The 44506-nt window shown below is 35.0% G+C and carries 43 protein-coding genes and 1 pseudogene; 8 read left to right on the top strand and 36 right to left on the bottom strand.

Going from position 1 to position 44506, the window contains the following annotated elements:
• Positions 1 to 115: 115 nt before the first annotated feature.
• The 16 genes and pseudogenes from B2R82_RS01275 to B2R82_RS01200 form a co-directional block, all read right to left on the bottom strand.
• Positions 116 to 1207 (bottom strand): FecCD family ABC transporter permease, encoded by a 1092-nt coding sequence (locus tag B2R82_RS01275; RefSeq protein WP_286923147.1) that lies wholly within the window; start codon positions 1205 to 1207, stop codon positions 116 to 118.
• Positions 1208 to 1209: 2 nt separating this feature from the next.
• Positions 1210 to 2244, bottom strand: a complete 1035-nt coding sequence (locus B2R82_RS01270; RefSeq protein ID WP_286923146.1) for an ABC transporter substrate-binding protein — start codon at positions 2242 to 2244, stop codon at positions 1210 to 1212.
• Positions 2245 to 2277: 33 nt separating this feature from the next.
• Positions 2278 to 3714: an MFS transporter gene (locus tag B2R82_RS01265; RefSeq protein WP_286923145.1), complete on the bottom strand. Its 1437-nt coding sequence runs from the start codon at positions 3712 to 3714 to the stop codon at positions 2278 to 2280.
• Positions 3715 to 4123: 409 nt separating this feature from the next.
• Complete coding sequence (locus tag B2R82_RS01260; protein ID WP_286923144.1) at positions 4124 to 4669, bottom strand: type II toxin-antitoxin system HicB family antitoxin; 546 nt, start codon at positions 4667 to 4669, stop codon at positions 4124 to 4126.
• A gap of 424 nt (positions 4670 to 5093) precedes the next feature.
• Positions 5094 to 5477 carry a VOC family protein gene (locus tag B2R82_RS01255; protein ID WP_286923149.1) on the bottom strand — a complete coding sequence of 128 codons (384 nt, stop codon included), beginning with the start codon at positions 5475 to 5477 and terminating at the stop codon, positions 5094 to 5096.
• 95 nt (positions 5478 to 5572) lie between these two features.
• Entirely contained in the window at positions 5573 to 5824 is a 252-nt protein-coding gene (locus B2R82_RS01250; RefSeq protein ID WP_286923143.1) for an ArsR/SmtB family transcription factor, read from the bottom strand.
• Positions 5825 to 5854: 30 nt separating this feature from the next.
• Entirely contained in the window at positions 5855 to 6757 is a 903-nt protein-coding gene (locus tag B2R82_RS01245) for a DMT family transporter (protein ID WP_286923142.1), read from the bottom strand.
• A gap of 17 nt (positions 6758 to 6774) precedes the next feature.
• The gene (locus tag B2R82_RS01240; RefSeq protein ID WP_286923141.1) at positions 6775 to 7599 is read right to left on the bottom strand and encodes an AraC family transcriptional regulator; all 825 of its coding nucleotides are present in this window, start codon (positions 7597 to 7599) and stop codon (positions 6775 to 6777) included.
• A 490-nt stretch (positions 7600 to 8089) separates the two neighbouring features.
• The gene (locus tag B2R82_RS01235) at positions 8090 to 8581 is read right to left on the bottom strand and encodes a YfbM family protein (RefSeq protein ID WP_286923140.1); all 492 of its coding nucleotides are present in this window, start codon (positions 8579 to 8581) and stop codon (positions 8090 to 8092) included.
• A gap of 338 nt (positions 8582 to 8919) precedes the next feature.
• Complete coding sequence (locus tag B2R82_RS01230) at positions 8920 to 9339, bottom strand: pyrimidine dimer DNA glycosylase/endonuclease V (protein WP_286923139.1); 420 nt, start codon at positions 9337 to 9339, stop codon at positions 8920 to 8922.
• 1182 nt (positions 9340 to 10521) lie between these two features.
• On the bottom strand, positions 10522 to 12051 hold the full coding sequence (locus B2R82_RS01225; protein WP_286923138.1) for a multicopper oxidase family protein: 1530 nt from the start codon (positions 12049 to 12051) through the stop codon (positions 10522 to 10524).
• Positions 12052 to 12162: 111 nt separating this feature from the next.
• Positions 12163 to 12726 (bottom strand): TVP38/TMEM64 family protein, encoded by a 564-nt coding sequence (locus tag B2R82_RS01220; protein ID WP_286923137.1) that lies wholly within the window; start codon positions 12724 to 12726, stop codon positions 12163 to 12165.
• Between the two features lie 133 nt (positions 12727 to 12859).
• On the bottom strand, positions 12860 to 15931 hold the full coding sequence (locus B2R82_RS01215; RefSeq protein WP_286923136.1) for a hybrid sensor histidine kinase/response regulator: 3072 nt from the start codon (positions 15929 to 15931) through the stop codon (positions 12860 to 12862).
• 433 nt (positions 15932 to 16364) lie between these two features.
• Positions 16365 to 17149: pseudogene (gene ant(9) / locus B2R82_RS01210) on the bottom strand (aminoglycoside nucleotidyltransferase ANT(9)).
• A gap of 90 nt (positions 17150 to 17239) precedes the next feature.
• Positions 17240 to 18397, bottom strand: a complete 1158-nt coding sequence (locus tag B2R82_RS01205; RefSeq protein ID WP_286923135.1) for a serine hydrolase domain-containing protein — start codon at positions 18395 to 18397, stop codon at positions 17240 to 17242.
• 437 nt (positions 18398 to 18834) lie between these two features.
• Positions 18835 to 19551 carry a YqeB family protein gene (locus tag B2R82_RS01200; protein ID WP_286923134.1) on the bottom strand — a complete coding sequence of 239 codons (717 nt, stop codon included), beginning with the start codon at positions 19549 to 19551 and terminating at the stop codon, positions 18835 to 18837.
• A gap of 313 nt (positions 19552 to 19864) precedes the next feature.
• Here B2R82_RS01200 and B2R82_RS01195 point away from each other — a divergent pair, with 313 nt between their 5' ends.
• The 3 genes from B2R82_RS01195 to B2R82_RS01185 all read left to right on the top strand — a co-directional run bounded on the left by B2R82_RS01195 (position 19865) and on the right by B2R82_RS01185 (position 21947).
• Positions 19865 to 20815 (top strand): helix-turn-helix transcriptional regulator, encoded by a 951-nt coding sequence (locus tag B2R82_RS01195; protein ID WP_286923133.1) that lies wholly within the window; start codon positions 19865 to 19867, stop codon positions 20813 to 20815.
• Positions 20816 to 20879: 64 nt separating this feature from the next.
• Complete coding sequence (locus B2R82_RS01190) at positions 20880 to 21443, top strand: GyrI-like domain-containing protein (RefSeq protein WP_286923132.1); 564 nt, start codon at positions 20880 to 20882, stop codon at positions 21441 to 21443.
• Between the two features lie 84 nt (positions 21444 to 21527).
• Positions 21528 to 21947 (top strand): DUF1801 domain-containing protein, encoded by a 420-nt coding sequence (locus B2R82_RS01185; RefSeq protein WP_286923131.1) that lies wholly within the window; start codon positions 21528 to 21530, stop codon positions 21945 to 21947.
• Positions 21948 to 22097: 150 nt separating this feature from the next.
• On the opposite strand, the gene B2R82_RS01180 is transcribed toward B2R82_RS01185, so the two are convergent.
• The 8 genes from B2R82_RS01180 to B2R82_RS01145 all read right to left on the bottom strand — a co-directional run bounded on the left by B2R82_RS01180 (position 22098) and on the right by B2R82_RS01145 (position 29893).
• Positions 22098 to 22496: a cytidine deaminase family protein gene (locus tag B2R82_RS01180; RefSeq protein WP_286923130.1), complete on the bottom strand. Its 399-nt coding sequence runs from the start codon at positions 22494 to 22496 to the stop codon at positions 22098 to 22100.
• Between the two features lie 147 nt (positions 22497 to 22643).
• The gene (locus B2R82_RS01175) at positions 22644 to 23195 is read right to left on the bottom strand and encodes a GNAT family N-acetyltransferase (protein ID WP_286923129.1); all 552 of its coding nucleotides are present in this window, start codon (positions 23193 to 23195) and stop codon (positions 22644 to 22646) included.
• Between the two features lie 5 nt (positions 23196 to 23200).
• Complete coding sequence (locus B2R82_RS01170; RefSeq protein WP_286923128.1) at positions 23201 to 23833, bottom strand: TetR family transcriptional regulator; 633 nt, start codon at positions 23831 to 23833, stop codon at positions 23201 to 23203.
• A 294-nt stretch (positions 23834 to 24127) separates the two neighbouring features.
• A complete protein-coding gene (locus B2R82_RS01165) occupies positions 24128 to 24661 on the bottom strand; it encodes a dihydrofolate reductase family protein (protein WP_286923127.1) in 534 nt (177 codons plus the stop codon).
• 207 nt (positions 24662 to 24868) lie between these two features.
• The gene (locus tag B2R82_RS01160; protein WP_286923126.1) at positions 24869 to 27349 is read right to left on the bottom strand and encodes an ABC transporter permease; all 2481 of its coding nucleotides are present in this window, start codon (positions 27347 to 27349) and stop codon (positions 24869 to 24871) included.
• Entirely contained in the window at positions 27346 to 28020 is a 675-nt protein-coding gene (locus B2R82_RS01155; RefSeq protein ID WP_286923125.1) for an ABC transporter ATP-binding protein, read from the bottom strand. The genes B2R82_RS01160 and B2R82_RS01155 overlap by 4 nt, the downstream gene beginning before the upstream one ends.
• Positions 28021 to 28082: 62 nt before the next feature.
• A complete protein-coding gene (locus B2R82_RS01150) occupies positions 28083 to 29243 on the bottom strand; it encodes a HAMP domain-containing sensor histidine kinase (RefSeq protein WP_286923124.1) in 1161 nt (386 codons plus the stop codon).
• A complete protein-coding gene (locus B2R82_RS01145; protein ID WP_349680271.1) occupies positions 29231 to 29893 on the bottom strand; it encodes a response regulator transcription factor in 663 nt (220 codons plus the stop codon). Before B2R82_RS01145 ends, B2R82_RS01150 begins: the two co-directional genes overlap by 13 nt.
• Positions 29894 to 30259: 366 nt before the next feature.
• Here B2R82_RS01145 and B2R82_RS01140 point away from each other — a divergent pair, with 366 nt between their 5' ends.
• The 3 genes from B2R82_RS01140 to B2R82_RS01130 are packed head-to-tail and all read left to right on the top strand — an operon-like array spanning position 30260 to position 32448.
• Complete coding sequence (locus tag B2R82_RS01140) at positions 30260 to 30976, top strand: ABC transporter ATP-binding protein (protein ID WP_286923123.1); 717 nt, start codon at positions 30260 to 30262, stop codon at positions 30974 to 30976.
• Complete coding sequence (locus B2R82_RS01135; protein WP_286923122.1) at positions 30973 to 31707, top strand: ABC transporter permease; 735 nt, start codon at positions 30973 to 30975, stop codon at positions 31705 to 31707. Before B2R82_RS01140 ends, B2R82_RS01135 begins: the two co-directional genes overlap by 4 nt.
• Positions 31708 to 31716: 9 nt before the next feature.
• Entirely contained in the window at positions 31717 to 32448 is a 732-nt protein-coding gene (locus tag B2R82_RS01130) for a MerR family transcriptional regulator (RefSeq protein WP_286923121.1), read from the top strand.
• Positions 32449 to 32671: 223 nt separating this feature from the next.
• Here B2R82_RS01130 and B2R82_RS01125 read toward each other — a convergent pair whose 3' ends face one another.
• The 9 genes from B2R82_RS01125 to B2R82_RS01085 form a co-directional block, all read right to left on the bottom strand.
• A complete protein-coding gene (locus B2R82_RS01125; RefSeq protein ID WP_286923120.1) occupies positions 32672 to 33295 on the bottom strand; it encodes a response regulator in 624 nt (207 codons plus the stop codon).
• On the bottom strand, positions 33261 to 35522 hold the full coding sequence (locus B2R82_RS01120) for a sensor histidine kinase (RefSeq protein WP_286923119.1): 2262 nt from the start codon (positions 35520 to 35522) through the stop codon (positions 33261 to 33263). Before B2R82_RS01120 ends, B2R82_RS01125 begins: the two co-directional genes overlap by 35 nt.
• A gap of 83 nt (positions 35523 to 35605) precedes the next feature.
• On the bottom strand, positions 35606 to 36415 hold the full coding sequence (locus B2R82_RS01115; protein ID WP_286923118.1) for a CPBP family intramembrane glutamic endopeptidase: 810 nt from the start codon (positions 36413 to 36415) through the stop codon (positions 35606 to 35608).
• Positions 36416 to 36874: 459 nt separating this feature from the next.
• Complete coding sequence (locus tag B2R82_RS01110) at positions 36875 to 37324, bottom strand: GNAT family N-acetyltransferase (RefSeq protein WP_286923117.1); 450 nt, start codon at positions 37322 to 37324, stop codon at positions 36875 to 36877.
• 482 nt (positions 37325 to 37806) lie between these two features.
• Positions 37807 to 38364, bottom strand: coding sequence for a hypothetical protein (locus tag B2R82_RS01105; RefSeq protein WP_286923116.1), 558 nt, complete (start codon positions 38362 to 38364; stop codon positions 37807 to 37809).
• Between the two features lie 75 nt (positions 38365 to 38439).
• Positions 38440 to 39075 (bottom strand): 50S ribosomal protein L3, encoded by a 636-nt coding sequence (gene rplC / locus B2R82_RS01100; protein ID WP_286923115.1) that lies wholly within the window; start codon positions 39073 to 39075, stop codon positions 38440 to 38442.
• Between the two features lie 77 nt (positions 39076 to 39152).
• Complete coding sequence (locus B2R82_RS01095; RefSeq protein WP_286923114.1) at positions 39153 to 40211, bottom strand: Cfr family 23S rRNA (adenine(2503)-C(8))-methyltransferase; 1059 nt, start codon at positions 40209 to 40211, stop codon at positions 39153 to 39155.
• 135 nt (positions 40212 to 40346) lie between these two features.
• The gene (locus B2R82_RS01090; protein ID WP_286923113.1) at positions 40347 to 40526 is read right to left on the bottom strand and encodes a hypothetical protein; all 180 of its coding nucleotides are present in this window, start codon (positions 40524 to 40526) and stop codon (positions 40347 to 40349) included.
• 239 nt (positions 40527 to 40765) lie between these two features.
• On the bottom strand, positions 40766 to 41200 hold the full coding sequence (locus B2R82_RS01085) for an Lrp/AsnC family transcriptional regulator (RefSeq protein ID WP_286923112.1): 435 nt from the start codon (positions 41198 to 41200) through the stop codon (positions 40766 to 40768).
• A 120-nt stretch (positions 41201 to 41320) separates the two neighbouring features.
• Here B2R82_RS01085 and B2R82_RS01080 point away from each other — a divergent pair, with 120 nt between their 5' ends.
• On the top strand, positions 41321 to 41749 hold the full coding sequence (locus tag B2R82_RS01080) for a carboxymuconolactone decarboxylase family protein (RefSeq protein WP_286923111.1): 429 nt from the start codon (positions 41321 to 41323) through the stop codon (positions 41747 to 41749).
• Positions 41750 to 41988: 239 nt separating this feature from the next.
• Here the strand turns inward: B2R82_RS01080 and B2R82_RS01075 are convergent, their stop codons facing one another.
• The 3 genes from B2R82_RS01075 to B2R82_RS01065 form a co-directional block, all read right to left on the bottom strand.
• Positions 41989 to 42351, bottom strand: coding sequence for a DUF1304 domain-containing protein (locus B2R82_RS01075; protein ID WP_286923110.1), 363 nt, complete (start codon positions 42349 to 42351; stop codon positions 41989 to 41991).
• Between the two features lie 69 nt (positions 42352 to 42420).
• A complete protein-coding gene (locus B2R82_RS01070; protein WP_286923109.1) occupies positions 42421 to 43047 on the bottom strand; it encodes a nitroreductase family protein in 627 nt (208 codons plus the stop codon).
• Positions 43048 to 43074: 27 nt separating this feature from the next.
• Positions 43075 to 43479: an Ohr family peroxiredoxin gene (locus B2R82_RS01065; protein ID WP_286923108.1), complete on the bottom strand. Its 405-nt coding sequence runs from the start codon at positions 43477 to 43479 to the stop codon at positions 43075 to 43077.
• A gap of 145 nt (positions 43480 to 43624) precedes the next feature.
• Between B2R82_RS01065 and B2R82_RS01060 the strand changes: the two genes are divergently transcribed.
• A complete protein-coding gene (locus B2R82_RS01060; protein ID WP_286923107.1) occupies positions 43625 to 44062 on the top strand; it encodes a MarR family winged helix-turn-helix transcriptional regulator in 438 nt (145 codons plus the stop codon).
• Positions 44063 to 44506 lie beyond the last annotated feature (444 nt).

Below are 44506 nucleotides of genomic sequence, written 5' to 3'. Positions count from 1 at the left end.
GTTATTTGAATACGGGCTTACAACAAACTGGCCATTTCCCACATGAAGACTGATATCTTTTACAATGTCTACTCCCGATAACGTTACTGATATATGTTCTGCCGATAGATTCAATTTAGTTTCCCCCGAATCCATAACTTTTTTTGATTAACATGTACATAAAGACTGGTGCACCCAAAAGCGACGTAACAATTCCAAGTGGTAATTCTCCATTAAGAATTATTGTTCGTGCAAATACATCCGCCCATATCATGAATAATGAACCAAACAGAAGAGCAACAGGAACAAGTCGCTTATGATTGGACCCGACAACACTACGCACTATATGGGGAACAATAAGACCCACAAACCCGATAATTCCACAAGTTGAGACAAGCATGCCGGTGATAATTGATGAAATTATCATATACAATCGTCTATAATAATTTAGATTAATTCCTAACGTAACTGCTGTTTCCTCCCCCATCAGCATGGTATTAAGAACTCGAAATTGGAACAGAAAAAATAACCCTGCCGCAAGAACCACCGCTGTTACAAATGGAAGTGTTCCCCATTCTGCAGAGGCCAAGCTTCCCATTGTCCAGAAAGAAATGGAGCGAATACCCTCTGCGTTTTTAGCAAAGTAAATAATAAAGTTTGAAAATGCACTACATAACGCATTAATGACAGTTCCAGCTAGAATTAGTTTCACTGAGGAGGTTTTACCGCCGATGCTAGCCAAACCCAAAACAAGAACTGCTGCGCATAAAGCTCCGATAAATGCCCATGTCGCAACGCTAAGCTCTCCTAAGATGCCTCCTACTCCAAACCCAAGCATAATGGAGAACGTTGCACCCAAAGAAGCGCCAGAAGATATTCCTAGTATAAATGGGTCAGCCAATGGATTTTGAACTGATGCCTGCATGATAGTTCCACATAGCGCTAAACCTGCGCCCGTTACCATAGCCAGTAACACTCGTGGAAAGCGAATTTGCCATATCACATCTAGAAATATGCCATCTGCATCTTCGATAACGTGACTAATATGTAATCCTGTGATATGCTCCACTAAAATCCAAAAAGATTGATTATAGGGAATGGATACTTGTCCAATAGAAACCGAAACAACGACGGATATAGCAAGTACAATGAGTAGTATCACTATTAATGTTGAGGACAGGTAACGTTTATCTATCCATCTTTCCATACTTCTTTGTGAGGTTATCATGTCTATTCTCCTTTAAACAGTTCAGGATGAATATATTGGGCAACATCCTTATACAAATCTGTAAGCCCAAGACTTCCACGAACAGCTGTCGTATATTCGACAACCTTTACATTTCCATTTTTAATTGCCGTCGCATTTTTCAGCTTTGGATTGTTCAAGTATTGCTTAATCAACGCTTCACTATCTGATTTTTGAAATCCAGTAATGATAATTTTATCGGGATTTACAGATAGAATTGATTCCTCAGACATCTCTACATATGTTTCCTTAGACACTTGAATATACTCTCCTCCTGCACCTTCAATCATTTCATCAATGAGACAAAGTGTTGGACCATAATAATAAATCGTTTCTCCACTAGTTCCTAGCAACAGAACTTTAGGCTTGTCCTTTGCAAGCACAGCTTTCGTCTGAATATCGTTGATCTGTTCTTTTTGCTTGTCTACAAAAGCCTCTGTCTTATCTTGGATGTTCAGTACATTTCCTAGATTCGTAATATCTTCAAAAAAGCTGTCGATGGTGCGACCAGTAGTATAGTTGATTCCAGTAAGTACTGGTATGCCCCTCTTGTTCCAAAAAGAAATATCCCCAATCCGTTCTTTTTGGAAGGCAGAGGACATCGAGATAATCAAATCCGGCTGCAACTCCAAAATAGCCTCTTTTGAAGGCCACATATCCGTAATAATAGGAAGTTTTTTAATTTGTTCTTCATATTCTGAAAAGGATTTGTCCAAATAAGCTAGTCCAACGATACGTTTTTCTTCTCCAAAAGCAAGCATCCACTCTGCAAAACCTTGCCCAATGACCACAATGCGTTTCGGTTCTTTTTCAATCGTTTGTTGTACTTCCTTCCCTGTATCGTCATAAACCGTTAAAGTCAACGGGTAATGGCTTTTTCCAATCGAATTACTTTGAGTTGCTTCGGTAAGACTCTGACTCGGCTTTTTATTTTCAACTGTCCTTTGCGAGCAAGCAGATAACAATAACAAGCAAAGCATGACAATCATAAACATCGAGACGTATTTTTTCATAAACATATATTCTCCTCCTAATTTTAGACAATTTGATTTCTATTTGTTTTGTCGGTTAAATAAGAAAACAAGACAAACATAAGCAGACAAAGAGAGTCCTCCACATAGCATTAAAGAGGCGGAAAATGCGCTTACATAGTTGGATATGGTCGCATTTGTCAAGGAATGTCCTAAAGCAACAGTGAATACAATACTACTCAATGCTACTCCTAATGAATTCGCCAAATACATTACTGTATTAAATAAGCCTGAACCTGTCCCTGCTTCTTCCGCTGGAATGGTATTTAACACAACTCTAGTAAGTGGTGTTGTAACTAGACCGAGTCCCAGCCCGTACACTAGTAGAGTCAAACTATATGGCAGATGCAACAGATGTGTAGCATCAATATGCAATAATAAAATAAGTAAACAACAACAACCTGCCGTAATTAACGCGCCAATTTTCATCACAACCATTCCCCATCTGTCCACCACTCGGGATGAAATTAGTGAAGTTAGGAAAAAACCGACACCTAGTGGTAGAAAAACAAAACTGGTCGCTTGGGCATCAAAATGTAAGCCAAACTGCAAATAATATGTCAAGATGAAAAAGAGGGAGAACATGCTAAGATAAATAAAAACAACTGAAAGCAATCCCACTCCAAATAAACGTTGTTTAAAAATCATCAAATTGATAAGTGGTCCATCATCTTGTTTTTGCTTATGAACCTCCACTACAATAAATGCAAGCAGGAGCACTAACGATAAAATCAAACATCCCCATATCCAAAGTGACCATCCCTGTTTCTGTCCCTCTGATAACGGATAAACTAGCAGAAACAATCCGCTAATAAGGAAGGCTGTACCAGTCCAATCAATTCTCTGTGCGCGGTTGCCATGAGATTCCTGGATCAGAGGTAAACATAGCAGGACAAGAATACCGAAGGGAACATTGAAAAAAAATACAGTTCTCCACCCTAAGGAAAATACATTCCAATTAACCAGAATGCCTCCCAATGTAAGTCCAAATGCAAATCCGAACCCTAGTAAAGCACCGTAAATACTGAAGACAAGACCTTTTTCACGCGATAGAAAATTTATCTGCATCATGGAAAGCACTTGGGGTTGTATTAATGCTGCTGCAATTCCTTGCACAATCCGAATGACAATTAGGATTGTCGAACTGGATGTAAAACCTCCCAACATAGACATGAGCGTGAATCCGCTCACCCCAATAAGCAGATGCCGCTTCCTGCCATAAATGTCACCAAGTTTTCCACTTATAACTAATGTGACGGCTAAACTGAACGAAAAACAGGTCATAATTAGTTGAGCATCTGTAAAACTTGCGTTTAAACTACTTTGTATTAATGGCAACGCGACCTGAATCATATAGGTATTCAAAGAATTTAGCAGTATCGGAAGAAGAATGACCGCCAGCGCATACCATCGTCGCGGATCAATCTGTTGCTCCAACTTTTCGCCTGTTGTCGCCATAGTACCTCCTCCTCCTCCATTACATAATTTACAATAAGTTACAATACTATTTATAAAAATCTATCTATATGATATAAAGCTTCTAACCTCCGTTTGTTAAATCACTCCTCTGTCCATTTCCTAATCCGACATATAGCTTAATCGGAATTTTAATTGATAATTATTATCAACAAAATTAATTATCAATGATGTCTTCTTTTTTCTCTACCTGTTGCGGGAGATTCTCCTTTTATAGAAGGAGCAAAAATTTAAGAAAACAACAAAACCTGACAGGAGATAGAATGAATAATTAACTATTTTTATCAAAAAACAAACAACAAAAAAACGATTGCATGTTTGGCAATCGCTCCTTACTATCAATATACTAAATAGGCATTTTCTATCTTTATATTGAGTTCATTTAACCGTTCTAAATTTCTTTTACTTTAATTACAAAACTATCAAATGCTTCTTCCGCCTCAACACGACGTTGTACTTTACAAATTTCAGGGTATGTAGGACAAAGTCTTAACAACTTCTCTTTTTTGATTTTAATAGGTAAATCACCATCAACCTTTACATCCCAAAATCCTCGTTTATTCTTATATGCAACGGCTCGAAATTCACTTTGCTCATCTCTTTTAAAATAGATATGCCAATGACGTCCAGGTAAATGATCCTCAATTTCCTTCGCATAATCACTATAAGATGTTTTTATAAAAACAAGTTCCATCTCTTCTGTTACAAGATTAGCAGGAATGGGTGCCTGACTTGGTAAATCTTCATTATCATATAGAGCACCCGCTAACAAATATGCTAAAGCCTTCTTTGCTTTTTGAATAGCTTCCTCTTTCGTTGAGCCTGAGCTTAAGCAAACCTCCCACCCATAATCCGGAAGTAATGTTGGAAAATGAACTCCGAAACTTTCTTCCTCTAGTCTTATAAATGCTGGATAAACCACATTTTCAAATGCCATATCAGCTTTACCTCCCATACATATTGATAAAAATTCAAATGTAAACTTGTTTACTTAAACTGCTTTGCACTTGAATTTTGTGCGGCTGTACTTCCAAATCTAAATTAATTTCCGTTTCCCATTCAGTTGTCCAAGAAACTAAAAACACCCTCCTATTGGTAATCCAAGCATTTCCTGCACCTCTATATATAAATTTGAACGCATTCTTTAATTCTCTCTCCCTCTATTACTACATCAAAATAATTATTAACCGTAGACTTAGAATAAAATATGATTACATCCCCATAATGAATGAATAAATAGAAAAAGCGTGTTTTGAAATTGATCAAACACGCTTTTATTTCAATTAATCATCCCGATTGTAAAATGTAAAATTTAGACCTGTATAACCTCATCGTAAAAATTGGTTAAGATTAACATAAAGTTACTGCTGTATAATCTGAATAAGGTTGCCACATGTATCGTCAAAGACAGCTATTGTGATTTCCCCCATTTTTGTCGGTTTCATAGTAAACTTTACGCCTTTTTCAACTAATCGTTCGTACTCCTTGTCAATATCTGCAACACCAAACATGGTTACTGGAATACCATCTGCAAATAGCTTCTCTTGATACTCTTTCGCAGCAGGGTGCTCATTAGGTTCAAGTAAAAGCTCGATACTTCCTTCCTCATCAGGAGAAACAATCGTTATCCATCTGTATGCTCCACTGGGAACGTCATGCTTTTTTACAAAGCCTAATGTTTTTGTATAAAATTCTAGTGCCTTATCTTGATCTTGGACGAATATACTAGTTATAATAATTTTCAACATGTTTTGTCCTCCTTACTATTTACGCTATATGGTTCACTTCTAACAATCTGGCTCCAAATTGCAAAACTCATACATCATCATTAGTGATAATGTTAATTTAACCATTCTTCCAGTAAACTTCTTAGTGGTTCTTTGTTAAATGTGAGTACTCTATGTTTTCCCTTTCGTTTCGAAATTACAAGCCCTGCATCCCCCAATGTATTAAGATGTTTAGTTATCGCCTGTCGTGAAATGACAAGGTTAGGTTTCATAACGAGTTGTGTCGTAAGTTCATATAGCGTTAGCTCATTGCGTTCGGAAAGTTCATCTAATATAATCCGCCAAGTATCTTTATCCCAATCCATAGTTCAATTTTAGGCAACCTCACAGTTACTCTAATCACTACGTTTGTATTGCAAAGCTTTACGCTCAGAAATAAATAATCCTACTAAAGTAAGTATGATTCCAGTCGTAGCGAATCCTGTAATTCTTTCATTCAGTACAAGTACCGAAGTAATAACGGTTATTACGGGAACCATATAGATATAAACACTAGTTTTTATTGCACCCAATATTTTTACTGCAGAATTCCACGTTACAAAACAAATTGCAGATGCTCCCACCCCTAAAAATAGGATATTCAATAGATTAGTTGGTTGCATTAGTTGATTTATATTTGGTTTATATCCAACGATAAATAATGTAGGTATCATAAAAATTAACCCATAGAAAAAAATTCTTCGTGTTGTTTGAATCGTATTATACTGAAACTCGCTAATTTTCTTGGTCAGTATAGAATAGATAGCCCATACTGCCGCAGCTAAAACAGCTAGTAGATCTCCCAACGGATTTAGTTTTAAGTTGCTACTTCCATTATAGCTAATAAAGAAAATACCAACTAGTGCAACTACAAAACCAATCAAAAACTGGTATCTTAATTTCTCACCATTCAAAAATAAATGTGCAAGGAAGGCAGTAAAAAACGGTGCTATTGAAATAATGACACCTACATTGGATGCAAAGGTATAAGTTAGTGCTATATTTTCGAGTAAATAATATAATGTAACACCACATAACCCTGCTCCTGCAAAATATAGCTCCTGTTTTTTTTCTTTCACACTAAACCAGTGAGGATAAACAAGGAGTAGAACAAGGAAACCAATGATAAATCTCAAAAATAAGATTTCAATAGGTGAAACTGCATCTAATAAGATCTTAGTTGATATGAAGGTTGTACCCCAAATAAAAATAGTGATTACTGCTAAAAAATGTCCGTTAATCTTTTTTTCTGTATCCATATAAATCCTTTCTATGATCAGTTCCGTACATCCTTAAAAATATTCATATACTGTTTTGGTGTAAGCCCTATAAACTTCTTGAAAAAGTTAGAAAAATGGCTTTGATCAGTAAATCCTGTCTTAAATGCCACGTCTATTGGTAATACTCCTTGCTCTAGCATTTTTTTCGCCTTATCTATTCTTATAGTTTCTAAATAACTGTATGGAGAGATGCCCATTTGCTTGGTAAAAGATCGAAGCAAATAGTATTTACTCAATCCTGTTAGATTACATAGGTCCTCTAGTATAATATTTTCCATGTAATGTTTTTCTAAAAATTCACAGATTGCTGTTATTTTTGTGCTTTGCGCTGTAGTACTTGTTGATATCCCCTGCTCCGTATATTCTTCCATTAGCTGCTCTAAAAGAAAATAAAAAACTTCCTCTTTTCTAAAGCAAGCTTCTTCCTGGATAAGCATCTGATGTAGATCCTGAAGTACAGCTACCCATTCATTATGAAAAAGTACTGGGGGAGTAAAATATGGTAGTAGCTCTTCTCCTGTAATAGCAAAGACAGCCCTTCTCATCACTTCAGGTTGGATATTTATACAACGATAATCCAATGTTTTACCATCAATTTGCTCGCAAGCATGATTGTCACGGGGATTAAATAACAACAAATCTCCCGGTTCAATGATATATTCCTTAGATTTGCAGGATAAAAGTCGTCTACCACTTTCTATAAACCCAATCACATAATATTCATGAAAATGATTAGGGAATTTTTGCATAATTCCCTTGAAGTGATAGGCTTCAATCTTTAATTGGGCATCATATTTTACTATTCTCATTTCCTGCTTCATACATTTTGCCTGCCTCCCTTCTTGATTACCTGCTGCCCAGTATAGCAAAAGTAGAAATCACATTCTTGTATGATATTGCCCTTTACTTAATCAAAAATTCTTGGTGACCTTTCTTGTTCGATTTATATAATTAAAGCGCGCTGAATCGTCATCAGTTGTTTATCTAAAGAATATGGATTTTCAAATGCAAAACGATAGGGTTACAAAAAGAAAATGCTTTAAGGAAGGGATGGTTGATTGAGTAACAGAATTGATTTTACGTGAAGAAAAGTATTGGAATAGATAACAAACGTCAACTTTCGAAGTAAAAAGCATGAATGAAGGATTTATAGCATGGGATAATGACAAAGTAACTTTATATAAAGGAGTATATTACGTTTCGAGAAATTCAGATTAAATAAGTAACCGAAAACTAAGATTACTCTCTATTAGGCATTAGTCTGGCAGGTACTACGTTATTCAGTGCCAGACTTTGTAGTGTGCATAGGTATTATGAAATACAGAATACTAGTCCTTTGCCTTCGGATATGGTTTCAGCAAAGAACTTGCGAATATCTTTAAAATAAATGTATAGATAGTCAAAAAACTGTTCTGCTTCTCCATCTTTCTCTTCACCGTCGCTGTAGAGAGGATAGATATCCTCCTCAAGCATCTTATTATAGTTGTATTTAGCTAGAAGCTCATCTCGTGTCATCGCCTCAATGGCTTGATAAGCTTCACAAATTTGTCGGTGAGTTAAATAAAAGGCACCAATATCTCCAAATTCCAAGTAGTTAGCCTGATCCATTGGAACGACATAACCAAGCGGTGGCTCGCCATCGCAAATATCATCGCAGAGTACGTAATAAAGTGCCTGCCATGATTTATCAATATCAAGATTTTCTCTGTTATAGGGGTCCATGTCCTCTAGCATTTTGGTTCTGGCCGCAAGCTGCTGGATTTCTTCTTCTTGCAAAGCAATGTAATAGCCGATCATCCCCATTTTTCAACACCTCCACATACGTGCTATCGCTTTATAATGTGAATATCGGAAATTTTTAAGTATTTTTTATAAAAACTCCTACTATATTTCTTAGTAAATTAGGGTTATAAAAATACAAATATTCTAATTTGCTTTTTAAGGTCTTAGCTAGAATTAAGATTATCGGAACACATTCATAATCATTTTATTGACAAAAATACAAGTAATAGACAATCTTACAGCGCATTCTTTAGCACACGCTCAAGTGTCTGTTGTTCTAAAGATTGTCTGAAAATGCTTAACAACAATTGCAATAACATGTGAAAAAGACACCACTAGTATAACTTGAGGAGAGAAATCTAGATAGAGCCATCGATACTATTCTTAAAAATGTTATTTACATACCTACATAAATTATTATACATATTCACTTCGAAATCTTTCTGCCCCCGTATAAACTTTTCCTTTAGATTGTAATAGCAAATTTGAAGATATTCATTGTCATGATGATTTTTAAAAGGTTTAACATGCTTAACTGACTCTAAATGTTCAAAGTATTTATTCATTTTTTCATATGACCTAATTTGATAACCACGGTTTTTCATTTCTTTAATTACTTTTTCTGTATAAACATACAAATCAATTTTAGAATATTCATAAATATAATTAATTAATATATGTTTATCCTCTTTGGCAAATATACTATTTAATTCTCTCCACTGTGAAAGTAGCTGTCCTTTTGGTAGATACTTTAATAAATCCACATGCCATAATCTCATTTTTTATTACTCCTTTTAATACGGTTCTATATATTACATAGAATTGAAACCCTAAATTTATATTAGATTTAAAATGTTAGCTTAATTTTTGTGTTAACTCTTACTTGTCAACTTTCATTTAGCTCATAAAATAAGCACAAACGCCGACAATACATACTGTTATGACCAAAATACAAAAAAACTTCTTGGTAAATGACCAGCTCACACCTGGACCATCCCACCACAATTTAAAATAAAATATTAAACCAAGAAAAACAGTAAAAATAGAAGTGTACAATGCGGTCTCTATATTACTCCACTGATCCATATCTCTACTTTAATCCTCCCCTATCTGTAATCAAGTGACTTAGAACAACGCTATCCCTATAAAAAACTTCTCTACTATATATTCATTTAGGGTTAGTCGTCTTATATAACAGAATATTGACTGTAGTTTAATTGCTAACTGAGTTGTTTATACTGGGACAAGCTCTATTGTTTAATATGTTTCAAGATCCTTTACGTTATAACTTTAATAGAAGCGTTACTTGATTGTCTCATTTTTGATTCTTTAATTAGGTGTCAAACTACCTTACAAATTAATTGAGTAAATCCCACCATTTTTTAGGAATGCTGCCCCTTTTGATGTTTAACAAACTGCCTATTGTCCATGGCTAACTAACTTTTTCATCTTTACTTTCTATATAAATCCAGTTTCTTTAACATTACAAGTTCAAAGTTAAAATTAAGTTAAAAATTTCAAAAAACTTTATTTTCTAAAAAATTGCTATGTACATGAACAGCCATATCAAAATCACTAGAAATCCCCTTCTATGTAACAGAATTAATAAAAAATTAGCATTTCCACTATAATACACTAAATCAACTTAAGACATAACTTTGTATCATCTGTTCAAATATAGGTTCATTCATTGCCATTTTTACTTTGTTTGTCATAATTCCCTGCATAGGATATTACAAATATCACATTAGTGCTAAATAGAATGCTACTGTACTTAATAGAATATGGTTTGAAATGAATATGAATGCAGTGCCTTGCGAGCATCAAAAGCAAGCCCAGACTTAAAATAAATGAGTATCTGGGCTTTGTGTATAGAGTTGAGGAATCAAGAATGACGGTAGAACATCATTATTTACAGAATTCTCTACTAAAATAGCAACTAAATAAACCAATTCTAAAATTTAATTTACCTCAACTTGCCCCATCATTCCATTTTCTTCATGTTCAAGGATATGACAGTGGAACATGTAAATCCCTTTATCATTAAACTTTACTGCTAGTTTAACTGTTTGACCAGCTTCGATTGAAACTGTATCCTTCCAGCCCTGTAGGTTTGCAGGAGGTTCTTTTCCATTCATTGAAACTATTTTAAATTGTGTACCATGGATGTGGAAAGGATGCGTCATGCCACCCATCATATCTGGTTTATTGTATATTTCCCATACTTCAGTATCACCTTGTTTTTGAGTGAAATCAATACGGTTCATATCATATTTTTTATCATTTATTGTTACCATTTTTCCCATTCCGAAAAGTTTAAGTTTTTTTGTTACTGGTAAGTTTCTCTCAGTATCTGTAACGGTATAATCATTTAAACTTTTGGGAGTTTCAATTGAATTCTTCTTTTGTTTATCAACTATAAATGGTAATAAAATTATATCTTCTTCATTTACTAAAGCGATATCACTTTTAGCATCAAATTTTGAAAAGTCAACAATAATTTCTGCTCTCTCACCCGGTGTTAATGAAATTTCACTCATAGAAATTGGTTTATTTAAAAAACCACCATCTGTAGCTATTTGTTGAAACTTATTTCCTGTATTTAATTTAAATGTATAATTTCTTGCATTCGATCCGTTCAATAAACGAAGTCTCACTTTTTCTTTTCCTACTGTAAGTTTTGGATTTAATGTACCATTAATTAATAATGTGTCTCCAATAGTACCATCTTCATTAAGAACTGATTGGTAGTCAAATTGTTTTTCCTCAGTAAACTGTCTATCTTGAAATATTAAAGGAAAATCATTTTCTCCGTATTCATTTGGTAGTCCAAGTTTTTTTGACTTCTCATCTTCAATATAGATTAAACCAGCTAACCCTTTGTACACTTGCTCAGCTGTAGCCCCCTCTGGATGTGGATGAAACCATAATGTAGATGCTTCCTGACTTACTGTAAATTTCACATCTTTTGATGTACCTGGTTCCAGTATTTGATGTGGACCACCATCACCTTCACCTGGAATCTCTACGCCATGCCAGTGGAATGTAGTTTGTTCGAATAAATCATTTTTAGTTCTTAATGTTACGGTTTCTCCTTCTTTCAAACGGATAATAGGTCCTAAGAACGAACCATTATATCCATATGTCTCAGTTTCAATACCTTTAAAGATTTCCATCGTTCCTTGTTGTGCAGTAATATTAACGACTCCATTCTTAGGTTCAACTAGTGTGGGTAGCGCTATTTCATTTTCTCCGGTGGAATTATTTAACGATAGTGGATTTGTATGATTCGCATGGCTGTTCTCCATATCTGCCATTTCCCTCTGAGGCATATTGGAATGATCCATCCCCTCCATGTTCGATATTTCTTTCTGCCCCATACTGGAATGATCCATAGTTTTACCTTCATTAGAACCTGAATTACTTGCATTACATCCTCCAATAACAACAGTTCCAAGTAGTAATGAAGTAATTAAAATTTTTGAATTCATTATGTTTCCTCCTTTATTTTTCATTACAATGGAACTGTAACAAAAAAATATGGAGAATCTATGGATATTAAAATTCATCTTATGATAATATATACCTCAATTGAAAGAATACTAAGTGCTTCTATTTGCTATCTCTTTTCTTCTAACTCTCCCAATCCACATCAATATAAGAACGAAGGCTACTAAAATTACAATTTTCCATTTTAGATTGACTTGCATAAAACCAAAGACTGCGCCAGCTTCCATAATAAGTGAAGGTATTTTTCCTAGAGTACTAGCGATTGCAAATAAACTAATCGAGACTTTGGAAAAAGCACTGCCTAATGTTATAGCACCAGAAGGAATAAAAGGAAGAATTCTCAAACATAAAATCATCCAAAAAGCCTTACTTCCTTCAAGTTGCTTTAGTTTTACCATTACTGGGTGTTGGAAATCCTTTAATCTCCATATTTTCAGACCCTTTCTATATAAAACAAAGCTAATGACTGCACCTAATCCCTCACCTATAATTGAAACAATTAACCCCTGATAAAACCCAAAAAACGCAAGGTTAGCTGCTGTAATAAAAACACTCGGTAATATACCAATAATACTAATAACAATATTAACAAATAAGCTAATCAATATTGCAAAAAAACCTGCATGTTCAAATATTTGAAGGGTAGTTTCTTTCATAATTCATCCCATTCTTTAATTTTAAATCCTGTCCTTTCCACCTATCAGCACCCTTTCCTCGAATGGTTAGTCTGGCTAAGTAGAGAGTTTTATGTTTAACTTCGAATAATCCAACAAACTTATTAATTATTGATTACTCAAAAATATTTGGTAACCGTTTAGGAATGTAAAATGAAACGATTGTGCCATGATTTAATTGGCTTTCAATTTGAATTCCTCTTCCGAAAATTCGTTGAAGACGATGGTTTGTATTGGCTATGCCGATACCATGCTGATGTTTATTAGTCCTTAAAAGAATTTCCTCAATCTGACTAGCTGTCATACCAACCCCATTATCCTCTACAGAAACAACATGATAATTCTCATGATTTTTTACGGAAATAACAACGATTCCACCTTCTGTTTTTTTGAGAATGCCATGATTCAGAGAATTTTCTACAATGGTTTGAACAGAAAGAGGTGGTATAAGTATCCCCTTTAGTTCATCTAAATCCCAAGAAACTTCGAGTCGGTCGCCAAATCTTTCACTTTCTATAAACAAATAGGAACGAACAAGATCGAATTCTTCTTCTATGGGGATTAAGTTTTTTATGTTGTCTGAACTAAAACTCTTTTGTAAATAATTACCGAATTCAATCAATAAATCAGTCATTCGAGAAGGATTTATTTCACCTAAAGAAGAGATTGTATTTAACGTGTTAAACAGAAAATGTGGCTTTATCTGCGCTTGCAAATATGCAGCTTCTAGACGTAATTGCTCTTTAATTGCTTGATTTTGTGCAAGCAGCGATTGAACACGTGCTTTTAGTTCAAGGGCATTTGTTGGCTTTGAAACATAATCATTTGCACCTGCAAGAAATCCCGTGTAAACATCTATTGGTTGGGTTCTTGCAGTCAGCAGCAAGACAGGAAGCTCTACAATTGTAAAGCGCTTGCGGATTTCCTTACACAATTCATAGCCTGACATTTTTGGCATCATAACATCGGAAATAATCATATCCCAATTTCCAGCGTCAATCATTTTCAGTGCCTCTGCTCCACTCGTGACAGTATAGATATGATATAGTTCTCCCAGTACACTACTAATAACTTTTAAGTTAATCGGATCATCATCAACAATAAGTATATTGCTACTTAGCACTGCCCTTTGTTCATCATCAATTAATGGTTTTGATGTGATATCAAAAGATTTTTTAGGTAGTGGATAGATATTAGCTGCTGTTGCTGAAACCTCCTTTTCAATTGATACATTTGAATCGATTGCTAATGGAATCGTGAAAGACAAGGTTGTCCCTTTGTCTTCTTCTGATTGTACTGCAATTGTCCCCCCATGAAGTTCGATTAACTGTTTGGCTATATTTAGACCAAGTCCTACTCCCATTGCAGTAGTCTTTTCAAAACGCTCATAACGAAGGAAAATGCGTTTTATTTCGTCCTCACTCATTCCTATGCCAGTATCGCTAATCAATATAGTTGCTACCTTATCATCATGAATGGCATTGATCGTAATACTTCCTTCATGCGTAAATTTGACAGCATTATGAAGTAAATTAAAAAGAATTTGGACAAGTCTGCTCTCATCCGCATAAACTGGTGGAAAAAATGCTGAAATTTCTGAAATGATATCCAATTTTTTTGTATTTTTTATAAATTGAATCATATCAATAACCGCAGATGTCACACTATATAAGTTGAGTGTTTTTTGATTTAGCTGAATTTGTCCTTCTTCTAGTTGATTTATATCTAATAAATCATTCAAAGTAAATGCCATTCGATTGCCAATTTGTAATAGCAATTCAAGATTTTCTTTACTTTTCTTTGTTAATTGCGATGACTCCCTTTCAAGAAGCGATTGTGTAATGTTTAGTATACCGTGCAATGGATTGCGTAGCTCGTGAGATGTATTCGCTAGAAATATATCTTTCTGAACATCCAACTTTACTAGTTTTTCATATTGCTCATTATTTAATCGAATAACATTAATATGTCGCCTTATCAGTAGTAGGGCAATAACAATTATTGAAATGAAATAATCGAATGGATAATAAGGTATATTAATTACAAGAGTTTTAATGGCAGTTCCCCATATACTATTTGATATAAAGCAAATCAAATAAAAAAGTATAAAAATTCCATCAATATTTCCTTTTACAATAGCTGAAATAGTAGGCACAATAAGCTGGGTGGCAATAAAAATTCCGTAAAAAATTACAATCAATTTCATAGGTGTATAGTGCAAAGCTGATGTTATCAATATTGTCAGAGCTATGGGGATGAATAGTACGTATAATACATTTGATAGTGTAGACTTAATTTTATAGAGTTCATTAATAAATGTTAATGTTAAGAGTAGTAATCCAATCAGTAACACTATCAGTAATTTAATGTAAAGCGCATTCTTTATTGGGAGATTTAACAGAACATTATCGTCTATTAAAATAATAAATCCATTAAGAATGAGTAAAAAACTAAAATAGAGTAATTCCTTTTCATATTGCCCTCTCCCAAGGAAGAAAATCGATAACGCATAGAAACCGTGTAGAAAAAAAATTACACTAACTAGCAATTGCAATGATTCGGAGAAGGTGGCTCCCTTTGTAATTGCAGAATGAAGCCCAAAATAGACCGAATCTTTCAAACCTCCCGAATTAAAACTATCATAATTGGAAATTTGAATAATTAAGTCAATTTCTTTTGCCTCAGAGGAAAATATGGCCGTCATGGGTCCCTGTTTTTTTATTTGCTCTAATGGGTATTTATTAGCAAGGTTTTCACTATTCACCAATTTTCCGTTCACATAAATACTTGCATACGACTCAAATCCTTCTAATTTAATTCCATATATCGTTTCATCCTGATCGGGAAGCAAAATTTTAAGCCTGTAGGAGGCATTACCTATAGAGGACCCCTCAAGCGCCTCCATTTGTTCTTTCCAATTACCAGGAACTTGTATGTACTGTGGTTCGATATTTGTGCTAGAATCGTCAATTATAAACTTTGAAGGATAAAATAGCCATTCCCCATTTAAAAAAATAACCTTATCTTCCTTTAACGTTATATGACGTAAATCAACAACTCCCCTTTCTGCAGTTTGATTTGTAGGTGCATTAAAATAAAGAAACCACCCAAAGCGCATTGATAGTAAGATAAAAATAAAACTAATAATTATCAGTAATTTTTTTGATTTCGTAACTTTATTTATCAAAATTATTTACCTCTTTTTACCTTCCAGTAAATTTCGTGATAATTACTTCTCTTTAAGCCTTAGCTCTTTTAGTGTCAGTATTTATAATGAATAATTCTTACTACTCTTACTATTTTCATCCTCTTACTCAATTTAACTATTTTTGATCTGCTTGTCACTATCAACTTTCTATACAGCCCTCTATTAAACAATGCCTTCAGTTCTGACTCTTCTCACACTCTATTAAATGAGTAACCGCAAACTTTACTTGTAGGAAATAAAAGTAATTATTATCAAACTCTGATTTGTTATTTTACCCTTCATCTTATTTATCTTCTAATAAAAAGCACCCTTAAGCCTATATTTTATGCCGATAAGCGAAAAAATCCATTTTGAAAAATTTGATCAAAATGGATTCGTCCTTTGTTTTAGTATTGTTCAATTATAAAAAAGTTCAATCGATTTCGCTAAGACAAGTTTCTATAGAATTTTTCATATAATGAATGAGTGCTGTCACCTCGGAATCCCTTGCTTCCCACTTATCAACAATTTCTCCACGATAAGCTTTTCTAGCTAAATCGAGTAAAGTCGAATATTCTTTGGGTAACCGAGGTAAAGCCCATTTTGCAGCCATATCTTTTGAAGAAATTTCACCGATAGACACCGTCTGCCACATTCGAGCTAGGGTTAAAATTACATTACGTTCATCACCTATGATACCCTCTACCAACCCTGGTAAAGATTCCTTAATCGCTCTTCGAATATCTATCATCGGAACGGGATCAAGTATATCTGAAGCATTAGGACCAAATAGAGAAATACTATTCATCCTCACTTGTGCTAAAACAATTGCCAAATCAGGATCATAGGTTGGTTCCTGGATTTGTCCTTTTTCAAACTCACTTCTGAGCCACTCCCCATAAATAAATTCATTTTTGGGTGGGTATCGCCAAGGTACAAGATCGCTATGATTTACCACCGTGACTTCAAGTGGTCTGATAGAGTCTGTGTTTNNCCAGATATCAGCATTAATTTGTCCGTTAGTTTTTTTCGAGTCCCCTCAGATAAACAATGTTTCACGACCACTAGGACATCTACATCACTGTTAATGCGTAAACCACCATTTACCACAGAACCAAATAAAAATACTCCGACTATAGATTTTCCAAGCAATTTCTCTACGATTTTTAGTGCTTGTATGGCTTGCTTTGGTATTTCTTTATTACTCAAATCACTCACCAACTACAAAATCCCCCTCTAAATTAAGCTGACATAATATACGTTTATGCTGGTTTATTGGGATTCAATTCAATTTTCTTAAACATAATCCTACTTAATTGGGCAATTCATCAGCAAGTTTACTATTTCTTCGTATTTCTCTCCATCCAAACTAGAGTCATCAGTGTTTATAAAAGCTATTAAACCTACGTTGTTTGAATTTACATACATAGATGTATCTACTCCAGGATCACTGCCAGTATGTCCCCAGACCTTTTCGCCACTATAACTCCAGAATAATCCTATATTTTCATCAGTTTCTTTGCATTCTGGAGGAACATTCGTGTCGTTAAATTGTTTTTGTAGCATTAAATCAATGCTTTTCGCTGTAATAAATGTATCTTGTCTTTTCATAATAGCTTGCAAGTATTTCGATAGATCATTAACCGTTGTCATAACCCCGCCATCAGGATACGTAATTAACTCATAAGCAGGCATTGGTTCAAGGGTGGCACCCATAGATTCTGTATGATTGGTAAAATCAATCCTCAGTTTAGAATAATTTAAAGCTATGTTTGCTAGTTTGAACTCGCTCCTGTTCCAACCGCTGTTGTTCATAGATAGCTTTTCAAATATATTTTTCCTCACATAATCGGCATATGTCATTTTGCTTCTTGCTTCGATGCAGTACCCTGCAAGTGCAGACCCGATATTACTGTAAGAAAAGCTTGTTCCTGGTTTATTGTTTGAGAAATTGTCCCTTGAATACCATTTACCCTCAGGATTCAGATAGCTATATAAGAAATCTTTCAAGGTCATATTCTTTGCGCCATAAGCACTGTATGAATAGATATATTTAGTTTCGTCGTCCTCAATTCCGGATGTATGTGAAGCAAGATTTTTTAAAGTAATTTTCCCATTTGGAAAATATGGGTTTACTACTTTGAAAGGAAGTATGTCATTGATATCTTCATCCAGGCTAAGCAAGCCATCTTCCTGAGCTTTTGCCAATGATCCTCCAATAAAGGTTTTACTTATAGAAGCAATATTAGTAACTGTGTCCAATGTGTAAGGAATTTTCTTTTCAAGATTGGCATATCCGATTTCTTTCTTGTACAATACTTTATCTTTGGTAAAAACAAGTACAGCTACACCTGGAACTTTAAGCGAATCAAAAAGTGATGTCAGTTGTTTGTCGAATTGCTGCACTTCTTTACATGTTTTTTCGTTTTCAGTTGAATTCATAGCATATTCAGGCAGTTGAGACATACGAAAAACCTCCGTTTATTATTGTTATTTGCTTTCTTTAAAATAAGTTTCCATCTTTCACTTGTGCAAGACTGCTAATAATTAATATGTATACGTAACTAAAAAGACGAAATTAAGCATTTTTCGCATTTTACAAGCTCTTCACTATGCTCGACTTCCTCTATTATGTTAAAAATGCTTAAATAAGAAAGTACAAAATTGAAATTAGCTTTGTTTCCTAATTAATCGACTAAAAAAAGAAATTCATTAATTTCAACTCAAGTAATTAAAAAAGTGGTTTTGCTTTATCTTTTTTTTTATGCAAAACAAAGACTGAACCTAATAATTGGATTCAGCCTTAATTTTTCTAGACAGTCTTTTGTAAAATATTGCTACATTAGTGAATAACATATTAATCTTTTATAATAATCTTAATAGTCTTCATTTATCTTTGTTGCTCATCGATAATATTGACTTTTATCTTTTTCTTTAACTGATATTCTTAGCTTCCAAAGCTCTTTAGCTAGCTGAAAAACTTCCTCATCCTCACCTTTTTCAATTGCTATTTTCCTTGCTTTTAATAGTGCATTTGCTGCTGGTGATAAATCTGGACAATCTACAACCCATTTTTTAAAATCTTCTTTAAATGGATCGATATCATTCCAAAAATAATTATGTTTTATAAATGCAGCACTAATGGCATTTCTATTTAGCTCTTGTTTATATCGAAAAATTTCTTTCTTATCGTTGCCTAGCAAAACTAACTGTTTTTCATCTAACAATACAAGTGAGATATCTTCCTTATTTAATAGAATTTCATCATCTCTAAGTTTTAAAATTACTTTCTCATCATCTATAATCATTTCTAAGCTCTCATGAAAAGATAATAAAGTCAATGCAAATCCCACAATCAAACCAAGGGCCATCGTGATAAAACCAACCCAAGCTCCATTAAAGGATGCAATTAAGTTTAAAGGTCCCTGAAAGAAAGGCACCCACGGCAAAGTGCTTGCCCATTTTGAAATACTAGGAAGAAACCAACCTAGCACTAACCCGATGATAGGGAAACCGAGCCACAAGATAACTTTATCTGTTTTAGAAAAATTTAATATTGTATGACTATTGTTCATTATTTCACCTTTCCTACTTAACGATAGGTAAATAATAACATCCAACTAAGATTATTGTCAAAATCCTAAATTCGAAATCCCCGAAAATTTACCTTTCAAAGTTATTATGATGATCCTCCACTCCAATTAATTTTTCTGTCGTAATATTAGAAGCAATTGAAATAGATTTATAATCCAAGTTAACTTACAATAAATAGTATCCTTAAAAAGTGTATAGTATTTTAACGTATTAAACAGTTAGGTTTGCACTTCATCTAGTAATGTATTACTGTATTATTCTAAAAAATTCTAATATTAAGACTTTTATCAATATCTTAATGAAATAGATTCTTGCTTATTAAAACGGAGGTTACATATTGTGAAACTTGAAAGACTATTATCCATCATTATTCTACTGCTAAACCGACGTATGGTACAGGCTAAGGAGTTGGCAGAGCGATTTGAGGTATCTGTACGAACGATATATCGAGATATTGACGCAATTAATGCGGCCGGCATCCCAATCGTCACCTATCAAGGAACAAACGGTGGTATTGGTTTGTCAGAAGGTTATCGTTTAGATCGAAATATACTAACAAATGACGAGCTTGCTACTATCGTTACTGCCCTACGCAGTATCTCCACTTCATATAGCAAAGAGCAACACCAACGACTAGTAGAAAAAATAAATAGTGTCGTACTACCAGAACATGAAGAAGAATTTCAACATAAGACAAATCGTGTACTTATAGATTACTCTCCTTGGGGTGGTAGTAAACATCTCCGTGCGAAATTAATTTTGTTAGACGAAGCATTAGATAGCTGTGTATTAGTTAACTTCACCTATTCCAATGCAGAAGGTGAAGTTTCCCAGCGAAATGTAGAGCCTCATATGCTCATTCTCAAAGGAAGGCAATGGTATCTGCAAGCTTATTGTTTAGAAAAAGAAGAGTTCCGCCTTTTTAAACTAAAAAGAATGAAAGGGCTTAGAATAGATCATGAAAAAACCTTCATTCGTCGAAATCCCTCTAATCAGGAGCATAACGAAGGTAAGAATAAATTAAAGCCATCAACACCAGAAGTTGTCTTTCGTTTCCAAGATAAGGCTCGTCATTTAGCTGAAGAATGGTTTGGCATTGAAGAACTTTTGCCAGTTGAGGATGGAAGTTGGCTAGTAAAAAAGGCATATCCAGAAAATGAATGGCTCTATAGTTTCATTCTTAGCCTAGGACATCATGTAGAGGTGCTTGAGCCTCAACATTTACGGAAAATCATTACTAGTCGTGCGGAAAAAATAGCAAAAGTTTATAAAAATGACAAAGCAACTTGACAGGCAGTTGTCAGGTTTACTGTTTTATACTGGTTTCATTCTATAATAAGGAGAATGATTAAGGATGAAACAAAACAAAGAAAAGAATTTGACAGAATGGAAACATGAAACGTCTGAAGACAAAATTACTTTAAAACGAATTGAACCTACCCGAATTGAGGAATTACCCTCCTTCACGTTAGCTGGAATTAGTGCCGTTACAACAAATGAAACCGAACTAAGCAAAGATGGCAAAATTGGTAAGTTATTTGAACAGTTCCATTCGCAAAATATTGGTAACAAGCTAGGTGTTACTATACAAGAAGATGGTCATTATAGCTGTTACTTCAACTATGAACAGGGAGATGCAGGACTTTATGAAATAATGGTCAGCGTTAAAGTTCAGGAAACATCACAGCTTCAAAATTTAGATAGGTTAAATGCATTTACGGTACCTGCTGCAAAATATGCTGTATTTGTCACTGAACGTGGACCAATTATTGAGATGGTCCAGCGTACTTGGTCTGATATTTGGCAATGGTCCCAGCAGCCAGGTAATAACCGAGCATTTACAGGGGATTTTGAATATTATAGCAAGGATATTAATCCAGAGGATGGACAAGCGGAAATTTATATTTCGATAAAATAGCTTTTATATAACAACAGTCAACCTGAATAGAATATCTAAAAATATTTGTTGACTAGTTGTTATTAAAAAAAGGGAATGAATAATATGAGTACAATTGAAAACACTAAGATGGGGATAGTATTCAAACAGTATCCTGAACACATTCAATCTAAACTTTTGATTCTTCGCCAGTTAATTATGGATACTGCAAAAGAGATTGAAAACCTTAATCATGTGGAAGAAACGATAAAATGGGGAGAGCCTAGCTATATTACAAAAAAAGGTAGTACAATTAGAATCGGCTGGAAACAGTCAAGACCAGATCAATACGCCATGTATGTTAACTGTAATACAAAGTTAATTGATACGTTTAAAGAGGTTTATAAAGAGTTATTCAATTATGAAGGTAGCCGAGCGATTGTATTTGCTGTGAATGATGAAATTCCAATAAATGAATTAAAACAGTGCATTGCATTGGCACTCACTTATCATACTCGAAAACATCTACCAATGCTCGGGATATAATAAATTAGAGTGAGCTGTAAATAAGCTCACTCTCTATTTGATCTTGCCTTATTTTAATAGCAAATTTTCATCAGATATTTCAGTTCCTAGTGGACAATGAATGATGGTTCCTTAGTTCTTTCTAGGAATCCCCTCCATTATTAGAATCAATTACCACTCTCTGCCTCGGTTGGTTTTCCAGTCATACGGCAAAATCTCTTTCAATAAAACAACAGTGTCATTTTCAACCTCTACAGCGGCTTCTAAGTTTTCTTTTGAAAGCTGACTGATTAGCTCACGACACCGTCCACATGGCGGAACAGCATTTCCTTCCGAGTCTACTGCTACAAAAGCTTTTATTTGATATTCGCCATTTTTCAACATGTCAGCAACTGCTGCATGCTCTGCACAAAAACCCATGGAACAAGCTGTATCTATGCTAATCCCTGTATAGATATTCCCATTTATGGTTTCAATGGCTGCACCAACACTTCCGTATTGAATAAAATCATTTAATTCTGTAGGTGAAGTAACTGCAGTTGCAATCTTTTTTAATTCTTTAAAATTCATAAGTATCAACCTCCTTTTCTAGAAATGTGAAATCGATTGGATAAAAAGAGGCTATAGTCAAAATCGACAGTCAGTGCCGATTGAAGTAATGTTATTTTGTGTACACCCATTTTACTAGATTAATTTTGTTTTTCCACCGTACAATTTTTATATTTTCTTTACTTGTTTCTCAAAGTATTCATTTTGCAGAATTCCCATATGAATGATGTCATGCCATTCCCCATCTCTAAATAGACTTTGTCTACTGTTTCCTTCCTGTTGAAAACCAATCTTATTGTACAAATGTATAGCTCTATCATTAAATGAAAATACTTTTAGGTAAACTCGATGAAGATTCATTTCATAAAAAGCATAATGCAACAGTAATCTCAAGCTCTCTGAACCAAATCCTTTTCCCCAATACTTCTTTTCTCCGATGTCAATTATACATTCAGCATTTCTATTTTTATAATCAATGTTGATTAATGACACAATGCCAATTGGTATTTCATTTCCTTTTGTAAGTATAATATAGCTTTTGGCAGTATGAGATCCTAATATAACATGATCTACAAATTCTTTCGTCTCATCTATTGGGTAAACATCTAAAGATGGGTTAGTGGAATGCATAACTTCCACATCATTTCTCCATTGGTGATATAGTTCTGTATCTTCCTTTGTCATTTTTCTTAGTCTCACTCTTGATGATTCAAACAACATAAAGTTCACTCCTTATTGTAAGTGGATTTTGGATTAATTAATTTTTCTAAAGAGAAAAGTAAGACGGATAACTGATCCTTTACTTTTGTTTGTTCATATCCTAGCTGAAACGTGTCCAACATTAAACCGTTTATAAATGAGAGGATATACCTTGCAATAGAATGGGTAGATTGTTGAGGGCTAAATTCCCCCTTACGCATGCCTTCATTTAATACTTCTTCTATTACTTCATTAATACGATGGTAGCGTTCAGAAATGTAAGGGAAATTATCTTTATTATGTGTGTATTTATACGATAAAAAGAATTCTGCCTTTGCATAGACCAATGTTTGATCAATTGCCTCAATATAAATTTGCTGTTCTTCAATCCATTTTTTTAACTGGGGCCACAGTGGGCCTTCCTCAGATGGTACAAAATATTGAATATCTTTTTCGTCATCATATTTTAAAACTTCAATAAATACGTGATTAATATTATTGAAATAACTATACAATGCGCCTCTGGATATTCCAGCTTTGTCCATTATATCCTGCATAGATGCGTGGACAAAACCTTTCTCGATAAACACCTTCTTAGCTGCCTCTATCAGTTCTCTCTCTCTTTCTTTTTTATATTCTTCACTAACCTTTGGTGCCATAAGCCACCTCCTTAATGAATGAAAAAATGCACACAACAAACTGTACACTATTGTCGTTTATATTTCAGATTATACCGACACTAGTGTATAGTTTCAACCTTTATATTAAGAACTTGGGGAAAGGTCATAATAAATTCGCATTTTTCTGTAAAAGAATGTGGTTTGTATTTGGGCGGGGATTTTGATTTCATCCGCAGTACTTTTAGCTATAAAAGGACAACTTCACTTAAAGGCAAAGTTGTCCTAATTTGTGTTGAATACGAAAAGCATTGGAATCTATTACACAACGAAATACTATTCCTTGTACTGCTTCACTTTATAATGCATCTGAACAAACTGACCATACCGCTTTGTATCAATTAAAATTAAATCGATTTGAGGATTTTTTTCTTTAAACAATGGAATACCAGAGCCAAGTATATGAGGTGTAACAGTAATAATATATTCGTCAATTAAATTTTCCTTTATAAAAGCATCAAGTATATCCGCTCCTCCAATCATCCATATTTTAGAACCCTGTTGTTTCTTTAATTTTCTTGTAAACTCTATTACATTTTCATTGACAAATTCCACATATTCATTTGAACCTTTTTCAGAATTGCTGAAGACATAGCATTTTTTTTCAGGATACGGAAATGATTCTGAGTTTTTCATTACATAATCATATGTCTTTTTCCCCATAATTGTTGTATCTATTGATTGATACATATCTTCGTATCCTGCATCACCCTCTCCTTCTGTCTCAATTAACCATTGTAAGTCATTATCTTCCCTTGCAATAAATCCATCTAAGCTTGTAGCAATGTATAAAACTACTTCACGTGACATTGTATAATCTCTCCTTTTTATCTTTTATATACTTTCCTAAGTATTCAGGAACACTATTATAGTAACTATAAAACATGACAAGTAATGGCATGTTTAAATAAGAAATTTCACAAAAGGAGATTCCAGTGTTGTAAATATGGATGCATACAACCATGTACATGACGGAAAACTGTCTGCTACAGCATTGGCTACCTTATTTCAAATTAATTATTCAACCATTTCTATAGATTCCACAACATTCATTTTTGCAATCTTTATTAACGGAATATAAGTTGCTATTAGGCAAGCAATTAAGGATAGAATAGTCACTTCCATCATTGATAGAAAAGGAATAGGAATGAGTTGTATCTCATTCGTAGCAGCTGCGTTTACAAAAATACTACAGATGTACCCTAAAACACTACCGATTATTGAAGCAAAGATACCATAGTAAGCTCCTTCCCATAAAAAGGTTTTATACAAGCTTTTTGAACTCATACCTATCGCTCTTTGTACCCCAATTTCAATCACTCTAGTATGAATATTCGTATACATCGTATTAATAATATTTAGAAGACCAATAAAACCAACGAATAAAATTAATCCCCATGCAAGTAGGCGAATTTGTTCGTAACTTTCTCTTAGTTGCTTATCTGTATTGGCATAAGAGAGCCATGTCCCCTCTCTTCGACTGCAAAGTTCTTGTATTGACTGTTCCACTGAAGAACGGCTTGCGTCCTCCGTAAGTGTTGGATAAAGCTCTGAGTATTGACTTTTCCCTGTGAGTTGGTTATATATAGAATCCGGCACCACAACTTGAACACCATTGATAAATCCCTTGTTTTCCAGTGTAATAGGAGAATCTAGCAGACCAATTACTGTTAAAGAAGCACCATTTATAGAAATACTATCGCCAATCGACAGGACCGTATTTTTCATTTCTACATTGCCAAAAGAAACTGGAATTGGATTTTGTATCAAAGCCGCTGTACCGTTCATAAGCTCTTGCAAATCGAATTCTGGAAGCGTAGATGCAAGAGAAATTAAACGTTGTTTGTCGATACCGATTATTTGCAAGCTTTCACTAGGCTGCAGAGTAATAGATGTTTCTATATCTTTAAGTTCCCCATTCTCATTTTGCTGATATAAGCTATATTTCAAAGTAGATACTGCTTGAATGCCTGGAACATTCCTTAATTTGGTTACATCTTCTAGTAAGAATCCAACAGTTTCACTAGTCATAGAATAATCTCCAAGATGCATCTTCTGAATATCTTTGGAAGCGTCTAAAAGTTCAGAAAAACTTTCTAATGCTATAAATACAGTGATACTCATAACAAGGGAGAGTATAGTGATGGCTGACCTGCCACGATTGCGTTTCATGTTCATACGTGCATAAAATGCTTCAAAATTGCGGATGTGTTTTACTTTCCTATTTCGACGTTTAATGCTGGTTTTTTGACCCATTATTGCAATTGTAGGTGATACTTTGGCTGCATAATGTGCTACAGGTAAAGCCGAGAGAAAGGAAAACAAAATAGTAATAACTACACTAATGACCAATGGAATCAATTTACTGCCCTCATTCTCATCAATCATTGCTATAACTTCTGTTTTGGAACTCACCATAAACAATTCGGGATTGAAAAAACTGCTTGTTACAGTCGTAATACCCTTAGCTGAAAATATTCCAAGTAATATACCAATGGGAATACCAATCCCGCACAAAATAGCAAGCTGTAAAGAAACTAACAGATAAAGCTTGCTTTTTTCTGCACCAATTGCTCTTAGAATACCGTAGTCCTTTATGCGTTTTGTAACGGCTATTTTCAAAATATTGTAGACCACCAGTCCAGCAGCAAATAGAACAAGCACACCAATTAATATACCAGCCAAAGTCATATAGGAAACACCTAAATCAGCATCAATTGTTGACTCTGTTCGATATTGGATTCCAGCAGCAGATAGCATCGTATCATTATACTGAATACAATACTCCGGTATAGCATACTGTACAGCTAATTTATCTACTACATTTTGAAAAGATCTTTTATTTTTGGTACGAATGTCAACAGAATATAATAAATACTTATCTGGTAGTACCTTTTCCGCTGTCCCCTCTCCAACAATACCAAGAACAGTACCGCTTACATAACCAATATAATTTGACTTAAGAATTCCTGTAAGAACAAAGTCATGGGAATATTCATACCCAGACTCAGTATCCCTTAAGAGGGAAATATGAAAATCAAGGGGAATGGTATCACCAAGTGTTCCTTGAAAGCCAAGTGTGTCCAAAACATCTTGTGGTAAAGCAACTTCTCCTGCTTTTTCCGGAAGTCGTCCATTTTCTAATTGCGATTCAGAGGGATAGGCAGAAAGAGCATTGCCTACATATTCTCTCAGTAAAATAGACACTTTACTGTCAGCAATAGTAGCAGTTCCAATTGAAATGGTGCTCTCTGCGTAAGAAAGGTGATCATCCTCTGATAGTATATTTGCCTGTTCTTTAGTCATTTGATGAAATGTTGCATATCGATTTCCATTTAGGTTGATTGCCTGACTTTGATGCATTGCATTTACTATTCCAATGGATTGACCAATTACGGTTGTCATCGTGGTAGACAGAATAACTGCAATTAAAATAAGAATAGCAGTTATTTTTTGAGTTCGTAACTCTTTCCAGGCTAGGGTACGAAAAGATTTCATGTTGCCATCACCTTAGAAAGAATGCCATCCACAATGACAAATCGTCTTTCTGCCATCGAAGCAATATCGTTATCGTGCGTGATCAGTACAAGTGTCCTTCCCATTTTACGCTGTATATTTTTAAGCATTTTCATCACTTGGCTACCACTTTTACTGTCAAGGTTTCCGGTTGGCTCATCGGCAAAGATAATGTCTGGCTGTGCAATAAGAGCACGTGCAATGGCAACACGTTGCTGTTGACCACCTGACAACTCATGAGGTAAGTGGGTCAATCTATCGCTGATTCCGAGTAGATCAGAAATTTCCCTTAGATAATTTTCATCCGTCTTTTTTTTATCAAGTAGTAATGGCATTTCGATATTTTCTTTTGCAGTCAGAACAGGAAGCAAATTAAATTGCTGAAAGATAAAACCTATACTTTGTCTGCGAAAATCAGAAAGCTCTTTGTCACTAAAGCTGTAGATCTCTTTACCATCATAGGTAAGGGAGCCTGCTGTCGGCTTATCTAATCCAGAGAGCAGATGCAGTAATGTACTTTTTCCACTACCGGACGGTCCCATAATAGATATAAAATCACCTGCTGCAATTTCTAAGTTAACCTTATTCAAAGCAACAACCTTGTTTTCACCACTACCATAAATCTTTGAAATTTGATTGGCTTTAATAATCATAAAAAAACACTCTCCTTATTTTTGATTAAAGAAGAGTGTAAAATATAAATCTCAAAAATTCCTCAAGATGATAAAATATGAAAACAAGCTGTCACTTTTGCTCCGATGTCTAAATTTTCTATTTTAAGATTTCCTCCATGTTTTTTGCAAAGCATAGAGCATATATAAAGTCCCATTCCAAAATGATCTTTCTCGTCCTGTTTCTCATCTCTCAAAAATGGGCTTATTCCTTTTCGAAGAATAATAGGTGAAAAGCCCGTGCCATCATCTGAAACGCATATGATTACCTTCCCATTATCATAAGTAAATTTTACGGAGACCATTGTTTTGGTATAACGCAGCGCATTGTTTACGAGGTTTTCTGAAACATTTTGAATAATAGCTTTGTCAACAAATATCTCTTTATTTTTTCCATAGCTGGAAAACTTAATTTCCTTCCCTGTGTTATCGGCTAGAAACAATAAGCTTTGCTCCAGTTCCCTTGAAAATACTGACCAACAGGTGTTTTGAGGATAAAATTTCCAATTTTCCAATTTTTGAGCCGTTGTCATAGCTTCTACGTAGTTTTCTATTCGGACTGTATACTGTGCAATCAAAGCGAGCGATTCATTTACACTATCACAATCAAATTTTTCATGAATTAAACGATTTTTCAGTAAGTTGGCACATCCTTTTAAAACAGTTACAGGATTCCTTAAATCGTGGGAAAATGCAGCGTTCAAACGTTTTCGTTCTTCCATCTGTCCCCAAAGTTCTTGATTATTTTGTTGGAGTTCCATACGCATTGTTTCAAAAGCTGAGCAAAGCATTCCAAGTTCATCATTTGCACACTTTTCAACACTGAAATTCAAATCTTGATGCTGTATCCGTTCTGCGCTACTTTGTAAAATAGAAAGTGGCTTTTTCAGTTTGATACGATAAAATGTAATATCAGCTAATGTCAAGGATAATACAACAAAAAAAATAGGAAGAGCAAATTGTAATATGTTCAACAAAAGATTTGTTTTGTCTTCCTTTTCACCTAAAACACCCTCTCGATAGGAAGAAATCACCTTGCCATTTTCGTCTAAAGACATTTCATATTTCTGATATCCTTCGACTTTATCTCGAAGCTCAGCACATACCAAAAATGAAATAGCAGCCAACAATAGACCAACACATAGGAACAGTGTGCTAATTATAAAAAAAGATTGTTTCAAACTACGATTCTTTAGCCATTCCATTTATACCCCACCCCCCAAACGGTTTCAATATAACTATGAAGTGAGAATACGGAAAATTTTGCTCTTATATTGCGAATATGTTCCATAATTGTATCACTGGTCCCATCACCCTCAAGCCCCCATACTAAATCGTATATCCGTTCTCGATTAAACACCTGTCCTGAATTCGTGGATAATAGTTCCACAATATCAAACTCTTTTTTTGACAGTGTAGCAATGGAATCCTTTATTGTGATTTGCCGCTTTGAGTAGTCTATCACCATATCACCAAAGAAACGAACTATAGAATGCTCCTGCTTTCTGTCTTCACGTCTTAAGTGGGCTTCTACCCTTGCACCTAATTCATTTAGATCAAAGGGCTTTACTACATAATCGTCTGCCCCTGCCCGAAAGCCATTTATTTTATCATTGATTTCAATTCGAGCAGTTAAGAACAGAATAGGGCAAGAAATATGTTCCCGAATACGTTGGCAAACAGTAAGACCATCTATATCTGGCATATTTATATCTAGTAGTATAATATCAGGCTGGTATTCAATTTGTTGTAATGCTTCAGTTCCATTGTAAGCAATATAAACTAAGTAACCTGACATTTCAAAATAATTTTTCATTATGGAAATAATACCTTTTTCATCATCTACCAGCAGTATTTTTTTTCATATCAGCACAACTCCTTTTTTATTACCCAGAATGACTTTGTAACCACCTAGCACAATAAGTTTCATACTTTGATTGTAAATAGGTTTGCCGAGAACAAAAAGTCTGTGTTTTAAATATAAATTTTAAAGGATGTTTCTCAGCATTATTTATCTAAAAAAAGACATGATGTTGTTATCATCCCAAATCTGTCTATGTACTTTTTTAACAATAACGCGATTGCTGTACATATTTCTACTTTTGTTATAAATTATCATACTTTATTCAAAATCTACGTTTATAAAAGCCTCCAATATGACACCACCCCCACCACTCTTTGATATAGTAGCTTCCTAAGCCTTATATAGGAGGGAACAAATATGATCTTAACAGTCAAAAAACTATCTGTCACATACGGTTCTAAAGAAGCTGTCGACAACATTAGTTTTAGCATCAAGCCTGGGGAGGTAATTGGCTTACTTGGGGCAAACGGTGCAGGGAAATCCTCTACTATTGCAGCAGTCCTCGGTATTGAAAAAAGTAATTACCAAGAGCTCACAATGCTCGGAAAGTCACCAATTCTCCATCGCAAGGAAGTCTTTCAAGAGGTAGGTGTACAGTTTCAAGAAACAAATTTCCAAGAAGGATTAACGGTGCGTGAGGCATGTGAGCAATGGGAATCGCTTTATAAACAAACTGCTGATGTACCTCTACTCTTACAGACATTTGGTCTAGTTGGAAAGGAAACTCAACTTGTGAAATCTCTTTCAGGAGGTGAACGTCAACGCTTAGCGGTGTTACTAGCATTAATTTCAAATCCTAAGCTTGTTTTCCTTGATGAGCTTACAACAGGATTAGATACAAAGGCTAGGCGTATGCTTTGGAAACAGCTTTTAGCAATGAAAGAAAAAGGTCTGGCAATTGTCCTAACATCGCACTACATGGACGAGGTGGAGGCGTTATGTGATAAAATTTTAATTTTAAAAGAAGGCAAAACGGTCTTTCATGGCACAATCCAAGAAGTAATCCATGTAAGTAAGAAAGCCACACTAGAAAATGCGTACCTATATTTTGCTGGCGAGGAGGATTGGGTATGAGTACATTTCTAACCTTTTTAAAAATAGAGGGCAAGCTCGTTTGGAAGGGCATTGATATTCTCATTTTTGGAATCTGCTTTCCTATTATATTAGCTACCCTATTTGGTTATTTACTGAGTAAGGACGGTATAGCTGGTGCATCTAACTTTGAATTATCGTACGCAGCTGTAATTACGATTGGTGTACTTGCAACAGGGGTTATGGGTGTACCACTGACCATTGCAGATTACCGTCACCGAGGGATTTTAAAGCGATTTCAAGTGACACCTGTATCCCCTCTCCAAATTCTATTTGCCCAAGGACTAATTCAGCTTTCTTCAGCAATTGTTTCCTTTATCGGTGTCACAATTGTTTATCATTTTTTATTTGATTATGAACTAAAAGGCTCCTGGGGTATATTCCTTTTGGTATACACTTTTGTCATTATAGCGATGTATAGTATCGGAATTTTCATTGGAAGCTTAGTACCTGACCAAAAGTCAGCAAATGTTTGGAGCTCTGTTGCTTACTTCACGATGTTACTGTTTTCAGGAGCAACGATTCCGTATGAGGTTATGCCTCGATTCTTCCAATGGGTGATGGATATTTTGCCACTTTCTCATGGTATTCACTTATTGAAACAGGCAAGTACAGGGGAGCCACTAACTGATGGTCTATTCCATATCATGATTTTAGCTCTATGCATTATAATCGGTTTATGTGGAGCGATTAAATTCTTTAAATGGAAGTAGGTGTGTCTGATGTACAAAACAAAAGAAATCGCAACACTTGTTGGGGTACACCCAAACACTGTGCGCATTTATGAGAAATGGTGTTTTATCTCTCCTGTACCAAGACAAGCAAATGGCTATCGTATTTATTCAGACACCCATTTATTTCAGTTAATGGTCGCACGGACGCTCTTTCAGTGTGAAATTGTACAAGGGGATATTCGGAAAAGAGCTCGTTCAATTGTATATGCTTGTGGAAAAGAAAATTTTGCGCAGGCTGAAAAACTAACAATAGACTATCTGACCAATTTAGAACGAGAATATGTTCATGCCTTGTCTGCTACAAGAATTGTGGAGAAATGGTTGAAAGAATGTCCTACTGTCAATACACGCACTTATTCTCGAAAGGAGGCAGCACAGCTATTAGATATTACATCTGAAGTTATTAGGAATTGGGAACGCAACGGACTCATTACAGTTCCGAGACTAGACAACGGTAACAGAGCATATGGTGAAAGGGAACTTGAGCAGCTACGAGTCATTCGTAGTTTAAGAAATGCCCATTACTCAATGAATGCCATTTTACGTTTACTCAAACAAATCCAACAACCAAGCCCTAATATTGTGGCGATTTTAAATACACCAACAGATGAAGAAGATATTGTGTCAGTAACGGACCAATTAGGTAAATCATTACTAGAAGCTATAGCAGGTGCCAAAGATACATTAGCTTTGTTTCATAAAAGAACCACTTTCCAGTAACTGTAACTGAAAGTGGTTTTTAATAAATTTGTAGCTTCATCAATCTTTGGATTAGCTTATAAAAAAACACGCCGGCATCACGTTTAGTGCAACTGGCGATCGTTTGTTCATACTTAAATACCGAAAAAATATAGATGTGGAATGATATAAATAGTTTCATCATCAATTCTCTATACCTACAAAACTGGCAGTCTAATAGAGAGGTTTTCCCTTAATACTAGCCTTAGTCATATAGACGTTCTAGCAATCCCAACTCATAGCCCTTTGCTACCGCACCGACCCTCGTCTTTACATCGAGCTTTTGGTTAATAGCTGCCATATGGTATTCTACTGTTCGCTGGCTCATCGCTAATTCCCTAGCAATTTCCTTATTGGTCTTCTCTAGGGCGATTTGCTTTAGTACTTCCTTCTCTGTTGGTGTCAATTGATCAGCTCTTGGTAAAGTAGTCATTTTCTCTGGTACGATCCGCAGCCCAAGCATACTCTGCCGAATGGCGTTTATAATTTGCGGGTAGGTTGCCTGTTTGGATAAATAAGCGTGAATTCCTATCTCATAAGCCTTATGCACATATTCATCGTAGACGTAACCTGACAACACAATCAACTTGATTGCCGTATCGTATGTTCTCTTTATTTCTATCGCCAAGTCGAATCCCGTCATACCTGGCATTGAAATATCAATAACGGCAACATCTGGCTTTAGTGCACCGATACGTTTAAGCACCTCGTGAGGTTCATTAAACGTTCCTACAACCAACATATCCTGCTCACGCTCAAGTCGATTCTTCAAACCCTCCATGACAAGCGGATGATCATCGAGTAGCAGCACCTTGATTGGCTGTTCCATAGTTTACTTCACCTCCCTGTTTCGGAAGCCTAATGCGGACAATCGTTCCACGTTCAGCTCCTGAGTCAATCTTGATATCGCCTCCAAATTGGACGATTTGACTGTTGATCGTGACAAGTCCGAATCCTTGGAAATCGGGCCGAATACCACTCACATTCGTTGGATCGAATCCAATGCCGTCATCGTTAATTTGACCGTAGAACGCATCGTCCATTTCCCATAATTGAATCTCTAGCTTCTGTGCCCTCGCATGCTTGACCGTATTATTAGCAAGTTCACGCACAATGCGGAACATCGTCATTTTGTATAGTGAAGGCAGCGTATCTGGTAGCTTGTTCTCTAACTTAATAGTTGGCCCTCCATTCTCCTTAACTGTTCGCGCGAGCCAGAGCAGCGCTGCATCTAGCCCTGCCTGATCAATAATGTGAGGGTATAAATCATCGCACAACATTCGAATATCGCGTTGCGTATCGTACAAACATTTCAACCATAAAGCAGTCAACTGCTTATCACTTTGTTCAGTATCATGTAATTCTTCTAAATCGCGTGCAAGAAAGATTAAATTCTGCAAAACATGATCATGCAAGTAATATGACATTCGCACCCGCTCTGCCTGCTGTGCCTCTAGCAGTTTATATTCCGTGGTTTCCTTTGGTAGCCCACTTTTCGCTTCCCGTAGTTCGTCAAGTAGGGCTGCACCCATTAGTAAACGGACCGTTTCCATCCTTACTTTGTCGATTAAGCTGAGCTCTTCTGATGTAAAGGACGTATTATTTTTTTTTGAACCGAGTCCTAAATAACCAATGACCATTCCATCGGGTTGCACAAGATCCATCACTTGTGCAAAAACACTCAGGTCGGATTGCTGGAATTGGTTTAACTCCTGCATCTCGACAAATGGCCCAGTTCCATACATAATGGTTTCACTTCCCCGTTTCCAAACGAAGCAGAGTCCCTCGATGTCTGTCACACTATGGATAAGCTCTGCAGGCATTCGCAATAAATCACGGCTATTGCGATACTCGGCAAATCTTATCGACATCTCCAACCGCAGACGATCCAAACGATTTTCCCGTTTCTCCCGCTGCCGTTTGAAGTTATCAAGGCCGAGCCGATGCAACAATGTCAGGACAATGAACGCGCCACACAATGAAAGTGTTACTATAGATGCATTTGAACGGATAAGTGCCGCAATCACGATTGACGCAAGCCCAACATACAAACCATGAATAACTAAACTAGGAAGATAAAATTGGATATCGAGCAGCCTTTGTCTAGCCCACAGCCATAGTATGGAAGCAGGAAGGATAATGAGACCTGCCAATGTCATATCAGGCAACGCTATGTATTCCCCCCATAGCAGATCGGGGAGCGCATACAGAAACAGATAAGGCATCAGGCCAAATGTCAACGCAGTAACAAAGGTCAGCAACCGGTTTTTTTCAGCCCGGTCCATCCCGCGCCAATACACGATAGCAATGACGAATATGGCAAGTAATGTCCCGATCAGAATGGTATGAAGAGCGCTTCGGGTCCACCCAGGTATGGCTCCCAGTGAGAAGACGAGTATAGTATACACGGCGAATAAGGCAGCCAGTCCCCGGTAGGTAGCCATCGCAAAAGCAACCCATCCTGGAACCGTGCGGAACACGAAGGCAACGAAGAAGGCAAACAACAGGTATGGCAACCAACTTGCAACGACAGGCAACATCAATCCAGTAAGTACCGTCTCTGTGGAATAGACCGATAGTAGTGTAGCTGCCAAAAATACGTTCAACGCATAAAAGCGGCGCACCATATAGGATTCGGGCTTGTTCCGATAAGCAACTAGTCCGATAACAAGCAGAGCCAGTTCCGCACATGCTACAAATAAAGTCTTATACATTTCGTGCTTCCCCGAATTACTGCTCAATTCAAATCGCCCTAAGCCCTCACGTTCAAACTGAAGCGCTCCCAATCGCTTCAGATAAGCACGGTCACCAAGCTTCATTACTTCTGGCTTTTTGCCATCAACAGTTAGGAGTTTATCACCGAGGCGGACGTCCCATTCGCTCACCTTGCCGGCAGGATCAACAGATGCTACGACCCAAGTTCCTTCATCTTCGCGGAACATCAAACCAGTATATGGGTTTTTTAATGTAATCGTATGAATATAAATCGCAACAATCAGGAATAACAAGGCAGAGCAATATACAACCAAATTGTATTTGCGTGCAATTTCTGGCAATTTGCATCACCTCACTACAAATGAATACTCTACAAAATCAATAATTATTGGAGCCTAAAATCTCGTACAGGACACACTAGAGCTTATCGTACGCCAACAAAATACATATTAATCATTCCCCATAAAAAATTCACGAACAGATGCAGCAAGATAGCCCCATAAATATTTTTTCGTAACTTAACTAATATTTCTTCAGGGATAATTACGGCTAACGGAACATACGCCCAGTTGATTGGTATTTGCCACATGTGATAGAACTGAAAAATGATTGCAATCCATAGCCAGTCAAGTTTAAGGCGTCCAACTTTACGTAGTAAATAACCTCGAAAATAAATTTCCTCCCCAATAAAGTTACCAATTAGACCAAGTAAAAATAGCGGCAAAGGAAAATTCGGGTCGTAATACCCTTGATAAAAAACATGCCATTCTCCCATATGGAAGGCTTGGAATCCATTCAGCCATTCAAACAACGGTGGATAGACATATTTTACATAAGGCAACGCTAAAAACGTAAATAGAATTGTTAAAATTGGGAAGACGAGTAGCAGCCCTTTCAAATCAAGTCTGGCAAAACCTAAGTATACGAGCGATTCTTTAAATGAAAGTCCATCCTTGTACCTCAGCATCAAGAAAGGAACACACATATGCCAGCCAGCGCTCATTAGGACGAGCACATATAGCTGCACATAGTGAGCAGATAATCCAGTCCATTCCATCATCAACTCTCGAAGCGGATAGATGAATATATATGCAATCAGACCAGGTAGCAGGCCAAGAAACAAGTAAAAGGCGATTTCTTTTTTTGTCTTGGCTTCAAACTTACGAACGAAACAAACATATTTTTGATCGGACAAGTTGAAAAAATCAACAAATTTACGGTAAATCGCAGACATGACATAATCCCTCCATTTACTCTCAAAATGAGCGTTAATTCTGTAACTCACTTCTTGATCATAGCGGACTTCACTGTCAACGGAATCCGTATTTTCCGTCAAAATTTAGTTCACACACGCATTATTTTTTGCGTGTTCACGCAAAGAGCCAGCATTAACACCATGTTCGCAAAATGGTGAATACTAGTCACTCTCCATAATTATATTGAATATAAATAAATGCTCCAAGTAAATATTAGATGATTCAATTTATTTGTTGAAAAACAGAGTCATAAAAGTTTTGGGATATATACGAAGCTGGGACATTTCTATATAGTCAAAGCAATATCAATCGAAAACCCGAACCTATTACAAAATACTAAATTAGAGTTTTATAAATAGCTCGGGTTTTTCATGGGCTATAGCTTCATATTTAAAATATGTTTACATTCACTACTGAAGCTTCGAATACATTAAGCTTCAGTTTCCACTAGGAAAGCTAAATTTGGCTAACATTTCACCCCATAGAGCTATTCCTACTTCTTCAAAACCTACACTTGCATATAGTCTTCTTCCCTGTTCATTTTCCGGCTGATACCCAAGCCATATAACGTCCGTGCAATCATTACTATTTGCTATATCCTGAATAATTAATTTCATTGCACTCTTTCCATATCCCCGTCCTTGAAAACGTTCATCAATCATAAATCTATAAATCCAGTAGTTTCCATCATCTGAATCTATTCCATACATTGCAAAACCAACTAGCTCTTCACTGAAATAAATAGATTTTATCTTTAAATGTGGAAATATTTTACTCTCTGCAATTGAATACAAATTTGAAGCTATAAAACCTTGCTGTTCCTGTTTTAACTTTAGTTTAATGCACTCTTCCCAATTATTTTGATCAATTAATCTTAAACAAATCAAATTTTAGATTCCTCCTAGTATAGTTTATTATGTCCCGACTAATATATGTTTTTAAATGCATAACACATCACTCCCTCTATAAAATGAATAGTCTATTTGAAAACGCTATAGCATCGATGGTAAAAATGATTTATTCGATGCTCACAGAGTATTATATAATAAAATCCATTTTATGTAACACCCGCCACCTTATCCAAATATTGAACTTAGTATATTTTCTTGATATGTTCATAATTAACCTACCTGCTTTTTTTGCATAAAGACGTGTGATACTTACAATTTCATGTTGTCTGTGCTAAACTTTTATTATCCATTTTGATCCCCTTTCGTACGAAGTCGGTTGACCAGACCTGAATTCATTGTACGACTGGGGGTTTTTTTCTTGCCATAGCTAGAAGCTTCAAATAGCAAGGGGGTTTCAAAAGGATACAATAAAAGATCCCTCCAAAAATTTGGAAGGATCGATTTAATTTCATATGAAATTATAGATAGGTTTCAATTGACGCTGCATTTTTCAATTCAAGAATAAAGTTTTTATATTGCTCTTCTCGCTTTTCATATTCAAGGATAACACGAATATATTCCTTTTGCATTTCTCCTTTTTCAGGTGAATTTTGGTATTCGTGTTCAATCTCTTCCTTGGATACACTATTGTCTCCTAACTGATTATCAATAAATTGTTGTATACGCAATTCCTGCAATACCAATTCTTCAATCTCCTGTTTAGAATATTCTTCTGATATATCAATTCCAAACTCGTCAAATAATTCTTGCATACATTCAGTAACTTGTTCTTTATCAGGTTCCCATCTAGAAATGCTGCTATCCTCATTCATTTTTTGTACAATAAGCTCATGTTCAATGACTGATTCAAGAGCATAATAATAACTCTCAAGAAGGTCTGATGAAGACATTTCAGAAGGTATGATACCCAATTTCATGTCGTTAATCAGCTCAATATTTAAATAGTTTAAACTTATTTCATAGCCGTTAACTTTTGCCACAATGGACGGTAGTTGAATTTTATCATTGTCAGTCAACATCAAAAAATCTGAAATGACTACAGGATCTCTACAAATATTTTTGCTATTATTCTTTTTGTTTATCACTAATTATCACCATTTTTCATTCAATTTTTTTATGGCAGTTTCTATTATTACAAACGACTTTTTAGCTCCGGGGATATTTCCTTTAATTAATAACAAATTACGTTCACTATCAACCTTTATAATTGTAAGATTATGAATAGTGGTCTGTTTTCCACCCATACGTCCGGGCATTTTTTTTCCTTTGAACACTTTCATGCCATCATTTTTAGCGATTACACCAATGGAGCCAGCAGCCCGGTGGAATCTTGAACCGTGAGATGCAGGACCTCCACTTAATCCATGTCTTTTAATGACACCCTGAAATCCTTTTCCTTTAGATATACCAGTAACATCTACAATGTCACCTTCTTGGAATATATCTGCCCTTATTCGTTTGCCAACTTCTAATGATGCTCCACGAATTTCTTTAACATATCTCTTAGGAGTAGTATTTGCTTTTTGACTTCTACCGATTTCCGCCTTGTTTGGATTCTTCTTATCAGAAAAACCAATTTGAATAGCATTGTATCCATCACTTTCCAACGTTTTCTTCTGTAACACCACATTTTCTTCAACTTCAACAACTGTCACAACTATGGGATCACCACTATCACTGAACACTTGAGACATGCCTATTTTTCTTCCTAAGATTCCTTTTATCATAAATACCCTCCTAAAATTTTAATAGATAGCTAGCAAAAATATCTCTTAGGGTACTTCCCACGTTCTAAACATTATTCTCACCTTTGTTTCATATTTTTTTGATAGTTTCCATACAACTGCCCGCAAGCAGCATCTATATCAATGCCAAATTGACTTCTAATGGTAACGTTAATTCCTGCTGACTTTAATTCTTTATAGAAGTTTACAACTTGATTTTCATTTACTCCCTCAAACTTCACAGGTGAACTAACAGTTGGGTTATACCTGATGATGTTCACATGGAATAAATTCCCTCTCTTAAATCTACTTCTTAAAAGGTTTACTACTTCTTTTGCATGTTCAATAGAATCATTCACACCTGGCAATATAATATAAGCAATGTAAACTTTTCTTGAGGTCATACGTATATGCTCATCTAATGAATCCATGACATCCAATAATGGGTAGCGTTCATTAATTGGCATTAGCTTGCTTCGCTGCTCATTAAAAGGTGAGTGTAATGAAAAAGTTAGATTGACCTGTGGATAGTTTTGGGTCATTTTTTTAATGCCTGGAATAATGCCAATAGTCGAAATTGATAATCTACGAGGACTTAAGGCAAACAACTCAGGATTTGTCAGTACTTTTAAAGCATCAAAAACTTGTACATTAGCTAATGCTTCTCCCATTCCCATAAAAGAAATACTATCAATTGAATGTCCTTTTAAGTGAAAATACAAAATTTGGTCAGTAATTTCATCTGATGTTAAGTTTCGTTTTAAACCTATATCTCCAGTTGCACAAAATTTACAACCAAAGTTACAACCGCACTGCGAGGATATACAAAATGACTCCCAACCAGCTTTATATTTCATATTTACCGTTTCTATTTTTTCGTCTCCTGCAATTCCAAATAAGACTTTTGAAACTTGCTCAGAATGTTGTTCCTTTAGAGGAGTAATATCTAAAATAGACTCTCCAAATTCTTTAACTAAATCCTCTCTCAACGATTTAGGCAGTACATTCATTTCATTGAACTTATCTATTCTTTCTTTAAAAATGGCATTCAGTATTTGCTTCATTCTAAAATTAGGGTAATTATGTTCCATTAAGAAATCGTTTATTCTTATATACTTATTGCTTTGTTTTAATTGCATTTTTCTCATCCTTCCCTATGACTCTCTAGTTTTATAGGAGTAAATAGAAAGGAGTTGTCTATCCCTTTTATTAAAAATAAACACAAAAAAGGCACCAATAAAATTATCGGTGCCAAACTTAATATAAAAATATGCTCAAATAAACAGGGACACTAAGTCATTACTTTGTATTTTACTTGGCATAGAGGCGAAAGCTCCGATAACTGTTTTTATATGGTTGTATAGCATAAAAAAGGACAGACTACTCCCTTTGTCCGCTAAACCATTTCCAAGTTTTACATTTTTACCAAAAAGAATTCTAAAAACAGTTAACATTGCTTACACCTCCCCTAGTCAAATTTATTATCGAGTAATTTAACATAAAATAGAGTATATGTAAAGTGCTTCTTATAAAAGTGTACGTAAGGAAATATTCTATTTTTCGATATGATAAAGTCCCTAAATTGCTCGTTTAGGGACTTTATTGATATAAATATAGTAAAAGGCAACTTACCTCAATCTGGATTAGTTGTATAAAAAAGAGTTTCGTTATCTATTTCTACACACAAACAATATCAATCAATTCTTAATGTTGTTTGAATTTGAGAAAAAATGAAATGTGTTACGGTGGATGCATACGGATTCACAGCATCAATAAACTTTTCTGCTTTTGCAATAGTTGCAAATTGCAATTTAAGCATATAACAAGCATTACCAGCTATACGGTAACAAAACTCTACATTTGGAAGTCCCTCTATAAAATTTTTAAATGATTTATAATCTCCGTTTTTAACAGTTGCTTCAATTATACATTGAATGGGAAATCCTAATTTTTCATAATCAATTTCCAACGTATATTTTTTTATTACACCAAATGACTCCATCTGTCTTACCCTTTCGGTCACTGAGGGGGAAGAAAGGTTGATTCTTCTCCCAAGCTCACTCATTGACAGACGACTATTCTTGCTTAATTCCTCTATAATTTTATGATCAATTTCATCGATTTTCATTTTTAACGAATTCTCCTATTTTTCATTAATTATTTAATTTATTTTATAAAAATTAATTTTTTATTTAATGCAAATTAATCTTTCAATATTTTATATTTAATATAACAAGGAGGGGTTATGATGGCAAGAATTAATGAATCAGCTTTTGGGAATACGCCTTTTCAGAGGTTATTAGGACACAATAAAGAAATTATGGAAGCATGGTCACATTTAGGAAAGGTGTTAGAAAGAGATGGACTTTTATCATCACAGTTAAAAGAACAGGTTAGAAGAACATTAGCGCAAAAAAATGGTTGTGAGTATTGTAAAGCAAAAGGGAAACCAGAGCCATATATGTTTAATGAAAAAATATCTGTTGCTGTAGGCTTTGCAGAGGTTTTTTTACAGCAAAAAGGAGATATCTCAAATTCTTCTTTTGAAATATTACAGGAATTTTTTTCAGAAGCAGAAATAAGTGAGCTTTGTGCGTTTATTACTTTTACTACAGCTCAACAGTATTTTGGGGCAATTTTATCTTTAGAGCCTAGCTTGGAGGGAGGGGAACAATGAAGAAGGACACTAGAAGTTGGAAGGTTTATTTTTATGAAATAGTTAGGGCTATAATATTATATAAATGAAGATATCATCAGGAAAACTTTTTTAAAAACTTATTATCTCACCCCCCTTAGACTTTCATCGCAAAGGGGGACTTTTTGTAGCTTATAAAATATCATTCACCATTGGAACAAAGGTTATAGACGCCCATCTGATTGCTTTCATTATTGATTTTTGAATAGTGAACCAATTTACTATAAAAAAAGCAAACTTATCAATGCTAAAATAGCTGGACCACCTTGTTTTAATATAATCGACTTCGAGCTTGTTAAACCTCCATAAATAGCGACAATACTAACAAAAAATAAAAAAATGGCGACAATTTCTGTATTTTGATGAGAGAAAAATAAACCATACAATAAGGAGATGGCAATAAGACCATTATAAACGCCTTGATTTTTGAAAAGAACTTGGACATTAGGATTTTCTAATGAATACTCAGACATATTAAATGTTTTTGCTGTTCTTTTTGATGTAGTTACAAACGTTTCTAAATACATAATATAAAGATGCTCAACTGCTACGATTAAGCTTAAAATAAAAGTTAATGAAGACATCTTATTCACTCCTAAAAAAAGTTTAAAAAAGCAATGTCCGCAAATGCATTTGGGACATTGCCTAAAAATTCATTTATTGAATCTTACAATGCGATCAATTGGAAGACGAGAAGAACCATAAGCTGGAGCTGCTGCTTCACCAATTGCTATTAATAATATCGGTATTTCGTTTGCAGGTAATTCCATATATTCAGCGAATTTCGTTTTATCAAACCCACCCATCGGAACTGTATCATAACCCATTTCTTTCGCCAATAACATTATCTGCATCGATACTAAGCCAGCATCAAAATGTACTATGTTTTCTAATGTTTTTGTTGAAGCTGAACCGTACATTGCTAATGCGTCTTGTCCAAGTTTTTTGGCAATTTCTTCTGGCATATAGCCTAGCTCCGCATTTTTTTCATAAATCTCCTTAGCATTTACATACATTTCAATATCTCCAATGACAGCGATAATGGCAGAGGCTGTTTCTATTTGCTCCTGGTTAAATGAAAAGAAATTAATGTTCTTTTGAATTTCCTTATCATCAATGACAATAAATCGCCATGGTTGCATATTACTCGAAGAAGGAGCTGAAATAGCATCTTGTAGTAGCTGCACTATTGTTTCACGAGATATTTTAGTTTTAGCATTGTATTTACGAACCGATTTACGCTCCTGCATAATCTGTTTTACTGGTGTAGTTGACGACATGTAATCTCCCTCTTTTTTGAAAAAAATTTAAACAGCTTTAATTGTTACATTGATATTTCCCATTGTTGCTTTTGAATATGGACAAACAGTATGAGTTAACTCTAATAATTCCTGTGCTTCCTCCAATGCTAATCCTTCAATATGTCCTTCGATAACAACAGCAAGCACATAATCAAAAGCAGCTTGTTCCATTAATTTAACTGTTACTTTTATCGTTGATGAATTTTTAAGCTTTTTTTGGCGTTTAATTAAATCCAATGCACTATTAAAGCAGGCACTGTAACCTGCAGCAAATAATTGCTCTGGGTTTGTAGCATTGTCTAATTTGGAGCCGGGTGGTGCAATTTTTAAAGATAGTGATTGATCCTCTGCATATGATGTGCCACTACGCCCACCATTATTAATCATTGTAGTTGAATATAATTCTTTCATAACGGAAAAACTCCTTCTTTATATTTTAGATTGTGCACAATCTAATTTTTACAAATTGAATTGTACACAATTTAATTGCGTTTGACAAGTAGAAACTTTATTTTTAATATAAATGGTAGTAGAAGAACTTTAAGAGGGGATTTTTATGTCTAATCATTTAGATAATCAACTGTGCTTTCTGTTGTATGCAACTTCAAAGGAAATTATTCGACATTACACATTATTATTGAAGCCATATGATTTAACTTATACAGGTTACATCACCCTATTAGCTTTGGAGGAAAACGAACAAATAACCGTGAAAGAATTAGGTCAACGTTTATTTTTAGATTCAGGTACATTGACACCGTTACTAAAAAAATTAGAGGCAAAGGGTTACATTTGTCGTGAGCGTTCCAAAAATGACGAAAGACAAATGCAAATATATTTAACAAAGGAAGGAAGTAATGTTCGTCGTAAGCTCCCTGAAGTATCTCGTCAAGTAATGAAACAATCAAAAATCTCAGAGCAGCAATTTTTGCAATTAAAAAATGTTCTTCAAGACATCATACACAACGATTGGAAAATAAAAGATGAGAATTAGGACATAGCTATTTCAATTAAAAGCTCCTCATAGAAAATAGACTGAATTGGCATTCTCTATAGGGGAGCATAATTTTCTAGATTATTCTTTAAATACATTTATAAGGATATTTTTTCTTTTTTACATGCATTACCGCTACCCTATTGTACTTTTCCCCGCTTCCTAAAATTATATTTACCCAAATTTAAAATAAGTCATAACCATTAATAAAATAATCTACTTTTTACAACTTGGGTTAGTATTTCCCAAAATAGTTGTACAAGTTAGAAATAAAATAAAAATGAATTTGGAATTAAAGATTTTCCAAATCCATTTCATGTTGTTGAAATACTATTATCCAGTCTACACTCCAATCAACCACTGCTCATAGTATTTTCTTCTGGCATTTCACATAAAAGTATAGTGATAAATTGAAGTCTTAACCATCACTATTTTTCGCAAAAA

This window comes from Lysinibacillus sp. UBA6686 (genome assembly GCF_002455205.1).
GTDB classification, from domain to species: Bacteria; Bacillota; Bacilli; order Bacillales_A; family Planococcaceae; genus Lysinibacillus; species Lysinibacillus pakistanensis.
This window is presented reverse-complemented; position numbering and strand designations above follow the sequence as displayed.

What these genes read in the sequence shown, in the direction of transcription:
- B2R82_RS01260 (WP_286923144.1), bottom strand. Translation starts at nt 4,669, where the DNA reads ATGGCATTTGAAAATGTGGTTTATCCAGCATTTATAAGACTAGAGGAA.
- B2R82_RS01060 (WP_286923107.1), top strand. Translation starts at nt 43,625, where the DNA reads ATGTCTAATCATTTAGATAATCAACTGTGCTTTCTGTTGTATGCAACT.
- B2R82_RS01240 (WP_286923141.1), bottom strand. Translation starts at nt 7,599, where the DNA reads ATGAAGCAGGAAATGAGAATAGTAAAATATGATGCCCAATTAAAGATT.
- B2R82_RS01230 (WP_286923139.1), bottom strand. Translation starts at nt 9,339, where the DNA reads ATGAGATTATGGCATGTGGATTTATTAAAGTATCTACCAAAAGGACAG.
- B2R82_RS01080 (WP_286923111.1), top strand. Translation starts at nt 41,321, where the DNA reads ATGGCAAGAATTAATGAATCAGCTTTTGGGAATACGCCTTTTCAGAGG.
- B2R82_RS01085 (WP_286923112.1), bottom strand. Translation starts at nt 41,200, where the DNA reads ATGAAAATCGATGAAATTGATCATAAAATTATAGAGGAATTAAGCAAG.
- B2R82_RS01190 (WP_286923132.1), top strand. Translation starts at nt 20,880, where the DNA reads ATGAAACAAAACAAAGAAAAGAATTTGACAGAATGGAAACATGAAACG.
- B2R82_RS01165 (WP_286923127.1), bottom strand. Translation starts at nt 24,661, where the DNA reads ATGTCACGTGAAGTAGTTTTATACATTGCTACAAGCTTAGATGGATTT.
- B2R82_RS01150 (WP_286923124.1), bottom strand. Translation starts at nt 29,243, where the DNA reads ATGGAATGGCTAAAGAATCGTAGTTTGAAACAATCTTTTTTTATAATT.
- B2R82_RS01185 (WP_286923131.1), top strand. Translation starts at nt 21,528, where the DNA reads ATGAGTACAATTGAAAACACTAAGATGGGGATAGTATTCAAACAGTAT.
- B2R82_RS01270 (WP_286923146.1), bottom strand. Translation starts at nt 2,244, where the DNA reads ATGTTTATGAAAAAATACGTCTCGATGTTTATGATTGTCATGCTTTGC.
- B2R82_RS01170 (WP_286923128.1), bottom strand. Translation starts at nt 23,833, where the DNA reads ATGGCACCAAAGGTTAGTGAAGAATATAAAAAAGAAAGAGAGAGAGAA.
- B2R82_RS01130 (WP_286923121.1), top strand. Translation starts at nt 31,717, where the DNA reads ATGTACAAAACAAAAGAAATCGCAACACTTGTTGGGGTACACCCAAAC.
- B2R82_RS01235 (WP_286923140.1), bottom strand. Translation starts at nt 8,581, where the DNA reads ATGGGGATGATCGGCTATTACATTGCTTTGCAAGAAGAAGAAATCCAG.
- B2R82_RS01205 (WP_286923135.1), bottom strand. Translation starts at nt 18,397, where the DNA reads ATGTCTCAACTGCCTGAATATGCTATGAATTCAACTGAAAACGAAAAA.
- B2R82_RS01275 (WP_286923147.1), bottom strand. Translation starts at nt 1,207, where the DNA reads ATGATAACCTCACAAAGAAGTATGGAAAGATGGATAGATAAACGTTAC.
- B2R82_RS01095 (WP_286923114.1), bottom strand. Translation starts at nt 40,211, where the DNA reads ATGCAATTAAAACAAAGCAATAAGTATATAAGAATAAACGATTTCTTA.
- B2R82_RS01115 (WP_286923118.1), bottom strand. Translation starts at nt 36,415, where the DNA reads ATGTCTGCGATTTACCGTAAATTTGTTGATTTTTTCAACTTGTCCGAT.
- B2R82_RS01065 (WP_286923108.1), bottom strand. Translation starts at nt 43,479, where the DNA reads ATGAAAGAATTATATTCAACTACAATGATTAATAATGGTGGGCGTAGT.
- B2R82_RS01125 (WP_286923120.1), bottom strand. Translation starts at nt 33,295, where the DNA reads ATGGAACAGCCAATCAAGGTGCTGCTACTCGATGATCATCCGCTTGTC.
- B2R82_RS01225 (WP_286923138.1), bottom strand. Translation starts at nt 12,051, where the DNA reads ATGAATTCAAAAATTTTAATTACTTCATTACTACTTGGAACTGTTGTT.
- B2R82_RS01220 (WP_286923137.1), bottom strand. Translation starts at nt 12,726, where the DNA reads ATGAAAGAAACTACCCTTCAAATATTTGAACATGCAGGTTTTTTTGCA.
- B2R82_RS01135 (WP_286923122.1), top strand. Translation starts at nt 30,973, where the DNA reads ATGAGTACATTTCTAACCTTTTTAAAAATAGAGGGCAAGCTCGTTTGG.
- B2R82_RS01265 (WP_286923145.1), bottom strand. Translation starts at nt 3,714, where the DNA reads ATGGCGACAACAGGCGAAAAGTTGGAGCAACAGATTGATCCGCGACGA.
- B2R82_RS01090 (WP_286923113.1), bottom strand. Translation starts at nt 40,526, where the DNA reads ATGTTAACTGTTTTTAGAATTCTTTTTGGTAAAAATGTAAAACTTGGA.
- B2R82_RS01250 (WP_286923143.1), bottom strand. Translation starts at nt 5,824, where the DNA reads ATGGATTGGGATAAAGATACTTGGCGGATTATATTAGATGAACTTTCC.
- B2R82_RS01175 (WP_286923129.1), bottom strand. Translation starts at nt 23,195, where the DNA reads ATGTTGTTTGAATCATCAAGAGTGAGACTAAGAAAAATGACAAAGGAA.
- B2R82_RS01075 (WP_286923110.1), bottom strand. Translation starts at nt 42,351, where the DNA reads ATGTCTTCATTAACTTTTATTTTAAGCTTAATCGTAGCAGTTGAGCAT.
- B2R82_RS01140 (WP_286923123.1), top strand. Translation starts at nt 30,260, where the DNA reads ATGATCTTAACAGTCAAAAAACTATCTGTCACATACGGTTCTAAAGAA.
- rplC (WP_286923115.1), bottom strand. Translation starts at nt 39,075, where the DNA reads ATGATAAAAGGAATCTTAGGAAGAAAAATAGGCATGTCTCAAGTGTTC.
- B2R82_RS01155 (WP_286923125.1), bottom strand. Translation starts at nt 28,020, where the DNA reads ATGATTATTAAAGCCAATCAAATTTCAAAGATTTATGGTAGTGGTGAA.
- B2R82_RS01245 (WP_286923142.1), bottom strand. Translation starts at nt 6,757, where the DNA reads ATGGATACAGAAAAAAAGATTAACGGACATTTTTTAGCAGTAATCACT.
- B2R82_RS01160 (WP_286923126.1), bottom strand. Translation starts at nt 27,349, where the DNA reads ATGAAATCTTTTCGTACCCTAGCCTGGAAAGAGTTACGAACTCAAAAA.
- B2R82_RS01070 (WP_286923109.1), bottom strand. Translation starts at nt 43,047, where the DNA reads ATGTCGTCAACTACACCAGTAAAACAGATTATGCAGGAGCGTAAATCG.
- B2R82_RS01180 (WP_286923130.1), bottom strand. Translation starts at nt 22,496, where the DNA reads ATGAATTTTAAAGAATTAAAAAAGATTGCAACTGCAGTTACTTCACCT.